General features: G+C 70.1%; 50 protein-coding genes and 1 tRNA gene (2 of these 51 only partly in view). 12 read left to right on the top strand and 39 right to left on the bottom strand.

The window, feature by feature from the left end:
- Positions 1-1,371, bottom strand: the 5' portion of a protein-coding gene (locus tag ASG53_RS18985; protein ID WP_056136970.1) for an extracellular solute-binding protein. The gene continues 291 nt to the left of window position 1, outside the view; only the first 1,371 of its 1,662 coding nucleotides appear in the window; it begins with the start codon at positions 1,369-1,371; its stop codon lies beyond the left edge, outside the window.
- A gap of 285 nt (positions 1,372-1,656) precedes the next feature.
- Here ASG53_RS18985 and ASG53_RS18980 point away from each other — a divergent pair, with 285 nt between their 5' ends.
- The gene (locus tag ASG53_RS18980) at positions 1,657-4,644 is read left to right on the top strand and encodes a glycoside hydrolase family 3 C-terminal domain-containing protein (RefSeq protein WP_235534002.1); all 2,988 of its coding nucleotides are present in this window, start codon (positions 1,657-1,659) and stop codon (positions 4,642-4,644) included.
- A 79-nt stretch (positions 4,645-4,723) separates the two neighbouring features.
- Here the strand turns inward: ASG53_RS18980 and ASG53_RS18975 are convergent, their stop codons facing one another.
- The 29 genes from ASG53_RS18975 to argS form a co-directional block, all read right to left on the bottom strand.
- Complete coding sequence (locus ASG53_RS18975; RefSeq protein WP_056136968.1) at positions 4,724-5,575, bottom strand: hypothetical protein; 852 nt, start codon at positions 5,573-5,575, stop codon at positions 4,724-4,726.
- A 233-nt stretch (positions 5,576-5,808) separates the two neighbouring features.
- Positions 5,809-6,177, bottom strand: a complete 369-nt coding sequence (locus tag ASG53_RS18970) for a hypothetical protein (RefSeq protein WP_156382897.1) — start codon at positions 6,175-6,177, stop codon at positions 5,809-5,811.
- A gap of 537 nt (positions 6,178-6,714) precedes the next feature.
- On the bottom strand, positions 6,715-7,410 hold the full coding sequence (nucS, locus tag ASG53_RS18965) for an endonuclease NucS (RefSeq protein ID WP_056136964.1): 696 nt from the start codon (positions 7,408-7,410) through the stop codon (positions 6,715-6,717).
- A 53-nt stretch (positions 7,411-7,463) separates the two neighbouring features.
- On the bottom strand, positions 7,464-7,889 hold the full coding sequence (locus tag ASG53_RS18960) for a DUF2550 domain-containing protein (protein ID WP_056136962.1): 426 nt from the start codon (positions 7,887-7,889) through the stop codon (positions 7,464-7,466).
- 27 nt (positions 7,890-7,916) lie between these two features.
- On the bottom strand, positions 7,917-8,198 hold the full coding sequence (locus ASG53_RS18955) for a F0F1 ATP synthase subunit epsilon (protein ID WP_056136960.1): 282 nt from the start codon (positions 8,196-8,198) through the stop codon (positions 7,917-7,919).
- Positions 8,199-8,244: 46 nt separating this feature from the next.
- Complete coding sequence (atpD, locus tag ASG53_RS18950; RefSeq protein ID WP_056136958.1) at positions 8,245-9,726, bottom strand: F0F1 ATP synthase subunit beta; 1,482 nt, start codon at positions 9,724-9,726, stop codon at positions 8,245-8,247.
- 100 nt (positions 9,727-9,826) lie between these two features.
- Positions 9,827-10,723 (bottom strand): F0F1 ATP synthase subunit gamma, encoded by an 897-nt coding sequence (locus ASG53_RS18945; RefSeq protein ID WP_056136956.1) that lies wholly within the window; start codon positions 10,721-10,723, stop codon positions 9,827-9,829.
- Between the two features lie 3 nt (positions 10,724-10,726).
- Positions 10,727-12,358, bottom strand: coding sequence for a F0F1 ATP synthase subunit alpha (atpA, locus tag ASG53_RS18940; protein WP_056136954.1), 1,632 nt, complete (start codon positions 12,356-12,358; stop codon positions 10,727-10,729).
- A 90-nt stretch (positions 12,359-12,448) separates the two neighbouring features.
- Positions 12,449-13,264 (bottom strand): F0F1 ATP synthase subunit delta, encoded by an 816-nt coding sequence (locus ASG53_RS18935; RefSeq protein ID WP_056137178.1) that lies wholly within the window; start codon positions 13,262-13,264, stop codon positions 12,449-12,451.
- A complete protein-coding gene (locus ASG53_RS18930; protein WP_056136953.1) occupies positions 13,264-13,845 on the bottom strand; it encodes a F0F1 ATP synthase subunit B in 582 nt (193 codons plus the stop codon). The genes ASG53_RS18935 and ASG53_RS18930 overlap by 1 nt, the downstream gene beginning before the upstream one ends.
- The gene (gene atpE, locus ASG53_RS18925) at positions 13,845-14,120 is read right to left on the bottom strand and encodes a F0F1 ATP synthase subunit C (protein WP_056136951.1); all 276 of its coding nucleotides are present in this window, start codon (positions 14,118-14,120) and stop codon (positions 13,845-13,847) included. Before atpE ends, ASG53_RS18930 begins: the two co-directional genes overlap by 1 nt.
- Positions 14,121-14,213: 93 nt before the next feature.
- On the bottom strand, positions 14,214-15,098 hold the full coding sequence (gene atpB / locus ASG53_RS18920) for a F0F1 ATP synthase subunit A (protein ID WP_056136949.1): 885 nt from the start codon (positions 15,096-15,098) through the stop codon (positions 14,214-14,216).
- 84 nt (positions 15,099-15,182) lie between these two features.
- Positions 15,183-15,656, bottom strand: a complete 474-nt coding sequence (locus ASG53_RS18915) for a hypothetical protein (RefSeq protein WP_082544233.1) — start codon at positions 15,654-15,656, stop codon at positions 15,183-15,185.
- On the bottom strand, positions 15,653-16,780 hold the full coding sequence (locus ASG53_RS18910) for an MraY family glycosyltransferase (protein ID WP_056136947.1): 1,128 nt from the start codon (positions 16,778-16,780) through the stop codon (positions 15,653-15,655). The genes ASG53_RS18915 and ASG53_RS18910 overlap by 4 nt, the downstream gene beginning before the upstream one ends.
- Positions 16,777-17,625: an L-threonylcarbamoyladenylate synthase gene (locus ASG53_RS18905; protein ID WP_082544232.1), complete on the bottom strand. Its 849-nt coding sequence runs from the start codon at positions 17,623-17,625 to the stop codon at positions 16,777-16,779. The genes ASG53_RS18910 and ASG53_RS18905 overlap by 4 nt, the downstream gene beginning before the upstream one ends.
- Positions 17,622-18,560, bottom strand: a complete 939-nt coding sequence (prmC, locus tag ASG53_RS18900; protein WP_082544231.1) for a peptide chain release factor N(5)-glutamine methyltransferase — start codon at positions 18,558-18,560, stop codon at positions 17,622-17,624. The genes ASG53_RS18905 and prmC overlap by 4 nt, the downstream gene beginning before the upstream one ends.
- 3 nt (positions 18,561-18,563) lie before the next feature.
- Positions 18,564-19,649 (bottom strand): peptide chain release factor 1, encoded by a 1,086-nt coding sequence (gene prfA, locus ASG53_RS18895; protein WP_056136946.1) that lies wholly within the window; start codon positions 19,647-19,649, stop codon positions 18,564-18,566.
- Positions 19,650-19,814: 165 nt separating this feature from the next.
- The gene (gene rpmE, locus ASG53_RS18890; protein WP_056136944.1) at positions 19,815-20,024 is read right to left on the bottom strand and encodes a 50S ribosomal protein L31; all 210 of its coding nucleotides are present in this window, start codon (positions 20,022-20,024) and stop codon (positions 19,815-19,817) included.
- Positions 20,025-20,241: 217 nt separating this feature from the next.
- Complete coding sequence (gene rho / locus ASG53_RS18885) at positions 20,242-22,545, bottom strand: transcription termination factor Rho (RefSeq protein WP_056136942.1); 2,304 nt, start codon at positions 22,543-22,545, stop codon at positions 20,242-20,244.
- Between the two features lie 618 nt (positions 22,546-23,163).
- A complete protein-coding gene (thrB, locus tag ASG53_RS18880; protein ID WP_056136940.1) occupies positions 23,164-24,084 on the bottom strand; it encodes a homoserine kinase in 921 nt (306 codons plus the stop codon).
- A 7-nt stretch (positions 24,085-24,091) separates the two neighbouring features.
- Positions 24,092-25,159: a threonine synthase gene (gene thrC, locus ASG53_RS18875; protein ID WP_056136938.1), complete on the bottom strand. Its 1,068-nt coding sequence runs from the start codon at positions 25,157-25,159 to the stop codon at positions 24,092-24,094.
- Positions 25,159-26,469, bottom strand: coding sequence for a homoserine dehydrogenase (locus ASG53_RS18870; RefSeq protein WP_056136936.1), 1,311 nt, complete (start codon positions 26,467-26,469; stop codon positions 25,159-25,161). Before ASG53_RS18870 ends, thrC begins: the two co-directional genes overlap by 1 nt.
- 280 nt (positions 26,470-26,749) lie before the next feature.
- Entirely contained in the window at positions 26,750-27,757 is a 1,008-nt protein-coding gene (locus tag ASG53_RS18865) for a hypothetical protein (protein WP_056136934.1), read from the bottom strand.
- Positions 27,758-27,798: 41 nt separating this feature from the next.
- Positions 27,799-28,746: a heme ABC transporter ATP-binding protein gene (locus tag ASG53_RS18860; RefSeq protein WP_082544230.1), complete on the bottom strand. Its 948-nt coding sequence runs from the start codon at positions 28,744-28,746 to the stop codon at positions 27,799-27,801.
- Entirely contained in the window at positions 28,743-29,783 is a 1,041-nt protein-coding gene (locus ASG53_RS18855; RefSeq protein ID WP_056136932.1) for a FecCD family ABC transporter permease, read from the bottom strand. The genes ASG53_RS18860 and ASG53_RS18855 overlap by 4 nt, the downstream gene beginning before the upstream one ends.
- Positions 29,780-30,907, bottom strand: a complete 1,128-nt coding sequence (locus tag ASG53_RS18850; protein ID WP_056136930.1) for a heme/hemin ABC transporter substrate-binding protein — start codon at positions 30,905-30,907, stop codon at positions 29,780-29,782. The genes ASG53_RS18855 and ASG53_RS18850 overlap by 4 nt, the downstream gene beginning before the upstream one ends.
- A 153-nt stretch (positions 30,908-31,060) precedes the next feature.
- Positions 31,061-32,563: a hypothetical protein gene (locus tag ASG53_RS18845; RefSeq protein WP_156382896.1), complete on the bottom strand. Its 1,503-nt coding sequence runs from the start codon at positions 32,561-32,563 to the stop codon at positions 31,061-31,063.
- Between the two features lie 174 nt (positions 32,564-32,737).
- Complete coding sequence (lysA, locus tag ASG53_RS18840) at positions 32,738-34,120, bottom strand: diaminopimelate decarboxylase (RefSeq protein ID WP_056136927.1); 1,383 nt, start codon at positions 34,118-34,120, stop codon at positions 32,738-32,740.
- Between the two features lie 11 nt (positions 34,121-34,131).
- Positions 34,132-35,811, bottom strand: a complete 1,680-nt coding sequence (gene argS, locus ASG53_RS18835) for an arginine--tRNA ligase (RefSeq protein WP_056136925.1) — start codon at positions 35,809-35,811, stop codon at positions 34,132-34,134.
- Between the two features lie 330 nt (positions 35,812-36,141).
- On the opposite strand from argS, the gene ASG53_RS18830 reads away from it, so the two are divergent.
- Positions 36,142-36,870: a FadR/GntR family transcriptional regulator gene (locus ASG53_RS18830; RefSeq protein WP_056136923.1), complete on the top strand. Its 729-nt coding sequence runs from the start codon at positions 36,142-36,144 to the stop codon at positions 36,868-36,870.
- 93 nt (positions 36,871-36,963) lie between these two features.
- Positions 36,964-37,039: transfer RNA gene (locus tag ASG53_RS18825), tRNA-Arg, on the top strand.
- A 141-nt stretch (positions 37,040-37,180) separates the two neighbouring features.
- On the opposite strand, the gene ASG53_RS18820 is transcribed toward ASG53_RS18825, so the two are convergent.
- Positions 37,181-37,618, bottom strand: coding sequence for a GNAT family N-acetyltransferase (locus ASG53_RS18820; protein WP_056136921.1), 438 nt, complete (start codon positions 37,616-37,618; stop codon positions 37,181-37,183).
- An 82-nt stretch (positions 37,619-37,700) separates the two neighbouring features.
- Between ASG53_RS18820 and ASG53_RS18815 the strand changes: the two genes are divergently transcribed.
- The 3 genes from ASG53_RS18815 (at position 37,701) to ASG53_RS18805 (ending at position 40,316) form a co-directional block, all read left to right on the top strand.
- Positions 37,701-38,237, top strand: a complete 537-nt coding sequence (locus tag ASG53_RS18815) for a hypothetical protein (RefSeq protein ID WP_056136919.1) — start codon at positions 37,701-37,703, stop codon at positions 38,235-38,237.
- 283 nt (positions 38,238-38,520) lie between these two features.
- Positions 38,521-39,225, top strand: coding sequence for a ThuA domain-containing protein (locus tag ASG53_RS18810; protein WP_056136917.1), 705 nt, complete (start codon positions 38,521-38,523; stop codon positions 39,223-39,225).
- The gene (locus ASG53_RS18805; protein WP_056136915.1) at positions 39,198-40,316 is read left to right on the top strand and encodes a Gfo/Idh/MocA family protein; all 1,119 of its coding nucleotides are present in this window, start codon (positions 39,198-39,200) and stop codon (positions 40,314-40,316) included. The genes ASG53_RS18810 and ASG53_RS18805 overlap by 28 nt, the downstream gene beginning before the upstream one ends.
- Positions 40,317-40,440: 124 nt before the next feature.
- On the opposite strand, the gene ASG53_RS18800 is transcribed toward ASG53_RS18805, so the two are convergent.
- From ASG53_RS18800 to ASG53_RS18780, 5 genes are all read right to left on the bottom strand, one after another.
- Positions 40,441-41,373, bottom strand: coding sequence for a helix-turn-helix transcriptional regulator (locus tag ASG53_RS18800; RefSeq protein ID WP_056136913.1), 933 nt, complete (start codon positions 41,371-41,373; stop codon positions 40,441-40,443).
- Positions 41,374-41,631: 258 nt separating this feature from the next.
- A complete protein-coding gene (locus ASG53_RS18795; protein WP_056136911.1) occupies positions 41,632-42,501 on the bottom strand; it encodes a DNA-3-methyladenine glycosylase family protein in 870 nt (289 codons plus the stop codon).
- The gene (locus ASG53_RS18790) at positions 42,498-43,100 is read right to left on the bottom strand and encodes a methylated-DNA--[protein]-cysteine S-methyltransferase (protein WP_056137171.1); all 603 of its coding nucleotides are present in this window, start codon (positions 43,098-43,100) and stop codon (positions 42,498-42,500) included. Before ASG53_RS18790 ends, ASG53_RS18795 begins: the two co-directional genes overlap by 4 nt.
- Positions 43,101-43,128: 28 nt before the next feature.
- Positions 43,129-43,635, bottom strand: coding sequence for an RNA polymerase sigma factor (locus ASG53_RS18785; RefSeq protein ID WP_056136909.1), 507 nt, complete (start codon positions 43,633-43,635; stop codon positions 43,129-43,131).
- Complete coding sequence (locus ASG53_RS18780; RefSeq protein ID WP_056136907.1) at positions 43,635-44,123, bottom strand: methylated-DNA--[protein]-cysteine S-methyltransferase; 489 nt, start codon at positions 44,121-44,123, stop codon at positions 43,635-43,637. Before ASG53_RS18780 ends, ASG53_RS18785 begins: the two co-directional genes overlap by 1 nt.
- Before the next feature lie 328 nt (positions 44,124-44,451).
- Here ASG53_RS18780 and adhE point away from each other — a divergent pair, with 328 nt between their 5' ends.
- On the top strand, positions 44,452-47,235 hold the full coding sequence (gene adhE / locus ASG53_RS18775) for a bifunctional acetaldehyde-CoA/alcohol dehydrogenase (protein WP_056136906.1): 2,784 nt from the start codon (positions 44,452-44,454) through the stop codon (positions 47,233-47,235).
- Positions 47,236-47,515: 280 nt separating this feature from the next.
- Here adhE and ASG53_RS18770 read toward each other — a convergent pair whose 3' ends face one another.
- From ASG53_RS18770 to ASG53_RS18760, 3 genes are all read right to left on the bottom strand, one after another.
- Positions 47,516-48,277: a M15 family metallopeptidase gene (locus ASG53_RS18770; RefSeq protein ID WP_162246179.1), complete on the bottom strand. Its 762-nt coding sequence runs from the start codon at positions 48,275-48,277 to the stop codon at positions 47,516-47,518.
- Between the two features lie 345 nt (positions 48,278-48,622).
- Positions 48,623-49,663, bottom strand: a complete 1,041-nt coding sequence (locus tag ASG53_RS18765; RefSeq protein ID WP_056136902.1) for a hemolysin family protein — start codon at positions 49,661-49,663, stop codon at positions 48,623-48,625.
- Positions 49,660-50,988 (bottom strand): hemolysin family protein, encoded by a 1,329-nt coding sequence (locus ASG53_RS18760; RefSeq protein ID WP_056136900.1) that lies wholly within the window; start codon positions 50,986-50,988, stop codon positions 49,660-49,662. Before ASG53_RS18760 ends, ASG53_RS18765 begins: the two co-directional genes overlap by 4 nt.
- Positions 50,989-51,222: 234 nt before the next feature.
- Here ASG53_RS18760 and ASG53_RS18755 point away from each other — a divergent pair, with 234 nt between their 5' ends.
- The 5 genes from ASG53_RS18755 to ASG53_RS18735 all read left to right on the top strand — a co-directional run.
- The gene (locus tag ASG53_RS18755; protein WP_056136898.1) at positions 51,223-51,960 is read left to right on the top strand and encodes a response regulator transcription factor; all 738 of its coding nucleotides are present in this window, start codon (positions 51,223-51,225) and stop codon (positions 51,958-51,960) included.
- Between the two features lie 18 nt (positions 51,961-51,978).
- Positions 51,979-53,121 (top strand): HAMP domain-containing sensor histidine kinase, encoded by a 1,143-nt coding sequence (locus ASG53_RS18750; RefSeq protein ID WP_056136896.1) that lies wholly within the window; start codon positions 51,979-51,981, stop codon positions 53,119-53,121.
- Between the two features lie 54 nt (positions 53,122-53,175).
- Entirely contained in the window at positions 53,176-54,165 is a 990-nt protein-coding gene (locus ASG53_RS18745) for an ABC transporter ATP-binding protein (RefSeq protein WP_082544228.1), read from the top strand.
- On the top strand, positions 54,162-54,980 hold the full coding sequence (locus ASG53_RS18740) for an ABC transporter permease (protein ID WP_056136894.1): 819 nt from the start codon (positions 54,162-54,164) through the stop codon (positions 54,978-54,980). Before ASG53_RS18745 ends, ASG53_RS18740 begins: the two co-directional genes overlap by 4 nt.
- Positions 54,981-55,237: 257 nt before the next feature.
- Positions 55,238-57,671, top strand: partial view of a multifunctional oxoglutarate decarboxylase/oxoglutarate dehydrogenase thiamine pyrophosphate-binding subunit/dihydrolipoyllysine-residue succinyltransferase subunit gene (locus tag ASG53_RS18735; RefSeq protein WP_156382895.1) — the 5' portion only. It continues 1,397 nt past the right edge of the window; only the first 2,434 of its 3,831 coding nucleotides appear in the window; its start codon is at positions 55,238-55,240; the stop codon falls past the right edge of the window.

The raw sequence follows: 57,671 nt of genomic DNA, 5'->3' as shown, positions 1-57,671 counted from the left end.
CAGGAAGATGTATGTCGGCTGCAGCTCGGTCGCCGCGAGGTCGGTCGGCACGGGCATGCCCTGGTCGTCCCGCGTGAAGTGGACTCCCTCGACACCGTTGTTGACGACGTCGAACTCCGTCGTGCCGAAGGGCGCCGCGAGGACGTCGGCGAGCGAGAGCAGCTCTTTGATCCGAGCCTCGTCGTCGGACTTCTTGAGGAAGGAGAAGATGTTGGCGGGGTTGCCCTTGAACAGGACCGGTGTCCCGCCGTCACCTGCGAAGGGGGCGAAGGGCTGCTGCCAGAACTCCGGGTTGCTCGCGAGGTTGTCCCGCAGCGCCTCGTGCCACGAGCCGAGGCCGTCGTTGGCGATGAGCGTCTTGCCGGACTGGAAGCGCTGCTTCGCGTCGCCGCTCTGGTCGGCGACGGCGTCGGGGTGGACCACACCCGCGGCGAAGACCGACGCGTTCCACTCGAGGGCCGCGCGGTACTCCTCGCTCTCGACCCTGTGGACCAGCTTTCCGGCGTCGTCGAGCTTCCACTTGGGCGGGACCGCGAAGATGATCGCCGCACTGTTCCACAGGTCTTCGGTGCCCCAGCGGCCGGCGTTCGTGTCGGTGATCTCGACGGCGAGGTCGAGCAGGTCCTGCGCGCTCTTGACGTCGGGGGTGATACCGAGACCGTCCAGGACGTCCTTGCGGTAGAAGATCGCGTCGGTGAGGATCTCGCCCGGGAACGGCAGGCCGTAGAGCTTGCCGTTGAAGACGCAGTACCTCCAGGCGTCCGTCGGGATGTTCGCGAGGTTCGGGTAGTCCTTGACCTTGTCGCCGCCGAGGTAGGGCGTGAGGTCCTGGAAGACGTTGCCGACGATCTCGCTGCCGAATCGCGGCGGGAGGTTCCACGTCGGGACGCAGACCCAGTCCGGCACGTCGCGGGACGAGGCGAGCACCGTCGCGAGCTTGTCGCCGTAGGTGTTGCCGTCGGTGATCTGGAAGTCGATGGTCGACCCGAGCATCTCGTCGACGGCCGCGTAGTACTGGTTGCCGGACTTCGGTGGGATGGTGCCCCACAGCGGCGTCATCGCCGTGAAGGCCGTGCCCTTGCCGGGCGGCGTCGGGACAGACTGCACCAGCTCGGCGGGCAGCGTCGCGAACCCCGGCGTCGAGCCGTTGACACTCGGGAAGTCAGGCTTCGCGTACTCGATGGGCACGTAGGTGGGGATGACATCGGCGCCGGCCGCGACATAGCCGGTCGTCGGACCGGCAGACGAGCCGCCACAGCCGGACAGCAGGGACGGGACCCCGACGACGGCCGCTCCTGCGGCCAGCATGCCGAGGAAGGACCGCCGGTTGACCTGGAGGTCCATGAGGCGTCGATCGGTTCTGGTGTTCATGAGGGCGTCCTTCACTACGGTGTGTGGTTCGCGGCACGTCGATGTGCGTTCTCAAGGTCTGATCTTCGTCGAAGCGGTTCGACGGATGGGACTTTACGACAGTTCGACGGCGCAGACAAGAGTTGGCAGCTGACGCTGAGATACCTTCCAGGGCCTCGGTTTTTGGCGTCAACCGGCGGAAGACGATGCTGGTCGCCAGTAGTCGAGACGCTTCGACCACGCAGCTCTGGTCATCGAACCGTTTCGAGGGCTACCCTGTCTGCACCTCGACCGAAGGACACCACAGTGCACCTCCAGGCAGACGACGACGTCAGGCCGACGACCGAGACCCACCCCGCCGGACCCTCCGGACCGACAGCGCCCACAGAGAGCCCAGCCCTCTCGGGGCGCAACACCGGGCATGGCGACCCCGGCGCCGACGCAGCCCCCTCGGACAGCTCGTTCGCGCGGCGCGCCCGCACTCTCGTGGGGCAGATGACCCTCGCGGAGAAGGTCGCCTCGCTCCACCAGGCCGTCCCAGCGATACCCAGGCTCGGGCTCGCGGCGTTCCGCACCGGGACCGAGGCGCTCCACGGTGTGTCCTGGCTCGGCACCGCGACGGTGTTCCCGCAGCCCGTCGGGCTCGCGGCCAGCTGGGACACCGACCTCGTCCGCCGCGTCGGTGACGCCGTCGCGACCGAGGTGCGCGCCAAGCACGCCGCCGACCCGACCGTGAGCCTCAACGTGTGGGCTCCGGTCGTCAACCCGCTCCGGAACCCTCTGTGGGGTCGCAACGAAGAGGGCTACTCCGAGGACCCGGAGCTCACGGCCGAGATCGCGACCGCCTACTGCTCAGGTCTGCGCGGCGACCACCCCGCCTTCTGGAAGACCGTGCCTACCCTCAAGCACTTCCTCGCGTACAACAACGAGGTCGACCGCGCCGTCACCAGCTCCCAGCTCCGGCCCCGCGTCCTGCACGAGTACGAGCTCCCGGCCTACCGCGGACCCGTCGAGGCGGGGGTCGTCGGCGCCGTGATGCCCTCGTACAACCTCGTCGACGGACGCCCCAACCACGTCGCCCGCGAGCTGCTCGACGAGCTGAGGTCCTGGACACCGGCGTCGCTCCTCGTGGTCTCCGACGCCGCGGCACCGAGCAACCTGGTCGAGGGCGAGCGATACTTCACCTCCGGCGCCGAGTCCCACGCCGCGGCGCTGCTGGCCGGCGTGGACTCCTTCACCGACCACGACACAGACTCTGGCCCGACCGTTCGTGACGTGACTGCCGCGCTCGAGGCCGGCCTGCTCACCGAGGACGACGTCGACAGGTCTGTCGTGCGGCTGCTCGAGCTCCGCCTGCGCACGGGCGAGCTCGACCCTGACCTCGACCCCTACGCGTCGATCCCCGCGGACGCTATCGACCTCCCTGAGCACCGAGCCCTCGCGCGCGAGGCGACAGCCGCCGGGGTCGTGGTGCTCGCCAACGACGGGATCCTCCCGCTGCTCGGACCCGACCGCGCCGCGCCGCGCCGGGTCGCCGTGGTGGGTCCGCTCGCCGGGCGAGTCCTGCACGACTGGTACTCGGGCACTCCCCCGTACCTGTCCGACCTCGGCTCCGCTCTCGCGGCCAGGCTGTCTGACGCAGAGGTCACGGTGGTCGACGGCGCCGACAGGATCGGGCTGCGGGCACGCAGCACCGGGACCTATCTCTCGGTCAGCGAGCCTGACGGCACCGTCACGGCCTCGGCCGAGCGCTGCGACCTCACCGCCCAGCTCGACGTGACCGACTGGGGGCACGGCGTCGTCACCCTGCGCAGCGCGGCGACCGATGCCCTCCTCAGCGGCGGGTCCTGGATCGTCCGGGCCGACGCGAGCCGGGTCGGCGGATGGGTCGCCCAGGAGACCTTCCGGCTGCACAGGCACACCGACGGAGCGTGGTCCGTCCAGCACATCGGCTCCGGACGCTGGTTGCGCGTGCAGCACGGGTCGCTGACCCTGGTCACCGACGCGACGACCCTCGAGGACGCCGAGCGCTTCGACCTGCGCACAGTCCGGTCGGGCGAGGCGGCCGTCGCCGAGGCCGCGGGTGCTGCGGACGTCGTGGTCGTCGCGGTCGGCAACGACCCGCACATCCTGGGCCGCGAGACCGAAGACCGCCCCGACCTCGACCTGCCCCGGGCCTCCCAGGAGATCTGGCGTGCTGCCGTCGAGGCGAACGACCGCGCTGTGCTCACCATCGTCTCGAGCTATCCCTACGCGCTGGGCGACGCCGCCGAGCAGGCCGCCGCCGTCGTGTGGTCCTCGCACGCCGGCCAAGAGCTCGGACCGGGCCTGACGGACGTGCTGGTCGGAGACGTCGAGCCGACGGGCCGGCTGACCCAGACCTGGGTGGCGAGCACAGCCGACGCCGGCGACATCCTCGACTACGACATCGTGTCAGCGAAGAGCACGTACTGGTACGACGAGACAGCGCCGCTCTACGCCTTCGGGCACGGTCTGGGTTACGCCGGAGCCTCCTACGGTGGCGCGACCTCGCCGAGCAGCGTCGAGGTCGTGGTCGACGGTCACGTCGCCCCCTTCGACGTGTCGGTCCAGGTGACCAACACCGGTGACCGTCCCCTGCACGAGCTCGTCCAGGTCTACGTCTCGCTGCCCGACCAGCACCCTGCTGGCCGCCGTCGACGGCTCGGCGGGCATCGCCGTGTCGTCCTCGCCCCCGGCGAGTCACGCCGGGTCGAGGTGACCGTCGACCCAGCCTCGCTCGCCACCTGGGACGCTCATCACGACAGGTGGCAGACAGCGCCCGGCACGTACCGGATGGACCTCGGGAGGTCGAGCGCCGACGTCAGGGCTGTCGTGGCAGTCGAGGTCGTCGGACCGCAGGCCCCGTCGCTCGGGCGGGGCGACTCAGTCTCCGCGGTCGCCTTCGACACCGTGCGCGACCTCGACCTCGTGCCCCAGAGCCCGCTCCACGGCACGGCACTCGGGGTTCGTCGAGGGTCGCGCAGCGGTGAGGCGGTCTACTCGCGCATGGACCTCGACGGGGTCACGGAGATCCGGGTGTCCGCAGCGTGCTGGTCCGGTGGTCCGGGCTCGTCCGGCGGACGGGCGGACGTCTCGCTCGTCCTACCCGACGGCACCCGCCCAGGACCGTACGTCCTGTCGCCGGGGACCGAGGACTGGACGGAGGTCGTCGTCCACGTGCCGGGGTCGGCTCGACGGCTCGGAGACCTGACCGTGAGGCTCGGCGGCACCGCGCGGATCGCCCACCTGCGCCTCGTCGGCCCTCGGGACTAGGACCTGCCGACGCAGCACCGCCCTGGACAGCGTCGACCGGCGCGTCCAGGGCAAGGCGCAATGCGGTGCGCGGTGTGACTCAGGAGAGCGACCCTGCGGCGTCGCGCAGGGCGGCCAGCTCGCGCGGGTAGGTCTCGACGAGCTCCTGCTCGTGCTGCCACCGGACCTGCTGGACGGTCGCGGCGTGGCCGACGGACAGCTGACACTCGATGTCGACGACGGCGAGTGCTATCTCACGATCGGCCGGGTCCTCGGACGAGGACGGTTCGGCCGGGTCATCGCTCGACTCGCCTGCCACGTCGGTCCCGTCGACCTCCGACTCCGCCCCCGCGACGGCCTGCCACCAGCGGAGTGCGCGGTCTGCGGCCGCCGCCGGGCTCGCCAGGTCTGCGAAGCCCTCGTCAGCCATGCAGTCGGACCAGGCCTGGTCGACGTCCTGAACCCGAGAGTCGATGAGCACGGCATCGGCGAGGGCGTCGATCTCACCGAGCACCAGGTCATGGTCAGCGTCACCGTAGAGTGCATCGATCCCGCCCGTCGCCTCGTGGTAGGCGCTGCCCAGGCATCCCTGGGTGGTCCAGTCGTAGACAGGGCCCTCATCCTCTGCGACGTCGGTGGGTTCAGGCCCGTAGAGGGCCTCGAGGTACGCCTGCTGCTCGGCCGGAGATCGCGGCTCGATCGCCGGTGCAGCAGAAGCGGATCCGGCCGACGTCGCGAAACCGAAACCGTAGGCAGCCGCCCACTCGGTCGGAGACAGCCCTTCACCGTCGCGGATCGCCTGGTCGCTGAGGTACGGCTCGTCGTAGTCGAAGCCCTGGTCCTTCAGGCACTGCGCGATGAGCGCCTGGGCCACGCGGGTGACCTCGCGCGCCTCCTCCGACATGCCGTCGGTCAGCGGCAGGTAGTCATCGAGCGGACTCGACGTGAGCACGGGACGGTCGGTCGTTCCGGGCTCAGTCGCCGAGCTGGGAGCTGACGAGTCAGTAGGTGGACTGCACCCCGCGATCAGAGCCGCGAGTGTGGCGCTGACAACGACCACCTTCAGTGTGCAAGTCATCGCTCGGTGCATCATGAATAGCTCCTTGGAGCGGTGAGACGCCCAGCACGACGGCAGAGCACCTCCCCAGTACGCAGCCAGCCCGTGGCGGCAGAGGGTCGAGGGCATCAGGAGAACGGGATAAGCTGCTCGAGGAATGACGGCTCTTCGTCGACAGTCAGGCTGCGGAGCATCTCTCTGGCCTGGGCGTCCTCGTCTGGCCAGTACGCGTCGTCGTGGCCGAGCTCGTGAGCACAGACGACGAAGGCACGACCCGCACGATCCTCGTCGGCCTCGCTCTCGATCGACGTGCCGAGCTTCGTCACGATGCATGACCGCATCTCCTCGTGCTGCGCGCGGGTGAGCGAGAACTCCGGGTCGAAAGGGAACACCGTCGGATCCTCGGCGTCAGCCGACTGCGTGCTCGCTGATGCCACACTCCCGTCGCCCTTAGGGCCACACCCCGCAAGCAACAGGCAGGCGAAGGTGACCGCCACCGCTCCGACGGCGCGACGCCGGGGGGCGCCCCCGCTTGAGGGCGCCCCCCAGCTGTCCGACCCGAACCTCAACACGCTTTCGCGTCAGAGTTCGTGTGCTGATACATGGTCTGGACCCGCTTCGTCAAAAGGTTGTAGAAGGTCGACTTGCCAACGTAATGGTCCGTGCGCTGCCAGAACGACACACCGTGCGTGTGACTGTTGGTGTTGCAGCGCGAGTCCGCCGTGGCTGCCGGGGCCGACACTACCAATCCCGCTGCCGAGACAACAGACGCCGTGAATGCTCCGATTACCCTCGTAGAACCTCGCATGTTTCCCCCTCGCCTAGGACTGACGGACATATTGAACCTAGCGTCGAATAGATCCCGAAAGGTGCTGTCTAGGCATCTTGAGTAGAAAGCGCGCTAAAATGGGCTTCTTCCCCAAGCATGTGGGTAGTCAGAGGAGCCCACATCAGCGGTGGTCCTGTCGGAACCGCACGCTGAGTAACGTCTGGAGGCTAGACCTGCGCTGGGCTCTGAGAAGGGACAACTCTCGTTAGAACAGCCGTGAGTCCACGTCGTCGACGCCGCGCATGGCGTCGTAGTCGAGGACCAGGCAGGCGATGCCACGGTCTGTCGCGAGGGTGCGGGCCTGGGGCTTGATCTCCTGGGCTGCGTAGACACCGCGGACCGGGCGCAGCATCGGGTCGCGGTTGAGCAGCTCGAGGTAGCGGGTCAGCTGCTCGACGCCGTCGATGTCCCCGCGGCGCTTGATCTCGACGGCGACTGTGCCGCCCGACGCGTCACGGGCCAAGATGTCGACGGGGCCGATAGCCGTCGGGAACTCCCGGCGGACCAGCGAGTGCCCGGTGCCGAGCAGCTCGATCTGCGCGGCGAGCATGGCCTGGAGGTGGGCCTCGACGCCGTCCTTGATGAGGCCGGGGTCGATGCCCAGGTCGTGCTTGGAGTCGTGGATGATCTCGTGCAGCTCGATCTCGAGCCTGTCGTCGCTCTTCGCGTGCTGCACGGCCCAGACCTCGCTCACGCCGCGCTCGGCGGCCTCGGCGTCAGGCGCGGAGACGAGCATGGAGCAGGGCGGGCTCATCCAGTTGAGCGGCTTGTACGAGCCACCGTCGGAGTGCAGCAGCACGCTGCCGTCGGCCTTGACCACGAGCAGCCGGGTCGCGAGCGGCAGGTGCGCCGAGAGCCTCCCCGTGTAGTGGGCCGAGCACCGGGCGACGACAAGACGCACAACAGACTCCTAGGTCGGGATCGCGGGGGTCCGAGCCAGGCGCTTCAGCCTGCTCAGACGACGTAGTGGCGGATGTTCGGTGGGGCTGCCTCGATCCACGAGGCCAGCCCGGAGTACGCGTCCCTCGACATGCTGAGGTCGAAGACCATCTCACGGTACCGGCACTGGACCAGGTAGTGGTCCGGCTGGCCGGCCTGGTCGAGCGGTACGCGGCCTGTCACGATGAGGTCGTCACGCAGCCACTCGTGCTTGGGGGCGGGCCACAGGGACCGCGCGCGCCACCAGACGAGCCTGTCCGCGCGGTACACCCCGAAGCCTGAGCTCCACGGCCCACCAGCCACGTCGTCCGTCCTCAGGCGCAGCGAGGCCGAGAAGGACCCGATGTGCCCAGAAAGAGCACGGAGCCGTGAGAACACCAGGGCCACTCCCAGCACGGCTGCTACCAGCAGCCCCGCCAGGACGACCCACAGTGTTGTCACGGCTCCGTCAGTTCCCTGTGCCTGCCGTCAGCGCTTCGCGCCGATGGAGACGTCCAGGTCCGTCGCGTCCACGACCACGGTCACGGTGTCGGAGTCGACCGAGAGGAAGCCCCCGGAGATCCCGACCGTGACGTCGTCGCCGTCGACAGCGGTCACCCGCACGACGCCGTCCCGCAGGACGGACAGCAACGGGGTGTGGCCGGCGAGGATACCGATCTCACCGTCGGCCGCGGGTGCGCTGACCTGCTTGGCCGCGCCGGACCAGACCTTGCGGTCTGCTGCGACGAGGTCGACCTCGAGCTGTGCCACGTTCTACTCCTTGCGTTCAGTGCGGTCCGGTCAGGCGAGCACAGCGTCAGACGCCGTACTCCTTCTGGATCCGCGCCCAGTTGCGCTCGAGGTCCTCGAGCCCACCGATGTTGAAGAAGGCCTGCTCGGAGATGTGGTCGAACTCTCCGTCGGCGATCTTCGAGAACGCCTCGATGGTCTCCGTGAGGGGGACCGTCGAGCCGGGCACGTTGGTGAACTGCTCGGCCATGTACGTGTTCTGCGAGAGGAACTGCTGGATGCGGCGCGCACGCGACACGACAGTCTTGTCCTCTTCGGAGAGCTCGTCGACACCGAGGATCGCGATGATGTCCTGCAGCTCCTTGTTGCGCTGGAGGATCTGCTTGACGCGCGTCGCGGTGTCGTAGTGCGCCTGACCCACATAGCGGGGGTCGAGGATGCGCGACGACGAGGCGAGCGGGTCGACGGCCGGGTACAGACCACGCGACGCGATCTCGCGGGAGAGCTCGGTCGTCGCGTCGAGGTGCGCGAAGGTGGTCGCCGGCGCCGGGTCGGTGTAGTCGTCAGCAGGGACGTAGATCGCCTGGAGCGACGTGATCGAGTGACCACGCGTCGAGGTGATGCGCTCCTGCAGCTGACCCATCTCGTCGGCGAGGTTCGGCTGGTAGCCCACGGCGGACGGCATGCGGCCGAGCAGCGTGGAGACCTCAGAACCGGCCTGCGTGAAGCGGAAGATGTTGTCGATGAAGAGCAGCACGTCCTGCTTCTGCACGTCGCGGAAGTACTCCGCCATCGTCAGAGCAGACAGGGCCACGCGAAGACGCGTGCCCGGCGGCTCGTCCATCTGGCCGAAGACGAGGGCTGTCTGCTTGATGACGCCCGAGTCGGTCATCTCCTCGATGAGGTCGTTGCCCTCACGGGTACGCTCGCCGACACCCGCGAAGACGGACACACCGTTGTGGTTGTTGGCCACACGGTAGATCATCTCCTGGATCAGGACGGTCTTGCCGACACCTGCACCACCGAAGAGACCGATCTTCCCACCCTGGACGTACGGGGTGAGGAGGTCGATGACCTTGATGCCGGTCTCGAACATCGCGGTCTTCGACTCGAGCTGGTCGAATGCCGGGGGCTTGCGGTGGATCGGCCAGCGCTCGGTCACCTCGATCTGCTCACCGGGCTTGGCGTTGAGCACGTTGCCGGTCACGTCGAAGACGTGGCCCTTGGTGACGTCACCGACGGGGACGCTGATGGGCGCACCGGTGTCGGTCACGACGGCTCCGCGGACCAGGCCGTCGGTCGGCTTGAGCGCGATGGCGCGGATGAGGGAGTCACCGAGGTGCTGGGCGACCTCGAGGGTGAGCGTGAAGGACTGCTCCCCCTCGCCCTGGGCCGAGAGGTCGATCTCGACCGTCAGGGCGTTGTACATGTCGGGGATGGAGTCGGCCGGGAACTCGATGTCGACGACCGGACCGATGACGCGGGCAACACGGCCCACGCCGGGTCCAGCCTGGGAACCGGCCGTGGTTTCGACGGACGTGGCGGTCATTGCTGGCCTCGCTTCGCTGGGCCGGAGATGACTCCGGCGTGGTCTGTGCTTCGTGGTGGTGCAGGTGTCCTGGTGACGACGGCCAGGTGCGTCCCGGCCGTCATGATGCTGCCAGGGCGTCGGCACCGGAGACGATCTCGCTGATCTCCTGCGTGATCTCTCCCTGACGGGCCTGGTTCGCGAGCCGCGTGTACATGCGGACGAGATCTTCTGCGTTCTCCGTGGCCGTGTGCATCGCGCGCTGGCGGGAGGCCAGCTCGGACGCAGCAGCCTGGAGCAGGCAGCTGAAGATGCGGCTGCGGACGTACCGCGGCAGCAGACCGTCGAGCACGGCCTCGGGTGAGGGCTCGAAGTCGTACAGCGGCAGGACCGCTGCCTCTCCGGCCTCGCCGACACCGTCGACGATCTCGAGAGGAAGCATCCTGATGACCCGGGGACGCTGGGTCACCATGTTGACGAACTGCGTGTACACGACGTGCAGCTCGCCGACGCCGCCCTCGTCCGCCGGCGCGAGGAACGCGTCGAGGAGCGTGTCGGCGATCTGCTCGGCCTCGGCCGCGTCGGGGGCGTCAGAGCCACCCGTCCACGACTGCGTGATCTCACGTCCGCGGAACTGGTAGTAGGCCAGTGCCCGACGTCCACTCACGTAGAGCGAGACCTCTTTGCCGGCCTCGGTGAGACGCTGGATGAGGCTCTCCGCCTCGCGGATCGCGCTCGCCGAGTAGGCCCCGGCCATGCCGCGGTCCGACGCGATGAGCAGGACCGCGGCACGGTTCGTGTCGTGACGCTCGGACGTGAGGGGGTGCCTCACGTCCGAGTGCGTCGCGACGGCCGACACGGCACGCGTGATCGCGGTCGCGTACGGCTGAGCCGCGGTCACCCGCGCCCGAGCCTTGCCGATGCGCGACGCCGCGATGAGCTCCTGGGCACGGAACATCTTCTTGAGCGACTGCGTCGACTTGATCCGCGCCTTGTAGACGCGCTGGTTGCCTGCCACGCGTCAGGCCTTCTTCTGCCGGACGATCTGCTCCTGCTCGACCTGAGCAGACTCGTCGTTCTCCTCGTCGCCGCCGACGAGCGGCGAGCCGTCACCCTTGAGGAAGCCGTTGCGGAACTCGTCGACCGCAGCCGTGAGTGCCGCCTCGGTCGCGTCCTCGAGCTTGCCCGTCGACTTGATGGTCGTGAGCACCTCGGTGTTGCGACGCAGGTGGTCGATGAGCTCGGCCTCGAAGCGGCGCACGTCGTCGACGGGGACGTCGTCGAGCTTGCCCTTCGTGCCGGCCCAGATCGACGCGACCTGGTCCTCGACCGGGTACGGCGAGTACTGAGGCTGCTTGAGGAGCTCGAGCAGACGCGCACCACGGGCGAGCTGAGCCCGCGAGGCGGGGTCGAGGTCGGAGGCGAACATCGCGAAGGCCTCGAGCGAGCGGAACTGCGCGAGGTCGAGCTTGAGCGTCCCCGAGACCTTCTTCATGGCCTTGATCTGCGCGGAGCCACCGACTCGCGAGACCGAGATGCCGACGTCGACAGCAGGACGCTGGTCGGCGTTGAAGAGGTCGGACTGGAGGAAGATCTGACCGTCGGTGATCGAGATGACGTTGGTCGGGATGTACGCCGACACGTCGTTCGCCTTGGTCTCGATGACCGGGAGACCGGTCATCGAGCCGGCACCGAGCTCGTCCGAGAGCTTGGCACAGCGCTCGAGCAGACGGGAGTGCAGGTAGAAGACGTCACCCGGGTAGGCCTCGCGGCCCGGCGGACGACGCAGGAGGAGCGACACGGCGCGGTACGCCTCAGCCTGCTTCGACAGGTCGTCGAAGACGATGAGGACGTGCTTGCCCTCGTACATCCAGTGCTGGCCGATGGCCGAGCCGGTGTACGGCGCGAGGTACTTGAAGCCTGCGGGGTCGGACGCCGGAGCAGCGACGATCGTCGTGTACTCGAGCGCGCCGGCCTCTTCGAGGGCGCCGCGGACGGCCGCGATGGTCGAGCCCTTCTGGCCGATCGCGACGTAGATGCAGCGGACCTGCTTCGACGGGTCGCCGGTCTCCCAGTTGTCCTTCTGGTTGATGATCGTGTCGATCGCGATCGCCGTCTTGCCGGTCTGGCGGTCACCGATGATCAGCTGACGCTGGCCACGGCCGATCGGGATCATCGCGTCGATGGCCTTGAGGCCGGTCTGCAGCGGCTCGTGGACCGACTTGCGGGCCATGACGCCGGGCGCCTGGAGCTCGAGGGCACGGCGTCCGACGGTCTCGATCTCGCCGAGGCCGTCGATCGGTGCGCCGAGCGGGTCGACGACGCGACCGAGGTACCCGTCACCGACGGCGACGGAGAGGACCTCTCCGGTGCGGCGGACGACCTGTCCCTCTTCGACCCCGGTGAACTCACCGAGGATGACCACACCGATGGTGCGGACGTCGAGGTTGAGCGCGAGGCCCAGTGTGCCGTCCTCGAAGCGCAGCAGCTCGTTGGCCATCGCTCCCGGAAGACCCTCGACCTGAGCGATGCCGTCACCAGCCAGGACGACCCGGCCCACTTCCTCGGTGACGACAGTCTCGGGCTCGTAGGACTTCACGAAGCTGTCCAGCGCGGCCCGAATCTCGTCGGGCCGGATCGTCAGCTCAGCCATTGGTTCTCTCCTGTCGTGGCCGCGTGTGCGGTCGAACTTGCATGTCTGTGGTGCCGGCGCGGTGGACCGGTCGGGGACTGCTGGTCTCGGTCAAGAGGCCAGCTGCCGTCGTGCGGCCGCGAGACGGCTGAGGACCGTCGAGTCGAGGACGTCCGACCCGATCTGGATCCGCAGCCCACCGACGACCGCCGGGTCGACGGTCACGTTGAGCTGGACGGCTGTGCCGTAGGCCGACTCGAGCAGCGCTGCGAGACGGTCCTGCTGGGCGGCGCTGAGCTCGGAGCCCGAGGTCACCGAGGCGACCCTGCGCGACCGACGCTTCGCGGCGATCTCGCCGACCCGGCCGAGAGCCGGGACGAAGCGCTCGCCACGAGGCTTAGCGGTCGCACGACGGCAGATCGCCAGCGTGACCGGGTCAGCCTTGCCGGCGAACAGGTCGTCGACGAGCTTGACCCGGCGGGCCGGGTCGGTGCTGCTGTCGGAGAGCGCCTGGCGGACCTCGCGCTGCCCGACCAGACCACGGGTGATCTGGAAGAGCTCGTGCTCGACCTTCTCGAGGGCTCCGCGTGCCTCGGCCGAGGCCAGGTACGCGTCGATCCCGAGGATGTCGACAGCATCGACGAGGTCGGCCTCGTGCGACCAGCGGTCTGCCACGAGGTCGGCGAGGGCGTCGACCGTCTTCGGGTCGAACGCGCTCGACAGGAGGTTGCGCACGAGCCCCGACTTGTCAGCCGCGGGACGTGACGGGTCTGCGAGAGACCGGCGCAGCGCCCCGGAGGCGTCGAGTGCGTCGACCACGGCGAACATCTGGTCACCGATGGTGTAGGCCTGCTCCCCCGCTGCCGCGAGCACCGGCGCGAGCCGGGCCTGAGCGGCGTCGAGAGACGACTGGCTGGTCCCGCGCATCACTTCCCCTTAGGTGCGGTGGTCAGGGCCGTCGCCTCGAGCTCGTCGAGGAAGCGGTCGACCACACGAGACTGGCGTGCGGTGTCTTCGAGGGACTCGCCGACGATCTTGGAGGCGAGCTCCGTCGCGAGCGAACCCACGTCGTTGCGCAGCGAGGTCGCTGCCTGCTGACGCTCGGCCTCGATCTGACGCTGAGCCGTCTCGAAGATGCGAGCAGACTCCTCGGACGCCTTGGCCTTGGCCTCGGCGACGATCGCGGTGGCCTCGCCACGTGCTTCCTCGCGGATGCGAGCAGCGTCGGTGCGGGCTTCCTGGAGCTGGGCCTTGTACTCGGCGAGCAGCGCGTCGGCCTCGGCCTGCGCGTGCTCGGCCTTGCTGAGCCCACCCTCGATCTTGGCGGTGCGCTCGTCGAGGATCTCCGTGAACTTCGGCAGGACCAGCTTGTAGAACATCAGGCCGATCGCGACCATGACGACTGCTGACCACAGGATGTCGTACCCCGCGGGCAGGAAGAGCTGGATCCCGTCGACGTCGCCCTCGGTCGCGGCCAGGACGGCCACGGGTGCGGTGAGGGCTGTCATCACGCGGTGAAGAGGAAGCCGGCGACGATACCGAGAAGAGCGAGCAGCTCGACGAAGGCGACACCGATGAACATGGTGGTGCGGAGCTGACCGGCGACCTCAGGCTGGCGTGCCATGCCCTCGACGGTCTTGCCGATGAGGATACCCAGACCGATACCCGGGCCGAGCGTGCCGAGACCGTAACCGATGGTCGCGATGTTTCCGGTGAGCTCGGCGAGAGTGGTGGTGGTGTCCACTGGGGTGTTCCTTCCGTTGGGCGCCCGTCCGGGCGTCATGTGGGACGTGCTACGCGTGGTGCGTTGTCAGGGAAGTGCGGGTGCGCCGTAGCGCGACGAGGCGCGAGCCTCGGGTCGAGACCGACCGTGAGGTCAGTGCTCCTCCTCGATGGACATCGAGATGTACACCGCTGCGAGCAGGGTGAAGACGTAGGCCTGGAGGGCCGCGACGAGCATCTCGAAGAGCGTGAAGCCGAAGCCGGCGGCGAGCGAGACGACGCCCATGGCCTTGAGGGCTCCGGCAGCCTCGAAGAAGAAGAACTGCGTCGCGCTGAAGCACAGGACGAGCAGCAGGTGACCGGCGATCATGTTCGCCGCGAGACGCAGGGCGAGCGTGACCGGGCGGAAGACGAAGACCTGGAGGATCTCGATCGGCGTGATGAGGAAGTAGAGGAACCACGGCACGCCGGGCGGGAAGAGGCTCGTCTTGAGGTAGCCGAGCAGCCCGAACTTCTGGATGCCGGAGGCCAGGTAGACGACGTAGACCCAGGCTGCCAGGAGCAGCGGCAGGCCGATGAGGGCCGTGCTGCCGATGTTGAGGAGCGGGATCACGCCGGTGATGTTGAAGGCGAGGATCGCGAAGAAGATCGTCGTGAGCATCGGCAGGTACCGACGGGCGTTGTGGCCCAGGATCTCGTCCGCGATGGAGACCCGGACGAAGTCCAGACCCATCTCGGCGATGTTCTGGCCGCGGCCGGGGACGAGCTTCGCGCGGCGCGCAGCGACGACGAAGAGCGCGATGAGCACGATCGCGGCGATGACGCGCACGAGCATGATCCGGTTGAACTCGAAGAGGGACCCCTCGAAGAAGATCGCAGAGGGGAAGAACTCAGAGATCGACGGGGGGTGGAACTCCCCGCTCTCACCGGAGGCGCTGAGAAGCACGATCGGGGCGATGGTGGACAGAGCAAACTCCCGGTGTTCATGGCCTCGTCGCCGACTACCTCGCAGGCGCGCGTCGATGGACCTGTCCGTCATGGATCAGAGGAATCCTAACCCACACCGTTGCGTGACGAAGACTGGATCTTGCCAGAACCATCACGACCAATCGACTAAAGCACCCTATCTGGGTGACACGTAGGGCTGACGTCCCTTGACGACCGAATACATGTCCAGACCGGCCGAACCGACCACGCCCACGAGCACGACCACGGCGAACACCACGCGGTCGTAGAAGTCAGCCTGCCCGAGCAGCGCGAGGATGACCACGAGCACGACCATCTTGGCGATCCACACCCCCATGAGGACCGCCATCATCGTGTTCGGGCTCTTGTCGGCGGTGTAGAGCATCGACGCGATCGTCGACCCGGAGAAGAGCAGGGCGATGCCGACGCCGAGTGCCGCCGCCCACACACCGGGCGTACCGGACACCAGATATCCGATGCCGACCCCCAGCACGGCGAGGCCGACGAGAAGCGCGAGGGTCGCGCGCAGCGCCGACCTGAAGATCTCCTTGCTCACATGCTCGGGCACGTAGGGGAGCTCCGAGGCGCCCTCACCAGGCTCGACGTCGTGGGTGGGCTCGGGGGTGCTCATGCGTGGTGTCCTCCGGGGGAGACGTGGCGGGCCCCACGCTCGCGGCCGCGGAGCGGGCCCAGCGTGAGGATGATCGAGACGACGACGGCGACGCCCAGGCCGGCCAGGACGGTCTGCCAGGGCACGACGACGAGCGCCGCGGTACCGAAGGCGAAGACCGCGCTCCACAGGTACATGATGACGACGGCGCGGGGGTGCGAGTGGCCGAGCTGCAGGAGCCTGTGGTGCAGGTGCATGCGGTCCGGGTGGAACGGCGACTTTCCCGCCAGGACCCTGCGGACGACAGCCAGACCCATGTCGAGCAGCGGCAGCATGAGCACCGCTGCGGGCAGCAGGATCGGGATGAACGCGGGGATCTGCTGACGGTCGGAGGCCTGCTCGGGGTCGATCTGTCCCGTCACGACGATCGCGGCGGCGGCGATGGTCAGGCCCAGGAGCATCGAGCCTGAGTCACCCATGAAGATCTTCGACGGGTGGAAGTTGTGCGGCAGGAAGCCCAGACAGACCCCCACCAGGGCAGACAGGATCACCGTCGCGAGGTTGGAGTAGTCCCCGGGGCTCGACTCGAGGGTCAGCAGATAGGTGTAGACGAAGAACCCGGCCCCGCCGATCGCGATCATGCCGGCTGCGAGACCGTCGAGACCGTCGACGAAGTTCACGGCGTTCATCGCGACGACGACCGAGATCACGGTGACGAAGAGCGACATCCGGCTCGACCCGATCGTCAGACCGCCGATCGGCACGGTGATGAGCTGGACCCCTTGCCACGCCATGAGACCTGCGGCCAGCACCTGACCCGCGAGCTTGGTCATCCAGTCGAGGTCCCAGATGTCGTCGGCGACCCCGAGCAGGCAGACGATCGCACCGGCCCCGAGGATCACCCACGCGTTGTTGTTGACCTCGAAGACACCCTCTAGGAAGGGCATCTGAGAGGCGAAGAGGAAGGCTGCCCCCAGACCGAGCAGCATCGCGACGCCGCCCAGCCGTGGGGTCGGGATGGTGTGGACGTCGCGCGAGCGCACGGCGGTCACGGCGTTGGTCCGGACGGCGAGCCAGCGCGCGAAGGGGGTCGCGAGGTACGTGACGGCTGCCGCGACGAGCATGACCAGCAGGTAGACCCTCACCCGGCGTCGCCACCGGGCCGGTCGGGGTCGGTCGGGGGCGCGACACCCTCGGCACGCTCTCCGGGCTCAGCAGGTTCTCCAGGTTCGGAGTGCGCGGGAGCACCAGCGACCTGGTCGGAGGCATCAGGCGCGCTCTCAGGCTCAGGGTCAGGCTCCGGCGCGCCCTCGGGCGCGCCCTCGGGTTCGGGCTCGGGCGGGAGGATGTCCTCGACAGCCGTGACCGTCCGGAGCTCCTCGAGGGAGATCGCCCCGGCGCGGACGACCCGGAGGGTCTCCCCCGTCGCGTCGACGATCGTCGACGCGACCCCGCCGGGGGCCTCGCCCGCGTCGAGGTAGGTGCGGACCGAGGCACCCAGCTGCTCGTGCGCGTCGGCGGCCGTCGTGGCGGCAGGGTTCCCGGTGCGGTTGGCGCTCGAGACGGCCATCGGTCCGGTCCGCGCGAGCAGCGCGAGGGCCGTGGGGTGGTCGGGCATGCGCAGCGCGACGGTGCCGTGCGTGTCGCCGAGGTCCCAGGCGAGGGACGGCTGGGCGGTGAGGATCAGGGTGAGCGCTCCGGGCCAGAACCTGGCCGCGAGGGCGCGCGCGCCGTCGGGCACGTCGGTCGCGAGACCGTCGAGAGTCGCGACCGAGCCGACGAGGACGGGCGGCGGCATCTGCCGGCCGCGCCCCTTGGCCGCGAGCAGCGCGGCGACGGCGTCGGCGTCGAAGGCGTCTGCCCCGATGCCGTAGACGGTGTCGGTGGGGAGGACGACGAGGCCCCCCGCCTGGACGGTGTTGACGGCCTCGTCGAGGGACGGGCCCCAGGTGGACGGGTCGTGTGCAGGGCGGATCGCGGACGTACTCACGACGACGAGTCTTCCACGATCCTCGCGCTGCTTCGACGAGCCACGACCATCCGGTGACGTCCTGTGAGGTCGGGACGGGTGTGGATCCCCTCGAAGTCACCCGTCGCGTCGACCATCTGGCGGGCACCTGCGTCCTGCACCTCGGCGTGCTCCATCACGTACAGCCCGCCCGGGACCAGCAGACGTGCGGCCGCTCGGGTGACGCCGCGAGGCACCTCGAGGCCGTCCGCACCGAGCCCGTAGAGCGCGACAGCAGGGTCGTGCTCGGCGACCTCGCGGTCCTTGGGCACAGCGCCCGTCGGCACGTACGGCGGGTTGGACACGACCACGTCGCAGCGGCCGTCGAGCGCGGACAGCGCGGTCCGTGCGTCCCCACGGACGAGCGTGACACCCGGCGCGAGCCTCTCGACGTTGCGCAGGGCCCAGGCGTGGGCGGCGGCGTCGAGCTCGACGGCGTGCACCTGCGCCCGCGGCACCTCCTGGGCGATCGCGACGGCGATCGCGCCCGACCCCGTGCAGAGGTCGACCACGACGACGCTCCCGCGCTCGGCGACCACGCGCAGCGCCTCGTCGACGGCCACCTGCGCGACGACCTCGGTCTCGGGCCTCGGGACGAACACACCGGGCCCGACCTCGAGCTCGACGTGGCGGAACGGAGCCGTACCGGTCAGGTGCTGGAGCGGCAACCGCTCCGCGCGGGAGGTCGCGAGGCTGCGGAGGCGGTCGACCTGCTCCTGGTCGGCGAGCACGGCCCGGCCCAGCAGGGCCGCGTGCTGGAGGTCGCCACGGGACACGCCGGCCGCGTGGGCGACGAGGATCTCGGCGTCGACGCGGGGCGTCTCGATCCCTGCAGCGGCGAGCTCACGGGCCACGGCACGGACCAGCACGTCGGCGGTCTGCGACACGTCGAGCGTCGCGAGGGTCACCTCGGCCACGTCTCAGCTGCCGGCGGCGGCGAGGCGGGCGGCCTCGTCTGCCTCGATGGCCGAGCGGACCACGGGCTCGAGGTCGCCGTCGAGCACCTGGTCGAGGTTGTAGGACTTGTACCCCGTGCGGTGGTCCGCGATCCGGTTCTCCGGGTAGTTGTACGTGCGGATGCGCTCGGAGCGGTCGACGGTGCGCACCTGGGAACGACGGATGTCGTTGGCCGCGGCGGCCTCTTCTTCCTGGCGCGCGGCCAGGAGCCTGGCGCGGAGCACGCGCATGGCCTGCTCGCGGTTCTGCAGCTGGGACTTCTCGTTCTGCATCGACACGACGATCCCCGTCGGGATGTGGGTGATGCGGACGGCTGAGTCGGTCGTGTTGACCGACTGACCGCCGGGGCCCGACGACCTGTAGACGTCGATGCGCAGGTCGTTCTGGTCGATCTCGAGCTCTCCGGCGTCTTCGACCTCGGGGAACACGAGGACCCCTGCTGCGGAGGTGTGGATGCGGCCCTGCGACTCGGTCACGGGGACCCGCTGCACGCGGTGGACGCCGCCCTCGTACTTGAGGTTGGCCCAGGCGCCGTCTTCGGGTGCCACGGTGCCCTTCGCCTTCACGGCGACCTGGACGTCCTTGTAGCCGCCGAGGTCGGACTCCGTGGCCTCGATGATCTCGGTCTTCCAGCCGCGCCGCTCGGCGTAGCGCAGGTACATGCGGAGCAGGTCGCCGGCGAACAGCGCAGACTCTTCGCCGCCCTCCCCTGCCTTGATCTCGAGGATCACGTCGCGTCCGTCGTCGGGGTCGCGCGGGATGAGCACGCGGCGCAGCTTCTCCGCGGCGTCGGTCGCGGCGGCTGTCAGCGCGGGGAGCTCTTCGGCGAAGGCGGGCTCCTCGGCGGCGAGCTCGGCCGCTGCTTCGGCGTCGTCGACGGCGGAACGCCAGCCGCGGTACGCGGCGACCACCTGGTTGAGCTCGGCGTAGCGACGCCCGAGCGTCCGGGCGCGGGCCGCGTCGGCGTGCACCGCAGGGTCCGCGAGCTGCTGCTCGATCTCTGCGTGCTCGGCCATCAGCGGCTCGGCTGCCACGAAGGTCTCACTCATCTGGGGTTCCTGCCTGCGTGCGTGCGTGTGGGGTGCGCTGGACGGGTCGCGCTGGACGGCGCCTGGAGGCCGCCCGCCCGGGAATAGCAACAGCGCCGGTGAGACACCGTCCGACTGCCCCTGGAGAGGTTGTCGGCGGATCGTCTCACCGGCGCTGGAGAGGTGCTAGGACTTCTTGCCGTAGCGAGCCTCGAAGCGGGCGACGCGGCCACCGGTGTCGAGGATCTTCTGCTTGCCCGTGTAGAACGGGTGGCAGGCGGAGCAGACGTCGGACGAGATCTGTCCGGAGGTCTGGGTGCTACGGGTCGTGAACGTGTTGCCACAGGTGCAGGTGACCGTGGTGTCGACGTACTCGGGGTGGATTCCAGCCTTCATGGGGTGCATCTCCTTGGTTCGTGCGTCTGGGTCGAGGACAGGACCGTCCCCGTGAACCAGAAGCCAACGGGACATCATGCCACAACCACCGGGGGGACCGGAATAGTCCCGACGGTCGTCCTGGCGTCGTACCGCACCGCCGCACCGGCTCTGTGACGAGCAGGTGCGGCAGCACGACAGGTGGTTCTGCGGCCGGAGCCAGCAGGTGCTGCAGGCGTCAGACGGTGCGCCCGGCGTTCTCGTCGTCGACGAGCCCGCTCGGTGTCGTCTTCTGCACCTGCATGAGGAACTCGACGTTGGACTTGGTGTCCTTGAGCTTGCCGAGCAGCAGCTCGATCGCCTGGGTGTGGTCGAGCGCACCCATGACGCGACGCAGCTTGTAGATGACCCTGAGCTCGTCCTGGGCCATGAGGATCTCCTCGCGGCGGGTCCCCGACGCGTTGACGTCGACCGCCGGGAAGATCCGCTTGTCGGCGAGGGACCGCGCGAGGCGCAGCTCCATGTTGCCTGTGCCCTTGAACTCCTCGAAGATCACCTCGTCCATCTTCGAGCCGGTCTCGACGAGCGCCGAGGCGAGGATGGTGAGCGAGCCACCGTTCTCGATGTTGCGCGCCGCACCGAAGAACCGCTTGGGCGGGTACAGCGCCGAGGCGTCGACACCACCCGAGAGGATGCGGCCCGAGGCCGGGGCCGCGAGGTTGTACGCGCGGGACAGACGGGTGAGCGAGTCGAGCAGCACGACGACGTCCTGGCCGAGCTCGACGAGACGCTTGGCGCGCTCGATCGCGAGCTCGGCGACGATCGTGTGGTCCGACGCGGGGCGGTCGAAGGTCGAGGCGATGACCTCGCCCTTGACCGTGCGCTCCATGTCGGTGACCTCTTCAGGCCGCTCGTCGACGAGCACGACCATGAGGTGGACCTCAGGGTTGTTCGTCGTGATCGCGTTGGCGATCTGCTGCATGATGATCGTTTTGCCGGCCTTCGGCGGCGCGACGATGAGGCCGCGCTGGCCCTTGCCGATCGGGGCGACGATGTCGATCACGCGCGGGGTCAGACGTGTCGGGTCCGGCATCTCCAGGCGCAGGCGCTCCTGCGGGTAGAGCGGCGTCAGCTTGGAGAAGTCCGGGCGGGTGCGCGCCTCCTCGGGAGACATGCCGTTGACGCTGTCGAGGCGGACGAGCGCGTTGTACTTCTGACGCCCGGCCGTGGCCTGGCCGCTCGTGTCACCCTCGTGAGGCTGGCGGACGGCACCGGTGATCGCGTCACCGCGGCGCAGACCTGACTTCTTGACCTGGTTGAGGGAGACGTAGACGTCGTTCTGACCGGGCAGGTAGCCGCTGGTCCGGACGAAGGCATAGCTCTCGAGGATGTCGAGGATGCCGGCGACGGGGAGCAGGACGTCGTCGTCGTTGACCTCGATGTCGTCGAAGCTCAGGTCGGGTCCGCCGTTGCGGCTGCGGCTGCGCTTCCCACGGTCGCGGTCGCGGTCACGGTCCCGGAACCTGTCGCGTCCACGACGACGACGGCCGCCGCGCTCGTCGTCCTCGTCAGAAGGACGGTCGGTCGCGCCGGTGCCACGGTCGGTGGTGCGCTGGGCGTCGCGGGCCTGCTGATCACGAGTCTGCTGGGCGTCGCGCGTCTGCTGGTCACGAGACTGGCCGTCCCGTGTCGGCTGGCCGTCGCGGTTCTGGCGGCTCGCACGGGTCTGCTGCCCGTCGCCGGACTGCTTGTCGGCCCCGGTCTGCTTGTCGGCGCCGCGCTGCTGGTCGCCGCCACGCTGCTCGGTGCGCTGGGCGTCCTCGCCCTGGGGCGCGTCGCCGGCGGCACCGGCCGAGCGGCCGGCGCGGCGCGAGCCACGGTCACGACGGGGAGGCAGGGTGACGTCGACGACGGCGTCCTTCGCGCGGGCTGCGCGCTCGTCGGCGGTCTCGCCTGCGGCGAGGCGCACCTCGGCGCGCTCAGAGCGGACGCGGGAGAGCTCAGGGCCGTCGAGAGAGATCTCGGCGGGCGAAGAGACAGGGGACGAGGACACCGCGGGCGCCTCGGACCGGCCGGAGCGGCGTGACCCACGCTGGGCGCTGCGGCCGGACGTCTCGTCACGGGTGGTGGAGTCGGCGCTGCTGGCGCTCTCGTCGCGGCTCGTGGAGCTGTCGCGGCTGGCGCTCTCGTCGCGGCGCGTCGAGCTCTCGCGGCTGGCGCTCTCGTCGCGGCTGGTGGTCGTGGACGCGGGAGCATCTGCGGGAGCCTCGGTCCGAGACCTCGCCGGACGGTCGTCCTCGCGGGCCGGCGCTGCAGAGGCCGCCGGGGCCTTCGACGCTGCGGCGGAACGGCCGGAGCCACCGCCCTGCGTCGACTTGATGGCGTCGACAAGATCGCTCTTGCGCATCTTGGACGTGCCCTTGACCCCGAGCTGGGAGGCGAGCGCCTGGAGCTCTGGGAGCCTCAGCGCGGAGATCGCGCCGGTGCGGGCTGTGCCACCAGCAGCGTTGCTGCGTTCGGTGGCGTCGATGGTGTCAGTCACGAAGGACCCTTCCCCTCGTACACAGCCACGACGGGAGGCGAGGAGGCTGCGGGCGGTCGACGTCCGGCACCGATGCGGCCGGGACGTAGTAGGAACGCGTCACGCGACGACAGACGTCGAGAGGTGACACGGTTCGGAGTGCTTCCCGCGTGTGTGCCGTGGCGACCATCGATGCTGTCCGCAGAGAGCAGGAGCACTCGCCGATGATGCGCTGTGGGTGGCTTCCGCGATGTCGACTGCACACCCGCGGCACGCTGCATCCCGGCTCAGAAGCCGGGCATAGCAGGAAACTGCACCCACTATAACACCGGACTACCCGCGTGATTCCCGGGCTCCGGGTGCCCACCGGGTGATCTCAGGCGGCACCCCCACCGGACGTCGCGAGCCCTCCCCCACCGAGGTCGCACCCACTCCCCACCGAGGTCGCACCCACTCTCACGAGGTCGTACAGACACGCCAGAATGTGGGGCCGGCGCCCCCGAGACGGCGTGTCCGTGCGACCTCGGGGGCAGACGTGCGACCTCGCGGGCGGACGTGCGACCTCGCCAGCAGGCGTCCGACCTCACCGACGGACGTCCGACCTCGCGGGCGGACGTGCGACCTCGCCGTCCAGGTCGTTCAGAGACGGTCGACCGTGGCGCCGCTGCGGTCGATCTCCGGGTGCAGGACTGCCCAGCCGGAGGACCCGGCGAGGATCTCGTCGAGCACAGCGTCCAGACGGGCACGGTCCTGGCGACGTCCCATCACGAGGACCGTCGGCCCAGCGCCGGAGACCGTGGCCGCCTCGCCGCGCTCCCGCAGGCGCTCGACGAGCTCCCACGTGCTGGTCATGACCGAGGAGCGGTAGCCCTGGTGGAGCCTGTCCTCGGTCGCGTCGAGCAGCAACGAGGGGTCGGAGGCGAGCGCGTGCACGAGCAGCGCGGCGCGTCCGGCCGTGAAGGCGGCGTCGACGTGCGGGACCACCGAGGGCAGCACACCGCGGGCTGTCGAGGTCGCGAGCCGCACGATCGGCACGACGACAGTCGTCTCGACGTCAGGGTGCACCTCGAGGCGTGCGGCCCGAGCCGCGCCCCCGGAGGTCCAGGCGACGGTCGCGCCGCCGTAGATCGCCGGGGCCGCGTTGTCGGGGTGACCCTCGAGCTCTGTCGCGAGGGCCAGGACCGTCGCGTCGTCGAGGCTCGCGGGGTCCTCGAGCAACCCGCGGGCAGCCAGCAGACCGGAGACCACAGCGGCAGCCGACGACCCCATGCCCCGGCCGTGCGGGATCCGGTTGGTGCAGCTCAGGTGCAGCCCGGTCCGGGGCGCACCGACGTGGTCGAGCCCGCGGCGCAGCGCCCTGACGACGAGGTGCCGCTCGTCCGAGGGCACCTCCCCCGCTCCCTCGCCGACGACGTCGACCCGCACCTCGTCGGTGCCGAGGGTGCGGACCTCGAGGTCGTCGTGGTGGCCGAGCGCCAGACCGAGGCTGTCGAAGCCCGGACCGAGGTTCGCGCTCGTCGCCGGGACCTGGACACGGACGTGGTCGGCTCCGAGCCTCATCGCGGGCTCAGAGACCGAGGGCGTCGGCGATCGAGACCACGTCGGCGGTGACCCGCTGCGGGACGATCTCCGAGCCGTCGGCGGTGCGCAGCGCCCACTGCGGGTCCTTGAGACCGTGACCCGTGACGGTCACGACGATCCGCGCCCCGGCGGGCACCAGGCCACGCTCTGCGCGGGAGATGATCCCGGCGACGCCCGCAGCCGAGGCGGGCTCGACGAAGACGCCGACCTCGGCCGACAGGATGCGGTGCGCGAGGAGGATCTGCTCGTCGGTGACGGACTCGATGACACCCTTCGACGTGTCGCGGGCCTCGACGGCCTGCTCCCACGAGGCGGGGTTGCCGATGCGGATCGCCGTCGCGATGGTCTCGGGGTCGGTGATCGGGTGGCCGGCCACGATGGGCGCGGCGCCCGCGGCCTGGAAGCCCCACATCTGCGGGAGGTGCGTCGAGACCCCGGCCTCGAGGTACTCGAGGTAGCCCTTCCAGTAGGCGGTGATGTTGCCGGCGTTGCCGACGGGGAGCGCGTGGATGGTCGGCGCGTCGCCGAGCACGTCGACGACCTCGAAGGAGCCGGTCTTCTGGCCCTGGATGCGGTCGGGGTTGACCGAGTTGACGAGCTCGACAGGGTACGCCTCGGCCAGCTTGCGCGCCGCGACCAGGCAGTCGTCGAAGTTCCCGTCGACCTGGAGCAGCTTGGCGCCGTGCGCGATCGCCTGGCTGAGCTTGCCCATGGCGATCTTGCCGTCCGGCACGAGCACGGCGCAGGTCATGCCCGCGGCTGTCGCGTAGGCGGCGGCCGAGGCCGAGGTGTTGCCCGTCGAGGCGCAGACGACAGCCTTGGCACCCTTGTGCGCGGCAGCCGAGATGGCGGTCGTCATGCCGCGGTCCTTGAAGGAGCCTGTCGGGTTCATGCCCTCGACCTTGAGGAAGACCTCAGCACCGGTGAGCGCGGAGAGCGCCGGGGCGGGGACGAGCGGCGTACCACCCTCGCCGAGGGTGACGACGTGCGTGGTGAGGTGCTCGGGCAGCAGGTCGGCGTACTCGCGGATGATGCCTTGCCACACGTGGGCCATCAGGAACCTTCAACTCTCAGGACGGACAGGATGCCCTGGACGGCGTCCAGGTCGGCGATCGCGGCCACAGTGCCGGCGAGGGCCGACTCCGGGGCGTGGTGCGTGGTGATGACGAGGTGGGCGGCGGTCACGCCGTCGAGCGAGCTCTCGATCGGTGCCTGGCGGACCGCCTCGATCGAGACCGAGTGCTCGGCCACGACCTGGGCGACCTGGGCGAGCACACCCGGTCGGTCGGAGACGGCGATCCGCACCTGGTAGCGCGTCACGGCTGACGACGCCGGGGCGATCGGCAGCTGCGCGTAGTGCGACTCGGCCGGGCCCTTGCCGCCGAGGACGCGGTGCCGGGCGACCGAGACGACGTCGCCGAGGACTGCCGAGGCTGTCGGCGCGCCACCTGCTCCGCGCCCGTAGAACATGAGCTCGCCGGCGGCCTCGGCCTCGACGAACACGGCGTTGAACGCGCCGCGGACGCCTGCGAGCGGGTGCTGCTCGGGGACGAGCGCGGGGTGCACGCGGGCGGAGACGCCTGCCTCGCTCGCCTCGCAGATGGCGAGCAGCTTGATGACGTGACCGGTCTGGCGTGCCCAGGCGACGTCCTCGGCCGTGACGGACGTGATGCCCTCACGGCTCACGTCGTCGATGGTCACGCGGGTGTGGAAGGCGAGGGACGCGAGGATCGCGGCCTTGGCGGCGGCGTCGTAGCCCTCGACGTCGGCGGTCGGGTCGGCCTCGGCGAAGCCGAGCTCCTGGGCCTGGCGGACCGCGTCGTCGAGGGCGAGGCCGTGGGTGGCCATCTGGTCGAGGACGTAGTTGGTGGTGCCGTTGACGATGCCCAGCACCCGCTGGATGGTGTCTCCGGCGAGCGACTCGCGCACGGGGCGGACGATCGGGATCGCCCCCGCGACCGCAGCCTCGTAGTACACGTCGACCCCGGCCTCGTCGGCCGCGCGGTAGAGCGTGGGGCCGTCTTCGGCGAGCAGGGCCTTGTTGGCGGTGACGACCGACGCCCCACCGGCGATCGCGCGCAGCAGCAGGGTGCGCGCAGGCTCGATGCCGCCCATGACCTCGATGACGATGTCCGCTCCGTCGACGAGCGTCTCGGCATCCTCGGTGAGGAGCGCACGGTCGATCGACGGGTCACGGGGCGCAGCAGCGTCCCGGACGGCGATGCCGACCAGCTCGAGCCTTGCGCCGACGCGCGCAGCGAGGTCGTCGGACTGGTCGGACAGCAGGCGCGCGACCTGGGTCCCGACCACCCCGCAGCCGAGGAGTGCGACGCGGAGCGCCGATGGAGCGGGCACTGTGGCCACCCTTCAGGTCGTCGGTCGGTGCGGCTGGGCACCTTGGGTTGCAGCCGCGCCGGTCGGTGATGGTCGAGCTGGTGGGACGAGGTCGAGCTGGTGGTGCTGGGGCGAGAGGGGCGCACGACGGACGGCCGCAGAGGCTGCTCGTCGGGCGGACGCCCACAGGATACGCGCTCCGTCGAGGCGGGCGAGCCGCCCGTCCGGCGCCGTGCGGGCAGAGCCTCGCGAGGTCGTGCTGTGGACGACCACGGGTCTGCAGCGCAGACCCGAAGGGTCCGAAGGTCGATCAGCGACCGGTGCCTGGACCCTCGTCGCTGGAGGTGTCGTCGTCTGGCACCTCGCCGGTCTGCGGGGCTGCGGGGGCACCGGTCGTGGACCCCTGCGCCTCGCGGGCACGGATCTTGCGGATGCCGAGCACGACCAGGACCGTGAGGGCAGCGACCCCACCCGCGATCGAGAGCGCGAGGCGCAGACCCGGCGACAGCAGCGCGTCGTCGTCGGTCCCGGGCGTGGGCGAGTCCGTGGGGGCGTCGGTAGCCTCGGTGCCGGCCTCAGAAGGGTCGGTCGCCTCGGTCGACGCGTCCTCGGTCGTGGCCTCGTCCGAGGGGGCAGCCTGCTCGGCTGCCGCAGCCTCTTCAGCCGCTGCTGCCTCGGCAGCGGCGGCCTCCGCAGCCGCAGCGTCTGCCGCAGGGTCGCCGAAGGTGACGGGGGTGAAGGTCTCGTTGGTCGCGTTCTTGATGCCGTGCGCACCGAAGGTGATGATCCCGCACTGCACCTGCGTGCAGTCGACGGGCACCGCAGCACCCGCACGGTCCACGGCCTCGAACTGGGCCGACGGCACGGTCAGGGGTGTGGTCCAGGTGCCGTCGGCGGCGATCTCACCACCGTTGGCCGCGACGGCCGTGCCAGCCCCGGGGAAGGCGACGAAGCGCTGGAAGCCCGCGTTCTGCGCGTCCTCGGTGTCCGGGGCGTAGAGGTAGTCGGCACCCGTCGCGCCACCCTCGCTCGGTCGCCACGACACGCCCTCGGGGTCGTCGACCCACCCGAACACGACGTAGATGCCGCCGGCACCGCCCTGGACGGACTGGAAACCTGTCCCCGAGACCGTCACGACGCCGCCGGCGGCGACGGTGCTGACCGCCGCGCCGGACTCGTCGGCCACGGTGACCTGCGCCTCGGCCGAGGCCGTCGTCGAGAGCCCGACGAGCCCGACGCTCGCGAGCAGCAGCGCCACCCCGGTGCGGGTGAGGGCATGACGGGTGGCAGACGGTCGTCGGGTGACGGTTCGCAGCACAGGGTCCTCCTGGGAGAGCGGGGTGAGAGCGGGACGAGAGATCAGGGCAGGGTCGGGCTGTCGGGCGGGACGTTGCGCAGATCGTCCGGTGGGAGGTCGCACGGCCCCTTCGAGAGGATCGGGGACCGGTGGTCCGCCGTCTCCCCCGGCGTCGGTCGCACAGCGTGCTCGCGCACGGGCAGCACCACGAGCTCTCCGCGGTCGGGGTGCTCGAAGACGTCGATCGGGTACCTGTAGACCTCGGTGAGCAGGTCGGAGGTCATGACGTCGCGCGGGACCCCGTATCCGCTCAGGCGACCGCCGTCGAGCACCGCGACGACGTCGGCGTAGGCGGCGGCCAGGGTCAGGTCGTGGAGCACCACGACCACGGCGTCCCCCACCGCGGCCTGCTCGCGCGCCTGGACCAGGACAGCCTCCTGGTGGCGGATGTCGAGGGCGGCCGTCGGCTCGTCGAGCATGAGGACGCGCGTGCCCTGGGCGAGGATCCGTGCGAAGGACGCGCGCCCCTTCTCCCCGCCGGAGAGGGTCGGGAAGAGCCGCGGCGCGAGGTGCGTGACCTCGGAGATCTCCATCGACCGGGCGACCACGGTGTCGTCGTCGTCCTCCTCGGGGAGCCCGCGCCACGGCGCACGGCCCATCCGGACCACGTCCTCGACGTGGAAGGGGAAAGACAGCCGCTGCTCCTGCAGCAGCACGGCGCGGCGGCGCGCGAGGTCCGACAGCCGGAGACCGTGGAGGTCTTCGCCGTGCAGCCGGACGGTCCCGGAGCTCGGTGCGAGGTCTCCGGCGAGCACGGAGAGCAACGTCGACTTGCCGGCACCGTTGGGCCCGACCAGGGCGAGGACCTCCCCTGCCCGGAGCTCGAGGTCGACGCCGCTGACGATCGGCACACCGTCGAAGGCGACGTGCACGTCGTGCGCGCTGAGCACGACGGTGCCCGGGGTCGGTGCGTGGTCCTGCGGGCCCGGGGTCCGGCGACGGTGCGTCATGCCCAGCCTCCGGCGGTGCGTCGTGTCCGGCGGATGAGCCAGAAGAAGAACGGCCCACCGACGAGCGCCGTGAGCATGCCGATCGGCAGGTCTGCGTAGGCGACTGCCGTCCGGGCGACGAGGTCGGCGGCGAGCAGCAGCACCGCCCCGCCGAGCGCGGAGGCGGGGAGCAGGACCCGGTGGCCGGGCCCGACGATCATCCGGACCAGGTGCGGGACCACGAGGCCGACGAAGGCGATGATGCCGCAGAAGGCGACGGCCGCAGCGGTGAGCAGCGCGACGAGGACGACCGACACGATCCTCAGCCGCTCGACGTCCACGCCGAGGTGACGGGCCGACCGCTCCCCGAGGGACAGCAGGTCCAGGCGCCGGGCCAGCATCATGACGCCGACGAGCCCGACGACCACGAGCGGCAGGACCACGGTCACGTACTGCCAGCGCGTCCCGTTGAGGCTGCCGAGCTGCCAGAAGACGATCTGCTCGCGGGCCTGCTGGTCGCCGAGGAAGGTGAGGAAGGCGATGCCCGCCCCGCACATGGCGTTGACCGCGACACCTGTGAGCACGAGGGTCACGACCTCGGTGCGTCCACCCGACCTCGACACGAGATAGACGAGCAGCGTGGTGACGAGCCCACCGACGAAGGCGAAGACGGCGACGGTCCAGGTCCCGAAGAAGGTCCAGCCGAAGACGATGACCGTGCAGGCGGCGAGCGCTGCGCCGGACGACACGCCGACGACACCGGGATCGGCGAGCGGGTTGCCGAACACACCCTGCATGAGCGCACCGGCCGAGGCCAGGGCAGCTCCGACGAGCACGGCCATCACGACCCGCGGGAAGCGGATGGACCAGAGCGCGGCCTCGCCGTTCGGGTGGGTCACGCCGTCGGTCGCGATGCCGAGCCGTCCGAGGACCGAGCCGAAGACCTCACCGGGCGGGATGGCCAGCTGGCCGCTGCCCGCAGAGATCACGGCGAAGGCGAGCAGCGCGACGGCGAGCCCGACGAAGAGCAGGGTCACCTTGGCGGAGCGGGTGGTCACGAGGCTGGCGCCGCGGGTGCGTAGAGGGCGACGGCGAGGGCGTCGAGGACGTCGGCAGTCCCGGGTCCATAGCTGAGGATCTCGTTGTCGCTCATGTCGACGATCCGGCGGTTCTCCCCCGCGGGTGTGCTCTGGAGCGCGGGGATCGCCTCGAGCAGACCGTCGACTCCGCCCGCGGACTCGAGCCCCTTGGTCATGACGAGCACGACGTCGGGCGCGGCCGAGACGAGACCCTCGTCGTTGAGCGGGCGCATGCCCTCCCAGCCGATCTCGGTCGCGACGTCTGTCGCCCCGAGCGCGGTGATGAGGGTGTCCGCCCCGGAGTCGGTGCCGAACATGTAGTAGACCCCGGCCTGGCCGCGGACGTAGAGGAAGGCGACCCGGAGCCTCTCGGCAGGGTCCTGGGGTGCGACGGCCGCGATCTCGGCGATCTTGGCGTCGATCTGCGCGGCGGAGCGCTCGGCCAGCGCGGCGCCCTCGTCCGGGAGCCCGACAGCTGCCGCGACCTGGTCGATGATCGTCCCGACGTTCTCGAGCGAGCGCTCGGAGTCGACGACCACCACCGGGATCCCGGCGTCGCGCATCTGCAGGACGACGTCCCACGGGCCGAGGCTCGTGTCCGTGATGATGAGGGTCGGCGAGAGCGCGAGGATCGCCTCGGCGTTGAGGTCGTGCCCGGACTGCGTGACGAGCGGGAGGTCGGCGGCCTCGGGGAAGGACGACGAGGCGTCGCGCCCGACGAGGTTGTCCCCGAGACCGAGCTCGTAGACGATCCGGGACGTGGTCCCGTAGACGTCGAGGGCGAGGACGCGGCTCGTGTCCGTGACCGTCACCTCGGTCCCCTGCATGTCGGTGACAGTGGCGGGGAGCGCGGGGGTGGGCGCTGACTCGGGGACCGGGATCGCCGCCTCGGCGAGCAGCGCCGTCGAGGGCCCGACGTAGCCCTTGGGGTCGTCCACGAGCGTCGCGTCGGCGAGCGTCGTGCCACCGTCGATCACCGCGGGTGCTGCGGCCTGCGGCGACACGACCTGGCACCCGGCGAGACCGACGGCGACGACGACCGCCGCCACAGTGCTGACGAGAGCCCGCACGTCGCGTCGGGCGGAGCGGGGGTGGCCGGTCATGTCAGTCCGTTCGCGGTCGCGCGGGAGCGCCGGGCGGCGCCGAGGGAGGACCCCCGAGAGGAGGTATGGCTATCCTAACCCAGAGCCGTCGTGGGCCAGGTCGACCTCCAGGGCCCGAGGCCCGGCGTGACGCCGACCCTCACGACCAGCATGTCAGTCCCGCGTCGCGACTCCGAGGTCCCGAAGGTCCCGGATGTACCGCAGGTCGTCGTCGGCGTGCGCGCCGTGCGGGTCTGCCACCAGGATCACGTCCTCCCAGCCGGAACGGACGAGCTCGTGGAGCGCGACGCGGAGCGCCGAGCGCCCCGGGTCGACCGATCGCCAGGCGCCGTCCGCGACCGCCTCAGCCGTGACCACGGCCTGGAGCTCCGGGTTGCGACGGACGAATCTCGCCGGGTAGCCCCGGATCGTGAGGTCTCCGGTGGCCTCCGTCAGGTCGAGCATCCACTCGGGGTCGGCGAGGCGCTCCTGGTGGCACCGGGCGTACAGGGCATCCGTCGCAGGGTCGGGGTCGTCGAGCCCGGTGGCGAGGACGAGGCCTCGGACCCTCCCCCGGAGCGTCACCCGGCGGAGCTCGCACCCGAAGAGGAAGCCCGAGCCGTGCACGGCCCGCAGCCCGTCGACCGTGACGTCCTCGAAGACCGCCCCGCTCAGCGTGCTCGACTGCAGCTCGAGGTCGGTCACGTGGACACGGGAGATCGTGGGACGAGAGTCAGCCTCCGCCGCACGGGCCACCGAGCAGCCGTCGAGGGTGACCCGCTCCACGCGGAGGTCGTGGAGGTGGGCACCCGGCTCGAGCCTGTGGTCGCGGTGCACCGTGCGGACAGGCTTCCGGCGTGACGCCCGGGTCAGGAGGGACTCGGCGGACGCGGTCGCGGCGACCACCAGGTCGTCGAGAGCACCCGGGACGGTGCCCGGCGGTGGTGGGCCGAAGACACCGAGCACAGCGGTGAGGCTGCGAGACCGCCCGAGGTCCGGGGCTGCCGCGACGATCCCGTCGTGCACCACGTGCACGCTGCTCAGACCCGTCGGCTGCTCGACCGACGCGATCTCGGTGCCGTCCTCGATCGACACCACGAGCAGCCGCTGCGGCGCAGCCTCTCTGGTAGCGGTGCCACCCGCCAGCACACCTGAGCCCTCGTGGAGCACACGGACGATCCCGGCCCGACGCGCGGCCGCGGTCGGCAGGGTGACCCTGAGCGGAGCCCGGCGCCTGCGCCGGACCACGGTCAGGGTCGAGCGGTCGACGACGCTCTCCATCGTCGACGCCGACCCCGCGACGACGACTGTGCCGTCGCTCTCAGCTCGCAGCTCGTCGTTGCCCTTGCCGATCTTCGTCCGCAGGCTCCGGGTGACGCTCAGGGCGACGAGATCGATCTCCCACAGACCTTGGTCCGTGAGCACGAGGGCGTGCCCGTCGATCCCGGGCTGGGCGGCCCGGAGCATCCCACGCACCCCGGTCACCACGCTCCAGCCGCCGGTGCGCAGGTCGAGGATGCCGAGGCGGGTCGCGGCCCGTCCTTCGACCCACGAGGTCAGGAGGACCGAGCCGTCCAGCAGGACCGTGCTCGTGGGGATGTGGTGCGGTGCGTCCTCAGGGACCGGGGCACGCAGGGCGCGCTCCACCGTCGTCGGCAGCTCTGGTCGTCGATCCACAGGGTGAGGGTAGCGCGAGGTCGTGGCGGCCTGAGAGCTCAGGCCAGCACCCGGCCGTGTGCCAGCCGAGCCGTGTGCCAGCCGAGCCGTGGTCCAGCCGAGCCGTGGTCCAGCCAGGACGACGACCGGGGACGTCGCTGTCACCCGGAGGCCCCTGGGCTGGACCTCGCAGCCTCAGCCGACGTCGAGCGCGAGCAGGTCGTCCTCGGTCTCGCGCCTGACGATCACCCGGGCCGCGCCGTCGGCCACGGCGACCACGGGTGGGCGCAGCACATGGTTGTAGTTGCTGGCCATCGAGCGGCCGTAGGCACCCGTCGCCGGCACGGCGAGCAGATCTCCGGGCGTGACGTCGGACGGGAGCTCGATGTCCGAGATGACGATGTCGCCGCTCTCGCAGTGCTTGCCGACCACCCGGGCGCGGATGGTCTCGGCCGAGCCGGTCCGGTTGGCGAGGCGGGCCGTGTACTCCGCGCCGTAGAGGGCGGGACGGATGTTGTCGCTCATCCCACCGTCGACCGACACGTAGGTGCGCACGCTGCCGTCGTCGAGGGTGACCGGCTTGACCACACCGACCGTGTAGAGCGTGACCGTGGTCGACCCGACGACCGAGCGACCGGGCTCGATCGAGATGCGCGGGACCGTCGTGCCGAGCTCCGCGCACACGGAGCCCACCGCACCGGCGAGGTCGCGGGCGAGGGCCGGGACGTCGATCGGCGTCTCGGAGGGGACGTAGGCGATGCCGTAGCCACCGCCGAGGTCGAGCTCGGGGAGCAGGTATCCCGTCTCGGTCTCGAGTTTGGCGCGCAGCGCGAGCATCTTGCGGGCGTTCGCCTCGAAGGCTGCTGCGTCCTGGATCTGCGACCCGATGTGCGTGTGAGCGCCGAGCAGCTCGAGCTCGGGGTGGTCCAGGACGGCGCGCAGCGCCGCGAGGGCCTGCCCACCGGTGAGGGAGACACCGAACTTCTGGTCTTCGTGGGCCGTCGAGATGAACTCGTGGCCACCGGCGTGGATGCCAGTCGTCACGCGCACCATGACGGGCACACGGGTGCTGCTGTCGCGGCCTGCGTCGCGAGCGAGCTCGGCGACGCGGTCGATCTCCGCGAAGGAGTCCACGACGACCCGGCCGACACCGGCCTCGATCGCGCGGGAGATCTCCGCGTCCGACTTGTTGTTGCCGTGCAGGCCGATCTCCGCACCCGGGACCCCGGCACGCAGAGCGACGGCGAGCTCGCCCCCCGTGCAGGTGTCGACCCGGAGACCTTCCTCCCGGGCCCAGCGGGCGACGGCGACCGACAAGAAGGACTTGCCCGCGTAGTAGACGTCGACCTCGGCGCCGACAGCAGCGAACGCCTCGGTGAAGGAGTCGCGGAACAGGCGGGCCCGGTCACGGAAGTGCTTCTCGTCCATGACGAAGGCGGGCGTCCCGAAGTCTCGGGCGAGGTCGGTCGCCGCGAGACCGGCGAGGACCAGCTCACCCGTCGGGGTGAGGTCGGCGCTCGTCGGCCAGACGTGCTGCTCGAGGGGCGCCGGGACCTGCGGGGTGCCGGTCGTACTCACGTCGGGCGTGCTCACATCCGCTCCGGGGCACTCACGCCGAGCAGCGCGAGGCCGTTGGCGAGGACCTGGCGGGTCGCGTCGTTGAGCCAGAGACGGGTGCGGTGGGTGTCGCCGATCTCCTCGTCGCCGACCGGGGTGACGCGGACGTCCGCGTACCACTTGTGGTAAGCCCCGGCGAGAGCCTCGAGGTACCGGGCCACGCGGTGCGGCTCGCGCAGCTCGGCGGCCTGGGCGATCACCCGCGGGAACTCGGTGAGCGAGCCGAGCAGCGCCGACTCGGTCTCTGCGGTCAGCAGCGACGGGTCGAAGGCGTCCTCGCGGCGCACACCGTGGTCTGCTGCGTTGCGGGCGACGTTGGCGGTGCGGGCGTGCGCGTACTGGACGTAGTAGACCGGGTTCTCGTTCGTGGCCTTCGACAGCAGGTCGAGGTCGATGTCGAGGCTCGAGTCCGTCGAGGAGCGCACCAACGAGTAGCGCGCGGCGTCGACACCGACGGCGTCGACGAGGTCCTCGAGGGTCACGACAGTGCCGGCACGCTTGGACATGCGCAGAGGCTGACCGTCCTTGAGCAAGTTGACCATCTGCCCGATGAGGATCTGCAGGTTGGTGCCCGGCTCGTCGCCGAAGGCTGCGCACACGGCCATCATGCGGCCGACGTACCCGTGGTGGTCCGCGCCCAGCATGATGATGACCTCGTCCGCGCCGCGCTCGCGCTTGTCGAGGTAGTAGGCGATGTCGCCCGCGATGTACGCGGCCTGGCCGTCCGACTTGATGACCACGCGGTCCTTGTCGTCGCCGAAGTCCGTCGTGCGCAGCCAAGTGGCGCCGTCGGCCTCGAACATGTGGCCGGACTCTTTCAGGCGCGCGATCGCGCGGTCGACGGCCCCGGTCTCGTGGAGCGTGTCCTCGTGGAAGTACACGTCGAAGTCGACGCCGAAGCCGTGCAGGGCAGCCTTGATCTCGTCGAACATGCGGTCGACACCGATCGACCTGAAGACCTCCTGGGCCTCGTCGTCGGGGAGGGTCAAGGGGTTCGGCTCGCCTGCTGCGGCGACGTCGGCCAGGACCGCGTCGGCGATGTCCTGGATGTACTGGCCGCCGTAGCCGTCCTCGGGCGCGTCCTCACCCTTGGCGCGGGCGAGCAGCGAGCGCGCGAAGCGGTCGATCTGCGCCCCGTGGTCGTTGAAGTAGTACTCACGGGTCACCTCGGCGCCGGCGGCCTCGAGGACGCGGGCGAGCGAGTCGCCGACAGCGGCCCAGCGGACACCGCCGATGTGGATGGGCCCTGTCGGGTTGGCGGAGACGAACTCGAGGTTGACCTTCTTGCCGGCCTCGGCGTCGCCGCGGCCGTAGGCGGCACCCTGGTCGATGACCGTGCGGGCGAGCTCGCCCGCTGCCGCTGCGTCGAGGGTGATGTTGAGGAACCCAGGACCGGCGACGTCGACGCTCTTGATGCCCGGCGTCTGGGCGACCCGGACGGCGAGGTCGTCGGCGAGGGCGCGCGGCTGCGTCCCAGCCTTCTTGGCCAGCTGGAGGGCGATGTTGGTGGACCAGTCCCCGTGCTCGCGCTGGCGCGGTCGCTCGACGAGGATCTGCTCGGGCAGAGCAGCGAGGTCGAGGGCCAGGGTGCCGTCGGCGATCTTGGCGGCGAGGGCAGCGCGGAGTGCTTCGGAGAGCTCGTTGGGGGTCACCGCTCGATCTTAGCGAAGTCCCGCAAAGGTCCCACGCACCATCCACAGGCGAGCACCTCCTCCAAGCCGCCGACCCGCCCCGTCGACCAGCACGTCCCAGCGAGCTCGCGACTCTGCAGCGAGCTCGTGAGTCTCGAGCAAGATCGACGCGGAGAACCATCGACCTCGCTCCGAAGTCACGAGCTCGACGGTCGTGCGGCGCGGGCTCCGCCGGATCTCGCCCTCGGACTCCTGCCCGGAGAGGACCGGACTCCCGTACTCTCCGATGATGACGCGGTGCAGCCTCGGACGACGGGGTGGACCAGGCAGGCGATGGAGAGAGTTCGGGGAATGAGCGACAAGTCAGGGTTGATCGACCGCGCCGTCCACCAGCTGCGCTCGCACATCACCTCCGGGGACTGGCCCGTCGGCAGCAAGATCCCGACAGAACCCGCGCTGACAGAGCTCCTCGGCGTCGGCCGCAACACCGTCCGCGAGGCCGTGCAGTCGCTCGTCCACGCCGGCCTGCTCGTCAGGAGGCAGGGGTCGGGCACCTACGTGCTCTCGGACTCCGAGCTCATGGTCGTCATGGGGCGCGAGATCGCCGGGGCCAACCAGCAGCACGTCCTCGAGATCCGCCGCAGCCTCGAGGTCGAGTCGGCACGGCTCGCAGCCGTGCGCCGCTCCCCCGCCGACCTCGCGGTGCTCCGCGAGCTCAACACGGCCCGCCAGGACGCCTTCGCCTCGGGGGACGTCGACCTCATGGTCTCCTCGGACCTCGCGCTGCACCGTGCCATCGCGGCCGCGGCGGGCAACCCCGTGCTGCTGTCTCTCTACGAGAACCTCATCGACGCGATCGGCGCGAACATCCGCACCAACGTGATCGGACTCGTGCACACGCAGTCCGAGGACGACCACGACGCGCTGGTCGATGCGATCGAGGCAGGCGACCCGGAACGCGCGATCGACGAGATCACGTCGTACCTCGCGGTGTACATCGCCGGTGGACCCGCGACCCACGGTCCCGAGACTCGCCAGGCCTCGACCGGAGGAGCACGGTCGCCGCAGCAGCCGAGGTGAAGGAGCGCTCGTCGTGCTGGTAGTGTGCTCCATGCCTGACCGGGCAGTCTGCACAGCGCGACACGTGCGAGACTCCGCCTGATCGTGGTCCCCGCCCTCGTAGCTCAGGGGATAGAGCGTCTGCCTCCGGAGCAGAAGGTCGTAGGTTCGAATCCTATCGAGGGCACCATCGCCGCGGATCGCGGCAGCGGCGGCTCACGTCGTGCAGCACGACCTCGGCCCTGCGGGCTGCGGGCAGCGGGCAGCCACCTCACCTCTTCTGGTGAGATCAGGGACTGGGAGACAGCCCCCGCCGATGACGCTCAGCGAGTCAGCGCGGTCCGGCCGAACGCGTCATGAAGACGTCGACCTCGTCCTCGGAGTCCACGGTGAATCCGTGCCTCTCGTACAGCCGCCGGGCCGGGCTGCCCTGGAGGACGTTCAGCCGGAACGGGCACAGGTCCTCCTCGGCGAGGATCTCTCGCAGGACCTGGCTGCCGATCCCTCGCCCGTGCGCGCGCGGTACGAGGTAGAAGTGCTCGAGCCAGCGTGCGTCGTCCTCGACACGCACGGTGACGCAGCCGATCTCCGTGCTGTCCTCGACGATCACGCGGGTGCTCGTGGGCACGTAGGAGTCACGCATCCGCTGCCGGACACGGTGGGTGTCGTAGCGGCCGAGACGTTCGAGGTCGGCGCGCAGCACCTCCGCCCGGAGGTCGACCAGCCACTCGATGTCGTGCTCCGTCGCGGAGCGGAAGGTCGTCGCCACGGCGAGATCCTACCGACCCTCGCGGCTCTCGCGGCTCTCGCGGCTCTCGCGGCTCTCGCGGCTCTCGGCTAGCGTCGCTCTCATGCCGGACGACCTCTCCGACCCCGACCGCCGCCCCGTGCGGCTCTTCGTCGGTCATGCCGAGTCGCCCGTGTGGTTCCCGGACCCGCGAGGGTTCGAGGAGATGCACCTCGACGACAACCTCACCGACGCGCTGCGCGCGTGGGACGCCGAGTGGTACTCCTCGCGGCGCCCCGACGACTTCGAGTGGATCGGCGCGACCCCTGAGATCGAGCACCTGCGCCGTGGTGTCGACCTCGCCTACAGGATCTCCCGCGCGCTCGGCTCCGAGTTCGTCGTCGAGGTCGACCCCGCCGTCGAGCGCTCGAGCCATGACGCGTACAGCGCACCGGAGAAGCTGCGCATCCGCTCCGACGGACCTGCGCTGCAGCCTGCGGCTGCAGCGCAGTTCACCGTGTGGGCGGACCACGAGCGTGCCGAGCGCGAGCGCTTCCAGCGCGCCGTGCCCGAGAGGGAGTCTGGCGAGACATGGTCCGCGTACGCGCCGCTCTCCGGGACGACGTTCCGGCCGGGCAGACCCAAGACGCGCGGACGATGACCGTGCCGGCACCGTCACCGTCACGACAGGAGCAGAGCGGGTCCGTGCCGGAGCGAGCGACGGCCGCTCCCCGACGCCCTGTGCTCGACCTGCCTCCCGCGGGCGAGGTGCGCGTCGTGAACCACGGCATCCGCACCCGGTGGGTCCAAGCACGCCCTCTGACCTGCTTCGACGTACGGACGCTGCCGCTCGCGCCCTGGACAAGCCCTCCGCCCGTCGTGCAAGATCGACATGGAGACCGTTTTCCGCGGCGATGGTGCCGCACTCGACGAGGAGCCCCCACATGACACGTAGAGCACTCGTGGTGCGCGGGGGGTGGGACGGCCACTCACCGGAGGCCGCGACAGACCTCTTCGTGCCCTTCCTGCAGGCGCAGGGCTTCGTGACCGAGATCGAGACGGACAACGAGGTCTACGCCGACGCCGACCGGATGGCGGGCGTCGACCTCGTGGTGCAGTGCGTGACCATGTCGGAGATCAGCGGACCAGCCCTCGCCGGGCTGCGGTCAGCCGTCGAAGCAGGGACGGGTCTTGCCGGGTGGCACGGCGGGATCGCCGACTCCTACAGGGCGAGCTCGGACTACCTCCAGCTGGTCGGCGGGCAGTTCGCGACCCATCCGGGGCGCCACCCCGACGAGCGGCCTGGCGATGCGAGCGACAACTATCTCCGGCACACCGTGACCATCACGGCCGAGGGACGCCAGCACCAGATCACCACGGGCCTCACAGACTTCGAGCTCGACACCGAGCAGTACTGGGTCCTCCACGACGACCTGATCGACGTGCTGGCGACGACCACGCACCCGGTCCGTCCGTGGCACCCGTGGCACAGGCCGATCATCTCCCCAGCCGTCTGGACGCGGCTGTGGGGCGCGGGGCGCGTCTTCGTCGCCACGCCGGGCCACTCCCCCGAGGTCTTGGCCGACCCGAACGTCCGCACCATCGTCGAGAGGGGTCTGCTGTGGGCCAGCCGCACGGAGTCGGAATAGTCGGTCTGGGTGTCATCCTCGATGCCTACCTCGCCACGCTCGCGGAGCACCCTGGGATCCGCATCGCCGCCGTCGCCGACCTGGACGCCTCACGCGCCGAGGCCGTGGCAGCGCGGCTGCCCGACAGCCGGGCGAGCACCGTCGAAGAGCTCCTGACCTCGGACGACGTCGAGACCGTCCTCGACCTGACGACTCCCGGCGCACACGCACAGATCGCCCTGGCCTGTGCACGCAGCGGGAAGAACCACTACGGCGAGAAGCCGTTGGCCTCGACCCTCGCCGACTCCCGAGCTGTCGTCGACGCTGCCGCACGGGCAGGGGTGGGTCTGGGCTGCGCCCCGGACACCGTCCTCGGGACAGGGGTGCAGACTGCTCGGGCGGTCGTCGACGCTGGCCTCATAGGACGCCCGACGGCGGCCGTCGCGACGTGGGTCTCAGCCGGCCACGAGGCGTGGCACCCCCACCCCGACTTCTACTACCTGCCCGGTGGCGGACCGCTGCTCGACATGGGGCCGTACTACCTCACGAGCCTCGTCCACCTGCTCGGGCCTGTCGTCGCAGTGACGGGATCGGCAGGGCGGCTGCGCGACAGCCGCACGATCGGGTCCGGTCCGCGCGCGGGCGAGGTGATCCCGGTCGAGGTCGCCACGCACGTCGCCGGCACCCTGGAGCACGCAGGCGGCGCGATCTCGACGGTCACCATGAGCTTCGACGCACCTGGCACCCGGGCCCGCCCGATCGAGGTCTACGGGGAAGAGGGCGCCGTGTCGGTCCCCGACCCGAACACCTTCGGCGGGGACGTCGAGCTGCTCACCCGGGGTGGCGCCTCGTGGGAGACCGTCGCACCTCGTGCCGGCTTCGTCGACTCCTCCCGCGGGGTCGGGCTGCTCGAGATGGTCGGGGCTGCCGGGCTCGGGGACGCACCGGCGCAGGCCCGCGCGAGCGGGGCTGTCGGCCTGCACGTCATGGAGGTCATGACGGGGCTGCTCGACTCCGCGAGCAGCGGTCGTCGGACCCAGATCTCGAGCGCACCCGCTCGACCTGACCTCGTGCCGCTCACCGCAACCGCGACGTGGCGGGGCCTCTCCTGACGCAGAGCACCAGGAGAGATCTCGTCCCGTCTCAGGCGACGAGCTCGCCCCCTCTCAGGCAGCGGGCCTGTCAGCTGCCTGAGTGACAGGCTCGCCCCCTCTCAGACGAAGGGCACGGCTCGTCTCAGGCGACGGGCTCGTCACGGCCGACTGCGACGGACGACGACGTCGCCCCTGCTGCCGGTCGACCTGTCGCGGCCCACGACGCCAGCAGGGTCAGCGCGTCCGCCGACGGTGTCGACGGCGCCGCGGTGTAGACGTTCACCTGGAGGCCCGGGTCGGCGGGGAGCACCAGGGCCTCGAAGTCGAGCTCCATCCTGCCGACCACCGGGTGGCAGAACACCTTGGTCCCCGTGCGGTGGTATCTCACGTCGTGGGAGGCCCAGAGCCGCCTGAAGTCCTCGCTGCGGGTCGAGAGCTCACCGACGAGCGCCGTGAGCGACGTGTCGTAGGGGTTCCGGCCTGCCTCGGCCCGGATGATCGCGACAGAATCGTGAGCGACACGGTCAGCCTTCTCACCCCAGAAGTCCCGGGCCGGCACCGGGTCGAGGAACATGAACCGCGCGGCGTTCACGGGCCCACCGATGGTCTGCTCGGCCGACTCGAACAGCGGTGCGTAGAGCGCACGCCCGAGCACGTTGCAGCCGAGCACGTCGAGCCTGCCGTTGCGCACGAAGGCGGGGACGTCCGGCATCGCGTCGAGGATCCGCTGGACGGCAGGGCGCAAGACCGGGGCTGGTGCGCGGCGCGCCCGCGAGCGCGCAGCACCCGACGCGTTCGCGGCACGTGCCAGGTCGAAGAGGTGGCCGCGCTCCGCCTCGTCGAGCTGGAGGGCCTCGGCCAGCGCCTCGAGCACCTCCTCGGAGACCCCGCCGAGGTTCCCGCGCTCGAGCCGGGTGTAGTAGTCGACGCTGACCCCGGCGAGCATCGAGACCTCTTCGCGCCGCAGACCCGGCACCCGGCGGTGACCGCCGTAGGCCGGCAGCCCGGCGCGCTCGGGGGTGATCCGCGCGCGGCGCGTCGAGAGGAACTCGCGGGTCTCGGTCTTCAGGTCCATCCTCCGACCGTACGACCTCGTGCCCGCCCGCGGGAGGTACCAGCGGTACCCGCCACACTCATGACGCTCTCGCGCCCAGCCGCCTGCAGACCACGTCGGCTCGAAGGTCTTGAGGTACGCCGCAGGCGTGTGCGACCGTGCGTCACCGCTCGGCAGGGGACGACAACCTCCGAGACGCGCTCGCCTCGTCGCGTGCTGACGGGGGCTCGATGACAGCTTGTCAGGTGCCAGGCGCTACGACGTCAATCACGCGTCGGTTCAAGAGAACGCCGTCTGAGTCCAGAGATGCGTGACGGCGTAGGCACGCATCGGTGCCCAGTCCTCGCTGAGCCGTGCAGCCGCTGTCCCGGTCCGGACCCCGAGGGCCTTCTTGAGCACGAGGTCGTCTGCCGGGTAGGCGTCACGATCACCGAAGAGGCGCAGCGCCACGTAGTCGGCTGTCCACGGTCCGATGCCCCGCACGGCGAGCAGTGCAGCGCGGGCGGCATGCGGGTCGTCGTCCATACCTAGGAGGAGGTCGCCCGAGGCGACGGAGTGAGCGAGGGCTGACACTGTCGCTGCCCGGGCTCCGGTGAGCCCGACGATGCTACCCAGGGTGTCGACATCGACCGCTGCGACAGCCTCGGCTGTCGGGAAGGACCGGAATCCTGCTGGGGCGTCTCCCCCGAGCGCCGCGACCAGCCGCCCACCGAAGGTCCTGGCTGCACCGAGCGACACCTGCTGCCCGATCACGGTCATCGCGGCGGTCTCGAACCCGTCGACCGAGCCCAGGATCCTCAGCCCCGGGCGCGCAGCGACAAGAGGTGCGAGCGTCCCAGACTGCGCGAGGTGCGCGTCGATCTCCTCGACCTCGCGGTCGAGGTCGAGCCAGCGCCGGACTGTCGCGACGAGCCCGCCGTCGACCGGCGCGTCACCGTCGTGGTCCACAGCGCTCAGTCGGACCGATCCAGGTTCGTCCCACTCGACCGTGACGACGAGCTCGCCCCCACGAACAGTGCGCGAGTGCCGAGCAGCGAGCAGGTCGCAGGTCTCGATGCCGGGAATCGCATGGGCGGCGACGGTCCGCATCAGCGGCTCGAGGGTGATCGGGACCGTGTGCTCCAGCCGGACTGCTAGATCGTTGCTCATGACGCCGCCTCGAGCTCGAGCAGCCACCGCTTGGCGGCAGGCCCGCCGGCATACTGCCCGGTGGTGCCGTCAGAGCGCACCACCCGGTGGCACGGTACGACGAGCGGCAGAGGATTCTTCGCGCAGGCTGTGCCCACCGCGCGGACCGCACGGGGGCTACCCGCGAGTGCGGCCACCTCGGTGTACGTCGCGGTGCGCCCATAAGGAATCTCGGGGAGGTGCCGGACCACCTCTCGGCGGAAACCCGTCGTGAGGGTCAGGTCCAGCGGCAGGTCAAAGCTCCGCCGGCTGCCGGTCAGGTACTCCTCGACCTCGAAGGCCAGCCTGTCGAGCCGGGCCGGCGCACGCAGGACCCGAGGGCTCACCTTGCGGGCCAGCGTGTCGAGCACCTGGTCGAAGCCCTCGACCGCGAAGGCCAGGCGGAGGACGCCGACCTCGGTCGCTGCCAGGAGCATCTCGCCGACAGGTGTGTCGACGGTGCGGTAGGCGACGTCGAGCAGCCCGCGCTCTTGGGCGACGAGCGCCAGCCGTGCCCGCAGCACCGACTCGACGACGCTGTCCGCGTCGGTGTCCAGACCGGCGAGCTCGTCCCAGCCCAGAGCGGCCTGCTCCTTCTGCTGATTCTGCTCAGAGTCGTGCACCGTACACCTCCTCGTCCGTGGTCACAGGTCCAGCGAGTGCCGCGCGGAGCGCCCGCACCCCGTCGGCGGCGGCCCGACGTGCGGCTGCCTCGGTCCCGCCGAGCACGGCGGCGACCTCGGCGTAGGGCAGGCCACCCAGGTGGTGGAAGGCGACGCACTCCCGCTGGCGGGTAGGCAGCGTGGCAAGTGCGGCATACAGGTCGAGCCGTTCGGCCGCACCGAGCCCGGTGGTGTCCGCACGCTCAGGAACCGCCTCGACCGGGAGGGCACGTCGAGCCCTGGCGCGGAGGTGGTCGATCCCCTTGCGACGGGCGATGGTCACCAGCCACGCCTCGACGTTGGCATCCTGAGGTAGCTCCGGGTAGGCGCGCATCGCCGAGACGAAGGTCTCGGCCCACACGTCGTCGGCGTCGTCTGGGCCGACGAGGGCCCGGCACACCCGCAGGACAGCGCCGCCGTGCGCCGTGACGACGTGGTCGAAGGCCCGCTGCATCAGAAGAGCACCTCGGCGAGGCGGCGTGGGTCTTCGATCGCGAGGAGCTGCTCCTTGCGGGCGATCCCGCCCGCGTACCCGGTGAGGGTCCCGTCAGAGCCGACCACGCGGTGGCACGGCACGATGATCGAGAGGGGGTTGCGCCCGTTCGCGGCTCCCACCGCCCTCACCAGCCGGGCATCACCCAGGGCCAGCGCGAGGTCGAGATAGCTGCGGGTGGAGCCGTAGGGGATCTCGGCCAGCTGGGCCCAGACCCTGTGCTGGAAGACGGTCCCGACAGCGGCCGCCGGCACCGTGAACTCGCGACGCCCACCCGCGAAGTACTCGGAGAGCTCGCTCTCGAGCTGCCCGGCACCGTCGTCCGAAGGCTCGCCGAAAGAGTCGGGGAGGTGAGCCGCCCCCGCCATGAACAGACCGCTGAGCACTCCGTCAGTGCTCACGGCCGTCAACGGACCGACGGGCGACTCGATCACCCGGAACGTCCTCATACGATCCCCTCCCTTCCTCAAGCTGGCCTGCTCGCCAGGCGCGCGTCGGCCTGTGTCGACCCCGATGCAGCCAGATGCAGAAAGCTGCGCACATCTGACGCCGCACCGGGTGTGGACGCCGGACCATCATCCCAGTCACCCTGCAGACGTCGGCCAGAGCCGGTTCGTGAGGTCCGAGACCTGTCAGATCTCGGAGAGCGGCATCCGCACCAGCCCCCGCACCCACCCTGGAGAAAACATGGGACCTTTGACGCATGTGAGGGCGGACACACCCGCATAGCGTTGAAGACATCACATCCCCCGCACGACATCCCGATCGAAGGACCCGATGACCCTCACCGACGCACCGACCACAGTCGCCGCCGAGATCGACGCTCTCGTCGTCGCAGGCAACGCTGCGCTCGCCGAGTACGCGAGCTTCACACAGGAGCAGATCGACCACATCGTCAAGAAGGCCTCGGTCGCAGCCCTCAACCAGCACGGCGAGCTCGCCGTGCACGCCGTACGCGAGACCGGCCGCGGAGTCTTCGAGGACAAGGCCGTGAAGAACATCTTCGCGTGCGAGCACGTCACGAACTCGATGCAGAACCTCAAGACCGTGGGCGTCATCAGCCGCGACGAGCTCACCGGCATCACCGAGATCGCAGAGCCTGTGGGCGTCATCTGCGGTGTCACCCCGGTGACGAACCCGACCTCGACAGCGATCTTCAAGTCGCTCATCGCGCTCAAGACCCGCAACCCCATCATCTTCGGCTTCCACCCCTCGGCCCAGCAGTCCTCGGTCGCCGCCGCCCGCGTCGTCCGTGACGCCGCCGTCGCCGCCGGCGCACCCGCCGACTGCATCCAGTGGGTCGAGCACCCCTCGCTCGAGGCCACCAACCTGCTCATGAACCACCCGGGGGTCGCACTGATCCTCGCGACCGGCGGCAACGCGATGGTCCGTGCGGCCTACTCCTGCGGCAAGCCCGCCCTGGGCGTCGGCGCCGGCAACGTCCCGGCCTTCATCGAGCGCAGCGCCAAGCTCAAGCGCGCCGTGAACGACGTGGTCCTGTCCAAGGCCTTCGACAACGGCATGATCTGCGCCTCCGAGCAGGCCGTCATCCTCGACGCCCCGATCTACGACGAGGCCATGTCCGAGTTCGCGGTCCTGCACGCCTACCGCGTGAACGCCGCCGAGAAGGCCATGCTCGAGGAGTTCATCTTCGGGGTCCAGGCCAACGGCACCAACTGCGGCGAGGCCAAGCTCAACCCGACAGTGGTCGGCCAGAGCCCCGAGTGGATCGCCGAGAAGGCGGGCTTCTCGGTCCCCGAGGGCACGTCGATCATCCTCGCGGAGGTCTCCGAGGTCGGCCCCAACGAGCCCCTCACCCGCGAGAAGCTCTGCCCAGTGCTCGCCGTGCTGCGCGCCGACGGCGCCGAGGAGGGCATCCGCCTCTCCGAGCAGATGGTGGAGTTCGACGGCCTCGGCCACTCGGGCTCGATCCACTCCGAGGACCAGGCGATCATCGAAGAGTTCGGCTCACGCGTGAAGGCCGTCCGCATCATCACCAACGCGCCCAGCTCCCTCGGTGGCATCGGTGACATCTACAACGCCTTCATCCCCTCGCTCACCCTCGGCTGCGGCTCCTACGGCCACAACTCGGTCTCCAACAACGTGTCGGCGATCAACCTCGTCAACGTCAAGCGCATCGGCCGGAGGAACAACAACTTGCAGTGGTTCAAGGTCCCCGCCAAGACGTACTTCGAGCCGAACGCGATCCGCTACCTCGCCGACATGCGCGGCATCAGCCGGGTCACGATCGTCACCGACTCGACGATGACCCGACTCGGCTTCGTCGACAAGATCCTCGACGTCCTCAACCGTCGCGGCGACCGCGTCGCGCTGCAGATCATCGACGACATCCTCCCCGAGCCGACCGTCGACTCCGTGACGGCCGGCGCCGAGCTCATGCGGGCCTTCAACCCCGACACGATCATCGCCCTCGGTGGCGGATCGCCGATGGACGCCGCCAAGGTCATGTGGCTGCTCTACGAGCACCCCGAGATCGAGTTCGCGGACATGAAGGAGAAGTTCTTCGACGTCCGCAAGCGCGCCTTCAAGTTCCCCGACCTCGGTGAGAAGGCCAGCCTGGTCTGCATCCCGACCACCTCCGGCACAGGCTCTGAGATGACCCCCTTCGCGGTCATCACCGACCCGGTCTCGGGCAAGAAGTACCCGCTCGCCGACTACGCGCTCACTCCGACAGTCGCGATCGTCGACCCGGCACTGACCGCGATGATGCCCGGCTTCCTCGCCGCAGACTCCGGCTTCGACGCACTGACCCACGCGACCGAGGCCTTCGTCTCCGTCTACGCGAACGACTTCACCGACGGCCTGTGCCTGCACGCCATCAAGCTGATCTTCGAGAACATCGAGGCCTCGGTCAACGGCGCTCCCGGCAGCACCGAGCAGACCGTCGTCAAGGCTCGCGAGAAGATGCACAACGCCGCGACGATCGCCGGCATGGCCTTCGGCAACGCGTTCCTCGGGATCGTGCACGCGATGGCGCACGTCACCGGTTCGGCCTTCCACCTGATCCACGGCCGCACCAACGCGACGTACCTGCCGCACGTGATCCGCTACAACGGCACCGTGCCCACGAAGCTCACGAGCTGGCCCAAGTACGAGCACTACGTGGCACCCGAGCGCTTCCAGGAGATCGCCAAGCACCTTGGTCTCCCCGCGTCGACGCCGGCCGAGGGCGTCGAGTCCTACGCCAAGGCCGTCGAGGCGCTGCGTGACAAGGTCGGCATCGCCCCGTCCTTCCAGGCACAGGGCGTCGCCGAGGAGAACTTCATCGGGAGCCTCGACTCGCTCGCCATGGCTGCCTACGAGGACCAGTGCGCCCCGGCCAACCCCCGCATGCCGATGCTCGAGGACATGAAGACCATCATGGAGGCCGCGTACTACGGCACCTCCTTCGAGGCGGTCCGTGCGAGCCGTCGCGCCGCGGTCGAGACCGTCCCCGCGGTCTCGGCCACCCCTGAGGAGGCAACCCCCGTCGACGCAGCTGCAGTCGAGATCCCTGAGGACCTCGCACCTGAGGCACCGAAGAAGGGCCGCCGCCGCTGAGACGCGCTGACCGCTAGCACCACCGCAGACGGCCGACGCCCCGCTCCTCTCGTCAGGAGCGGGGCGTCGGCCGTCTGTCGAAGGCCCTGCGGGAGTTGGGACGACCCGTCGGTCACGTCGGGACTGGTCTGACCCGTCGCGGCCGGTCGGGCCCGTCACGGAGCGCAGTCAGACCGGAGCGCGGTCACGACGCGACCTGCACACCGGCTCCAGCTCCGAGACCACGAGAGGGCCCGGCCACCTGGCCGGGCCCTCTCGTGAAGACGATGCTGGGGGAAGGTCAGCTACGACCCTCGACACCCTCGGTGAACTCCCAGTGCCACGGCTCGAAGGCGCCGCTGCCACCGGCACGCGCCCAGGCGGGGTTGTCCCAGCCGTAGAGCGGTGCGTTCTCCTTGAGCCAGGCGAACTTCTCGGTTCCCTTGTAGGTCTCGGCGTTGAGGTCGACGGCGAGACCCCAGCCGTGCTCGGACTTGCCCGGGGTAGCCGCCAGGCCGCCCTTGGTCCCCTTGAGGGAGACCTGGGACGCGAGCGTCCTGTAGCCGTCGGTGATCTTCATGTTGACGCCGTACTTGGCCTTGTAGGCCTCGTTCAGCGCGATGAGCGCGTCGGCTGCGTCAGCGCGAGCGTACTGACCGGTGTCCCACAGCTCGCAGAGTCCCTCAGAGGACAGGTTGCCGTTGGTCCCCGTCGGGAGGTTGGTGATGTCGCAGCCGGAGGTGGTGAGCGAGGTGCGCTCCTCAGACCGGCTCGCGGCGGCGACGGTGCGCTGCTCGGTCGGGACGGACTGAGCGAGGCTGGCCGGCACGGCCGAGCCGCTCGACGCCGTCGCGAGGATGCTCGTCGCGGTCGGCCCCACGGCTTCCGCCTGGACCTCGGGGACGTCGACCACCTGGGGCTCGGCCCCTGACTCGGCCTGGACGTCCGTGGACACGTTCCCAGCGCCAGCCGAGATCGGCACGGCGATCGTCGCGACAGCCAGGCTCGTCAAGACGGCGGCGCGCGGGATCCAGCGGTGCGACCCGGGGGTCGGGTTGTTCACGGGTGACGGGGTGCGTCGGACGCGAGCGGGACGCCGTGACTCACGTTCTGCCGCTTCGCGGATCGCCCGTCGGGAGAGGGGAGCTTCACCTGTGACCAGGTCGGACTGCTGCTCCACTACACCTCCATCATCTCTGCGGGCCTGACCGGCAACCACCGGGCAGACGAAGCGGCCTCGCACTCCTGGTCCGGGCGGACCCGGACGAGGTGGCAAGACCGCAGTACCTCTGTCACAGAACAGTAACGAACGATCGGCCCGTTTCCAAGCCGTCTACCCACACTTCACCTGCATCTACGGTGATCAGCGTGTGGGCGGACTGTGAAGCCGCTGGTGCAGCGGACCCGTTCACCGAGCCTCGCGCTGCATGGCGTCACGTACCTCACCTACGAGCTCTTCCAAGATGTCTTCGAGGAAGACGACTCCGAGGACTGCAGAACCGTCCCAGACCCGCGCCAGGTGGGCACCGGAGCGCTGCATGGCGCGCAGCACGACCTCGACCTCGTCGTCCGGTGAGGCCTCGGCCAGGGCGCGCGTGCGCCACACCTGGAGCGGCACGTCGCGCTGGTCCTCGGTCGCGAAGAGCACGTCCTTGAGGTGCAGGTACCCGATGAGGTCGCCGCCAGGGTCGACCACGGGGAAACGGCTGAAGCCTGTCCGTGCGACGAGCCTCTCGACCTCGTCCGGGGTGCATCCCTCGGCCAGGGTCACGAGCTCGTCGAGGGGCACCATGACATCGGCGGCTGAGCGCTCCGAGAACTCGATCGCCCCGGCGAGCAGCCCCTGCTCGTCGACGAGCGAGCCCTGGGCCTGCGAGTGCTCGAGGATCGACTGGACCTCTTCGGCCGTGAAGGCCGACGCGACCTCGTCCTTGGGCTCGACCCCGGTCAGCCGCACGGCGTGGTTGGCGAGCCAGTTGAGGGCGACGATCACAGGACGCAGCAGGCGACCGACGAGCACGAGCGGCGGGCCGAACCACAGCACGGCCTTGTCCGGCCCTGAGACCGACAGGTTCTTGGGGACCATCTCGCCGAGCACGACGTGCAGGTAGACCACGAGCGCGAGCGCGAGCACGAAGGCGATCGGGTGGACGAGCGCCGAGCCGACCCCGAGCGCCTCGAGCGGGACCTCGATCAGGTGCGCGAGCGCGGGCTCGGCGATCACACCGAGCCCTGTCGAGCAGATGGTCACCCCCAGCTGGGCGCAGGCGAGCATGAGCGAGACGTGCTCCATGGCCCACAGCACGGTCTTGGCACGCTTGTTGCCGGCGAGCGCGAGCGGCTCGATGGCGCTGCGCCGCGCGGAGATGATCGCGAACTCCGCACCGACGAAGAACGCGTTCGCGGCGAGCAGCAGCGCGCCGATGGTCAGTGCGAGCCCGGAGCTCATGCCGTGTCCCCTGTCCGCAGACGCAGCCGGTCGACCCGGCGCCCGTCCATCTCTTCGACGGTGGCCGTGACGGTCCCACCCTCGTACTCCGCGTCCAGACGCACCACGTCCCCGACGACGGGCACCCGGCCCAGCCTGGCCATGACGAGCCCGCCGAGGGTCTCGTAGTCCGGCCCCTCAGGGACGCGCAGCGTCGTGCGCTCCTCGAGCTCGTCGGGCCGGAGCAGCCCGGGGACCACCCACGAGCCGTCGGAGGCGAGCAGCGCGCCGGCGCGGCGCGCGTCGTGCTCGTCGGAGACCTCACCGACGAGCTCTTCGACGACGTCCTCGAAGGTCACGACGCCCGAGGTACCGCCGTACTCGTCGACGACCACGGCCATCTGCATGCCGAAGGAGCGCAGCTCGACGAGCAGCGGGCCGAGCCGCACGGTCTCCGGCACCCGGGGTGCCTCGTCCATCAGGGCGACAGCCGGGACGTTGTCCCGGCGCTCCCGCGGCACGGAGACGGCGCGACGCAGGTGGACGAGCCCGACGATGTCGTCCCTGGAGGCGTCGATCACCGGGAACCTCGAGTGGCCGGTCCGTCGTGCCAGCTCGATCACGTCGTTGGCGGTGTCTTCACGGGCGACCACGGCTACCCGCATGCGGTCGGTCATCACGTCGACCGCCGTGAGCTCGTCGAGCTCGACGGCATTCGTGATGAGGCGGGCCGTGGAGACGTCGAGGGTGCCCACCTGGGCGGACCTGCGCACGAGCGCGGCGAGCTCGGGGGCCGAGCGCGCACCCGAGAGCTCCTCCTTGGGCTCGACACCCACGCGCCGCAGGATCGCGTTGGCCGAGCCGTTGAGAGCCGCGATGACAGGTCGCAGCAGACGGGTGAACACCCGCTGCACAGGGACCACCTGACGGGCTGTCGGCAGCGGCCGGCTCAGTGCGTAGTTCTTGGGGATCAGCTCTCCGAACAGCATGGAGAAGAAGTTGACGAGCACGAGGGACACCGTCACGGCGACCACGCCGGCGACAGTCGCGGACAGCGCGGTGCTCTCGAGCGGACCGCCGACCAGGTTCTTGATGGCCGGCTGCGCCGTGTACCCGAGCAGGATGGTCGTGATGGTGATGCCGACCTGCGCGGAGGAGAGCTCGGTCGACAGGTGCTTGACGGCACCGCGGACGCTGCGTCCGCGCCAGTCAGGGTCGTCGTCCTCGTCGTCGTCCGACCCGACGACCGCGGGGTCGAGGGTGACGAGCGAGAACTCGCTCGCGACGAAGACTGCCGTGCCGATGGTGAGGAGGACGCCGAGACCGACGAACAACCAGTCGGTCACCGTCGCTCACCGCAGACGGAGGTGAGGCCCGCGTGGTCGTCGTGCAGACCAGGCCCGGGGGGAGTCGATGTCGAGGACACGTGTCGTGACGGATGGTCGGCTGTCATCAGGATGAGAATAATAGTCGACCGGCTGTCCGCCACCCGGCGCTCTCCACAGTTCCTCCAGGGAACTCGCGCGGGTCGACCGCCGTTTCTCGTGCCGAAGAGCCCGCCGGTGTGCAATTGTGAAGGCATGTCAGTCACCTCACCGCGCCCCGACGGCTCCCCCTCAGCCGGTGCCTCGATCCTCATCGTCGAGGACGAGCCCGCGATCGCCACGGCGATCGCCCAACGCCTGGGCGCCGAGGGCTGGCGCACCGAGGTGGCCCGAGACGGCCTCAGCGGGGTCGACGCCGCCGCCCGCATGCAGCCCGACGCCGTGGTGCTCGACGTCATGCTCCCCGGGATCGACGGGCTCGAGGTGTGCCGCCGCATCCAGGCCGAGCGCCCCGTCCCGATCCTCATGCTCACAGCGCGTGACGACGAGACCGACATGCTCATCGGCCTCGGGGTCGGCGCCGACGACTACATGACCAAGCCCTTCTCGATGCGCGAGCTCGTGGCCCGCCTCAAGGCGCTGCTCCGCCGCGTCGACAGGGCCGCTCAGGCCTCCTCGGCCTCCGACGGCGCCGAGCCACCCATGGTGATCGGCGACGTCGTCATCGACCGCGCCCAGCGTCGGGTGCACCGCGCCGAGCAGGAGATCCACCTGACGCCGACGGAGTTCGAGCTCCTCGTCATGCTCGCGAGCTCGCCCAAGACCGTGCAGACGCGTGAGCGCCTGCTCGCCGAGGTCTGGGACTGGGCCGACGCGAGCGGCACCCGCACCGTCGACTCCCACATCAAGGCGCTGCGCCGCAAGCTCGGTGCGGACCTGATCCGCACCGTGCACGGGGTCGGCTACGCCTTCGAGCCGCCCGCGAGCGCCTGAGGTCTGGACACCTCGACCATGAGCTCCCCGCGCAACGTCCGCCCGCTCCGGCCGCACCTGCCGGACGTCAGGCCGCTCGACAGGTTCAAGACCCTCAAGATCAAGATGGCGATCGTCGTCGCCGCGTCGGTGACCCTCGCGGCCTTCGTCACCTGGCTCGGGCTGCGGTACAACCTCGGCCCGACGCGGACCTTCCCGCTCGCGATCGTCGCCTCGATGCTCTTCACGATGCTGCTGGCCCGCGGCATGACGTCGCCGCTGCGCGAGATGACCTCGGCCGCCCGGTCGATGTCCGAGGGCGACTACAGCCGCAGGGTGCAGGCGACGAGCCGCGACGAGGTCGGGCAGCTGGCGACGGCCTTCAACATCATGGCGGAGGACCTCGACTCCTCCGACAGGGTGCGCCGCGAGCTCATCGCCAACGTCTCGCACGAGCTGCGGACACCCGTCGCGGCCCTGCACGCCCAGCTGGAGAACCTCGTCGACGGTGTGGTCGAGCCGACCCCCGCGACCATGCAGACAGCCTTGACGCAGACCGAGCGGCTGACGCGGCTCATCGCGTACCTGCTCGACCTGTCGCGGGTCGAGGCCGGGGCCGCCGACCTCAACCTCACCGAGGTGGTCGCCAAGGACTTCCTCGAGGACGTCGTGAACTCTGTGTCGACCATCGAGGCCGGCAAGCAGCTCGCGTTCTTCGTCGACGTCGAGCCCGAGGACGCGACCTTCACTGCGGACCAGGAACGACTCCGGCAGATCTTGGTCAACCTGCTGCACAACGCGATCCGGCACTCCCCGTTCATGGGCGAGGTGAGCATCATGGCGCGCCGGACGGACGACGAGATCGTCTTCGACGTGAGCGACAACGGTCCGGGGGTCGCGGTCGAGGACCGTCAGCGGATCTTCGAGAGGTTCGCCCGCGGGGGCGCCGGGGTCAACGGGGCACCGACGGCCGGCGGGACAGGGTCCGGCGGGACCGGGATCGGTCTGGCGATCGTGCGCTGGGCGGTCGACCTTCATGGTGGGACCGTCGAGGTCGCCGACACCCTCGCCGGTGCGACGATGCGGGTCGCTCTGCCGCAGCGCCCACCGGGGGAAGGGCCTGATCCCTCGGACAGCGATGTCGTCGGCGGGGCGGGCAGCTCCGGGGCCGACACCCTCTGAGGCAGCAGTCATCACCACTTGTTATAGCCGGGCTATAACAACTACGCTGCTCCCATGACCTCCGACGACGCCGTCAGACCCCATCGACCCGCTAAGCCCGCAGACAGTCGGCCCGCTGGACCTGCCGTCGCTCCCGGCACGGTCTCGGTCCGCGGTCTCACCAAGACCTTCGGGTCCGTGACGGCCGTCGACGACCTGAGCTTCGACGTCCTGCCAGGGCGCGTGACCGGCTTCCTCGGCCCCAACGGTGCCGGCAAGACGACCACGCTGCGCATGCTGCTCGGGCTCGCCACGCCCACGAGCGGCACGGCGACCATCTCCGGACGGGCCTACGCCGACATCCCGGACCCGCTCCGCGAGGTCGGTGCCGCGCTCGAGGCGACGAGCTTCCACCCGGGGCGCACGGGCCTCGACCACCTGCGGACGTACGCCCCCTACGCGGGCGCCGACGACACGCGCTGCCACGAGCTGCTCGAGCAGGTCGGCCTGGGAGCCGCTGGACGGCGCCGGGTGGGCGGCTACTCCCTCGGCATGCGCCAGCGCCTCGCCCTCGCGACCACGCTCCTCGGGAGCCCGCGGGTGCTGCTGCTCGACGAGCCGTCGAACGGCCTCGACCCCGAGGGCATCCGGTGGCTCCGCGGGTTCTTGCGGCACCTCGCGGCGCAGGGCATGACGGTCCTCGTCTCGAGCCACATGCTCTCGGAGGTGCAGCAGTCTGTCGACGACGTGGTGATCATCGCCGGAGGGCGTCTCGTCCATGCCTCGTCGATGGCCGAGCTCAGCGCCCTCGCCTCACCCCGTGTCGCCGTGACCTCGCCTGACGGGCCAGCGCTCGACAGGCTCGCCGCCGAGCACCGGTGGCACGTCTCGAGCCGGTCGGCCGACGGCACGACCCTCGAGGTCGACCACGTGAGCACCGCGCAGGTCGGCGCCGCCGCCTTCGCCGCCGGCGTCGAGCTGCACGGGCTCCTCGACAAGACCGACAGCCTCGAAGACCTCTTCCTCAGACTCGTCCAGCCGACCACGTCAGGAGCAGCAGCATGAACGTCGCCCTGCGCAGCGAGTACAGGAAGTTCGTCACGACCCGACTCTGGTGGGTCCTCCTGCTCGTCATGGCCGCCTACATGGCCTTCATCGGGATCTTCCTCGGCTGGTCCATCGGAGCGGGGACCGCAGGCCTCGCGGTCGAGGGCAGCAGCCCGGGTGCCGACCTCGCCTCGCCCGACAGCGTCCGCAGCTCCGTGTACGGCACGGCCGCAGCCTTCGGCTACGTCTTCCCGGTGATCATCGGCGCGCTGTCGATGACGGGCGAGTACAGGCACCAGACCATCACCCCGACCTTCCTCGCGAGCCCGTCGCGCACCCGGGTGCTCGTCGCCAAGATGATCGCGGCACTGCCGATCGGCGTCGTCTACGGCGCTGTCGCCACGCTCGCGACCGTCGGCGGCGGCGCGGCCGGGCTGGCGCTCGGCGGGTCTGCGACGCTGCTCGGTGACACGCAGACGTGGACGCTCGTCGCCCGCTCTGTGCTCGCACTCACCGTGTGGGCCCCCCTGGGTGTCGCCCTCGGCTCGATCCTGACGAACCAGGTCCTCGCGATCATCGTGATCCTCGTCTACACCCAGTTCCTCGAGGCCGTGCTGCGGCTCGGCCTGACGCAGGTCGGCGACGTCGGGGCGAGCATCGCGAGCTACCTCCCGGGGGCAGCCGGCGAGGCGATCACGGGGGGCAGCGTCTTCTCCTCCGCCGGGATCGCCGACGTGCTCCCCTGGGGCGCCGGCCTGGCCGTGCTGGCGGGCTACGCCCTCGTGCTCGCCGCGATCGGCTCGCTCACGACGCTGCGGCGCGACGTGTCGTGAGCCATACCCGCCACAGACGAAGCCCGGACCCTCTTTGGGTGTTCACCAGACTCTCGTTGCCCTGGGTTTGCCATGCGGTGAAGCCCGGAGAGATCGGACGAAAGTCACTGGGCGAATAGCCCCGGTTACGGTCCGGGACGTAGGTCTTTAGGCCCTAGGCTGGGAGCGTCAGATACCGCGCGCCGCGGTAGCGATCTGTACGAAAGTGGGCGAACCCTTCCGTGTCCTCGAATGCTGAGTCAGAGTCGATCAGTGCTGTGAGTGCCATCTTCGGAGCCAACGAGTGGCTGGTCGACGAGCTGTACGAGCAGTTCCTCGCCGACAAGAACGCCGTCGACCCTGCGTGGTGGGACTTCTTCGAGAGCTACACCCCGGGAGAGGCGAGCCCCGACACCTCGTCGATCGGCGGCGCGCCCGCAGGCAGCGCCCCGCAGGCAGCCCCGGCTCCTGCAGCCCAGCAGCCTGCCTCGACGCCGGCACCTGCAGCCCCCGCCCAGCAGGCCCCGGCCGAGAAGGCCAGCGCCGCAGCAGCAGCCCCGCGCACCCACGGCGAGCAGGCCGCCCGCCAGGCGCAGAAGGTCCAGAAGGCCGCCGAGTCGCAGGAGGCCGCCGTGCACGCAGACTCCCCCACCCAGCCCCCCGTCGCCACGGCCCAGCCAGCGACGGCCCCCTACGCCGAGGTCGCGAAGGTGCGGACCTCCCCGTCGGCGACCGAGGGACAGGACGACGTCCAGAAGCTCCGTGGCCCCGCGGCCCGGGTCGTCTCCAACATGGAGGCCAGCCTCACGGTCCCCACCGCGACGTCGGTGCGCGCCGTGCCGGCCAAGCTCATGGTCGACAACCGCATCGTCATCAACAACCACCTCGTCCGCGGTCGCGGTGGCAAGGTCTCCTTCACGCACCTCATCGGCTTCGCGCTCGTCGAGGCCCTCAAGGAGATGCCGTCCATGAACGCGAGCTACGCGCTCGTCGACGGCAAGCCCTCGGTGATCCAGCCGGCGCACGTGAACTTCGGTCTCGCGATCGACCTCCCCAAGCCTGACGGCACCCGCCAGCTCCTCGTCCCGAGCATCAAGGCTGCCGAGACGATGGACTTCGCGCAGTTCTGGGCCGCCTACGAGGACATCGTCCGCCGCGCCCGCAACAACAAGCTCACGGTCGAGGACCACCAGGGCGCCACCATCTCGCTGACCAACCCGGGCACGATCGGCACCGTGCACTCCGTGCCGCGCCTGGTCACCGGCCAGGGCGCCATCATCGGCGTCGGTGCCATGGACTACCCGGCCGAGTTCGCCGGGGCCTCGCTCGAGCAGCTGTCGAAGATGGCGATCTCCAAGGTCCTCACCATCACCTCGACCTACGACCACCGCATCATCCAGGGCGCGCAGTCGGGTGACTTCCTGCGGATCCTCGGCCTCAAGCTCATCGGTGAGGACGGGTTCTACGACCGCGTCTTCGCCTCGCTGCGGGTCCCCTACGAGCCCGTGCGCTGGGTCCGCGACAACACCGTGGACGCCGACGCCGAGGCCGCCAAGCCGGCGCGCATCGCCGAGCTCATCCACTCCTACCGCTCGCGCGGCCACCTCATGGCCGACACCGACCCCCTCGCGTACCGCCAGCGCAAGCACCCGGACCTCGACGTCCAGACGCACGGCCTGACGCTCTGGGACCTCGACAGGGTGTTCCCGGTCAACGGTTTCGGCTCCAAGCCCAAGGCGACGCTGCGCGACATCCTCGGCCTGCTGCGCGACTCCTACTGCCGCACCATCGGCGCGGAGTACATGCACCTCGCCGACCGCACGCAGCGCAAGTGGCTCCAGGCCCGCCTCGAGGCCGGCTACGAGCGCACCCCGCGCGAGGAGCAGCTGCGCATCCTGCGTCGCCTCAACTCGGCCGAGGCCTTCGAGACCTTCCTGCAGACGAAGTTCGTCGGGCAGAAGCGCTTCTCCCTCGAGGGTGGCGAGTCGGTCATCGCGCTCCTCGACGGCGTGCTGTCGGGCGCTGCCGACGCCGGCCTCGACGAGGTCTGCATCGGCATGGCGCACCGCGGTCGCCTCAACGTCCTCGCGAACATCGCGGGCAAGAGCTACGCGCAGATCTTCTCCGAGTTCGAGGGCAACCAGGACCCGCGCACGGTCCAGGGCTCGGGCGACGTCAAGTACCACCTGGGCACGGAGGGCACCTTCACCTCCGAGTCGGGCGCGACCACCAAGGTGTACCTCGCGGCCAACCCCTCTCACCTCGAGGCCGTCGACCCTGTCCTCGAGGGCATCGTCCGCGCCAAGCAGGACCGCATCGACCTGGGCGGCGACGGGTTCTCCGTCCTGCCGATCCTCATCCACGGCGACGCGGCGTTCGCAGGCCAGGGAGTCGTCACCGAGGTGCTCAACCTCGCCCAGCTGCGCGGGTACCGCACAGGCGGCACCATCCACGTGGTCATCAACAACCAGGTCGGCTTCACCACCGGGCCGTCGTCCTCGCGCTCCACGCTGTACTGCACCGACGTGGCCAAGGGCCTCCAGGTGCCGATCTTCCACGTGAACGGCGACGACCCCGAGGCCGTCGTGCGCGTCGCACAGCTCGCCTTCGAGTTCCGCGAGGAGTTCGACCGCGACGTCATCATCGACATGGTCTGCTACCGCCGCCGCGGTCACAACGAGGGCGACGACCCCTCGATGACCCAGCCGCTCA

It is taken from the genome of Sanguibacter sp. Leaf3, assembly GCF_001425965.1.
Lineage (GTDB): Bacteria > Actinomycetota > Actinomycetes > Actinomycetales > Cellulomonadaceae > Sanguibacter > Sanguibacter inulinus.
Note: the sequence above shows the minus strand (reverse complement) of the source record. Positions and strands in the feature narration are given on the sequence as shown.

What these genes read in the sequence shown, in the direction of transcription:
- rpmE (WP_056136944.1), bottom strand. Translation starts at nt 20,024, where the DNA reads ATGAAGGCTGGAATCCACCCCGAGTACGTCGACACCACGGTCACCTGC.
- ASG53_RS18815 (WP_056136919.1), top strand. Translation starts at nt 37,701, where the DNA reads ATGCCGGACGACCTCTCCGACCCCGACCGCCGCCCCGTGCGGCTCTTC.
- ASG53_RS18800 (WP_056136913.1), bottom strand. Translation starts at nt 41,373, where the DNA reads ATGGACCTGAAGACCGAGACCCGCGAGTTCCTCTCGACGCGCCGCGCG.
- ASG53_RS18785 (WP_056136909.1), bottom strand. Translation starts at nt 43,635, where the DNA reads ATGCAGCGGGCCTTCGACCACGTCGTCACGGCGCACGGCGGCGCTGTC.
- atpB (WP_056136949.1), bottom strand. Translation starts at nt 15,098, where the DNA reads ATGACGGACAGGTCCATCGACGCGCGCCTGCGAGGTAGTCGGCGACGA.
- ASG53_RS18830 (WP_056136923.1), top strand. Translation starts at nt 36,142, where the DNA reads ATGAGCGACAAGTCAGGGTTGATCGACCGCGCCGTCCACCAGCTGCGC.
- atpD (WP_056136958.1), bottom strand. Translation starts at nt 9,726, where the DNA reads ATGACCGCCACGTCCGTCGAAACCACGGCCGGTTCCCAGGCTGGACCC.
- ASG53_RS18755 (WP_056136898.1), top strand. Translation starts at nt 51,223, where the DNA reads ATGTCAGTCACCTCACCGCGCCCCGACGGCTCCCCCTCAGCCGGTGCC.
- ASG53_RS18745 (WP_082544228.1), top strand. Translation starts at nt 53,176, where the DNA reads ATGACCTCCGACGACGCCGTCAGACCCCATCGACCCGCTAAGCCCGCA.
- ASG53_RS18935 (WP_056137178.1), bottom strand. Translation starts at nt 13,264, where the DNA reads ATGCGCGGGACCAGCCAGTCGTCTCTCGACGCCGCTCAGGCCCGGCTC.
- ASG53_RS18860 (WP_082544230.1), bottom strand. Translation starts at nt 28,746, where the DNA reads ATGACGCACCGTCGCCGGACCCCGGGCCCGCAGGACCACGCACCGACC.
- ASG53_RS18740 (WP_056136894.1), top strand. Translation starts at nt 54,162, where the DNA reads ATGAACGTCGCCCTGCGCAGCGAGTACAGGAAGTTCGTCACGACCCGA.
- ASG53_RS18915 (WP_082544233.1), bottom strand. Translation starts at nt 15,656, where the DNA reads ATGAGCACCCCCGAGCCCACCCACGACGTCGAGCCTGGTGAGGGCGCC.
- ASG53_RS18750 (WP_056136896.1), top strand. Translation starts at nt 51,979, where the DNA reads ATGAGCTCCCCGCGCAACGTCCGCCCGCTCCGGCCGCACCTGCCGGAC.
- ASG53_RS18765 (WP_056136902.1), bottom strand. Translation starts at nt 49,663, where the DNA reads ATGAGCTCCGGGCTCGCACTGACCATCGGCGCGCTGCTGCTCGCCGCG.
- atpA (WP_056136954.1), bottom strand. Translation starts at nt 12,358, where the DNA reads ATGGCTGAGCTGACGATCCGGCCCGACGAGATTCGGGCCGCGCTGGAC.
- ASG53_RS18930 (WP_056136953.1), bottom strand. Translation starts at nt 13,845, where the DNA reads ATGACAGCCCTCACCGCACCCGTGGCCGTCCTGGCCGCGACCGAGGGC.
- thrB (WP_056136940.1), bottom strand. Translation starts at nt 24,084, where the DNA reads ATGAGGCTCGGAGCCGACCACGTCCGTGTCCAGGTCCCGGCGACGAGC.
- ASG53_RS18850 (WP_056136930.1), bottom strand. Translation starts at nt 30,907, where the DNA reads ATGACCGGCCACCCCCGCTCCGCCCGACGCGACGTGCGGGCTCTCGTC.
- prfA (WP_056136946.1), bottom strand. Translation starts at nt 19,649, where the DNA reads ATGAGTGAGACCTTCGTGGCAGCCGAGCCGCTGATGGCCGAGCACGCA.
- ASG53_RS18810 (WP_056136917.1), top strand. Translation starts at nt 38,521, where the DNA reads ATGACACGTAGAGCACTCGTGGTGCGCGGGGGGTGGGACGGCCACTCA.
- ASG53_RS18795 (WP_056136911.1), bottom strand. Translation starts at nt 42,501, where the DNA reads ATGAGCAACGATCTAGCAGTCCGGCTGGAGCACACGGTCCCGATCACC.
- adhE (WP_056136906.1), top strand. Translation starts at nt 44,452, where the DNA reads ATGACCCTCACCGACGCACCGACCACAGTCGCCGCCGAGATCGACGCT.
- atpE (WP_056136951.1), bottom strand. Translation starts at nt 14,120, where the DNA reads ATGACGCCCGGACGGGCGCCCAACGGAAGGAACACCCCAGTGGACACC.
- ASG53_RS18780 (WP_056136907.1), bottom strand. Translation starts at nt 44,123, where the DNA reads ATGAGGACGTTCCGGGTGATCGAGTCGCCCGTCGGTCCGTTGACGGCC.
- thrC (WP_056136938.1), bottom strand. Translation starts at nt 25,159, where the DNA reads ATGGCCCACGTGTGGCAAGGCATCATCCGCGAGTACGCCGACCTGCTG.